Source organism: Paenibacillus sp. MMS20-IR301 (assembly GCF_032302195.1).
Classification (GTDB): domain Bacteria; phylum Bacillota; class Bacilli; order Paenibacillales; family Paenibacillaceae; genus Paenibacillus_AQ.
In genome coordinates, this window is the sequence record NZ_CP135275.1 from 4,958,798 (window position 1) to 5,016,468 (window position 57,671).

A 57,671-nucleotide genomic window follows, 5' to 3' on the forward strand; every position below is an offset into this window, starting at 1 on the left:
AGAGTATTTGCCTTACTTCCCGCATTTGGGCTATGAGAGCATCTTTATCCTCAATAATTTGACAAAAAGTATCAGTTTCATTACCTTGTCCAGTTTCGGTCGGATCATTAAAACGATTGAGTTCCTTCAAATAAGCTTCATTAGTCTGCTCAAAATTCCTCTTAATATTTGCATAATCTATTATATAGCCGTAGCGGTTCTTTTTGTAAGGACGATTCACACGGGTAAGTGCCTGTAGTAAATTGTGGTCCTTAAGTTTACGTCCGAAATACAACCGTTTGAGCCTTGGGGCATCAAATCCAGTAAGAAGCATATTGAACACAATCAATATATCAATACTCATATTCTTCTTGAAGTCTTTTACAGTCTGTTTACGAGTTTCTTTATCATCGGCATCATGTAAAATTAAACCGACCTTAAAATTACTTTTTACTGACGCTTCAACATTAAGCTCACCTTGTATTTCATCAAAGTAAGCAAAAAGTTTTCGTGCCTGCTCACTTGTTTCACATATTACCATACCGCCTAAAGTGCGGTCTCCTTGAACTTGTTGGAACCTCTTAAAGTCATTGATAATATAACGAAGAAGTTCTTTTACATATTTGTCATGCTCAATAATCTGGCTCTTATTAATATCTTTTTTCTCAACCAAAAATTCAAGTTTCTCATAGATTTCCGACAATTTTTCTCGGTAAGACGTTTCAATATCTTCACGAATAATTTTTACAGTGTATCCATCTTGTATGGATTTGTCATAATAGTAAGTGTGAAGATACTCTCCAAACACTTTCCACGAAGCACGCTCTTCTTTTAGCAACGGTGTACCGGTTAGTGCAATTTTTATAGAGTTTTTGTCGGCATCAAATAGGTTGGCAAGGAAACAACCTTCTGGTTTGTATCCCCGGTGTGCCTCATCAATGATGAATATGCGTTGTAAATTTGTTGCATAAGCAGGCAAATTAACCTTTTCTTTATCTTCTGCAAAGCGTTGGATGTTTACAACAGTGATTTCTTGTTGTCCACTATTCCCTTCTTGTGCTTGATTGGTACGGAATTGCGTCATTAGCTCAAGGCGAGAGTTAGCGGTTTTAACCTCCAATCCACGAGCCTCAAATTCCTGTGTAACCTGTTCAAGCAAGTCAAGTCGATCTACAATAAAGTAGAATTTGGCCACTTTGTTTTGTTTTGCAAAGTAATCCGACAACGCATAAGTAAGATGATAGGAAAGTGCTGTTTTACCACTGCCTTGTGTATGCCATATAACACCCGAGGTAATGCCCTGGCTTATTTTTTCACGAACAGTTAGAGCAGCAAATAACTGCTGGTATCTCATAACATGCTTTTGATCGGTTGATTCAATCTTACCATCAACCTCACGTTCCATTTTTGCATACGCCATTCCGTATTTAAGAATAAAAAGTAAGCGTTCTGGAGAACACATTGAAGTTATAATACGGTTAGTAGGAGTGTTTATACTTAAATTGGTTTGATATTCAGGTGCGTGATGAATCACTTGACAGTTAAAATCGCATAGAATTCGCTTCTCAACATCATTATCAATTTCTATGTATGGATAGCTTTTAATAAAAGGGGCAACTTCCTGATTTCCAATATTCTCTTCACGGAAACAATTAAATGGCGAAGCCTCTCTTGCTGCCGTACAATAAAACGCACCTTGTATAGGCACAATACCACCTTGTGTATCATACTCCATATTATTTGAAAATATCATCAGCTGAGTAATATTTATAAAACGACGAAACTTTTTATTAGGAAAACGTTGACGATTCATGCGGTCGCTTTCTGCTACCATGCCACCATGATTATTAGGCTTTTTCACTTCAATAAATACAAGAGGAAGGCCGTTTATAAATAATGTAATATCAGGACGGAACTCATCTTGATCACGTTTGCAAGTAAATTCTGCCGTAAAATGAAACGTATTATTTTCTGGGTGCTCAAAATCTATAAGACGGACAGGAGAAATAGTTGTTAATCTCTTATAAAAACTACGTCCAAGGTCATCATTATCCAATTCTTGACGAATTGTACGTAATGTTTGTTCTACCTCTCCTTCACGACCTGGATTAAGAGTGCAAAACTGTTGTTTGAAAATGCCCTTCAAAATGTTTGTGTCGGGGTCATAAAACGCACCTGCCATTTCCTCGGATATTTTCCCAAAGTATTCATAACCAACTCTAGTTAAATGAACAAGTGCAGGCATTTGAACACGAGTTGCCTCATTAAATTTATCAGGAATATTGATAAACACCATAGGTTATAACCTCCCTCTTAGAGTCTCTTATATGCTAATCTAGCTTCCCTAATCCTCGCTAAAATTTATCAGAATCTAATTTCTTTATTTCGTTTGTGGCAAATTTCGACACAAGATCATAATTAGTCATTAAGTTTGCATAGGTTACACATAAATAAGTATATGCTCGTAAGCTTCCCTTAAGAAAGATAAATTTGTAAGAAATATGCTCTTTCTAACCCTGTAACCTTGTAAAGCTCCTAGAAACTTCTAACTTCCTATTCGAGCCATAGTACTTTTACAATGATTAAATTTTATGTAGATATTATCAATACCCAATCTGCCTTACTTAATAATTCCGTTATACCACCGTCGCCGTTTCCCAACGGATTTACCAGTGTCATTAGAGAACCAACCTACCCCCATCTTCACTAGAATCCCAACCATTAGTTTTCAAGGAGACCGGGGTGGATCCTTTTATTGAACCTAATATGTTTTTGGCTAATTCATGCCCCTGACTCTCTGGTAACTGCACTCTAGCAATTCCTCAGGCGCCTTTTCATCGAACCTAATACTGGTATCCTGAATTTCCGGATCGGCTCTACCTTCATTTTCATTCCACTTCTGGGAATAGAATTGCTTAAACTTCAGGAACTGTCTAAGATACTATACATTTATTGGGTTGGGATTTTGAATAAGCCCCCCCTTGCCCCTATCTGTAATTCGGAAAACGCCCGTCTTATGTTTTCCAGAAAAGATTGCTTTTGGCTATACTATTTGTCTCCTTCAAGTTTTTAGCAAAGGCGGCATGAGTAATTGATAATCAGATATAGATATCCCCTTGCCCCCTAAAAACCGGCCACTTACTTAAAATATTTATATTCTAATCGTAGAATCTTTGCTCTATTCTACCATAAAATATCATTCCAAATATATTTAGTATTCTCATACTTAATTCTACAGACCATCATAAGAGGTTTGGGCAGATGCTCGCCATTAATGTATAGTAGCTCAATAGAGCTCGCCCATGAGACGATCCGCGGGCATTATATTGTATTGTCACTTTTGAAATTAATTCCATAATCAATTAACTTTAACGGGTTGCCTTCATAGCAAATAGCTCCACTGACATCCAAGCTGAATATTAAGCACTTTCTTTTCATCTACCCAAATATGACAAACTGGCAGCCCTATCCCCACGTTCCTATGTCTCAATCCTTATACGGATCAAACTCATCCGCTCCCGCCATACACACACCAATTGGCTTCAGCACATGCATAACCTCAATCGTCTCCGCATGCGCATCCAGCACCTCTTGAAGCTTCCGGTACACAAAAGGACTCTCGTCCGTGCCTGCACCGCGGAGCTCCACACCGAAATCACGAACCGCCTCCATCATTCGTGCCGTCGTGATTTGACCGCCGCTGCGGGTACGGGTTTTCCAGTTCATTTTGCCGGCTGCTTGGGTGCGGCTCATGATTCGTCCTGCTCCATGAACGGTGCTGTAGTAGGAGTCTTTGTTCTCGATGCTATCTTTTCCCTTAACGATTACGGAGATGTCGCCCATACTGCCGCCGATGAAACCAACCTGACCCGGTGCCGACGGGGTTGCCCCTTTGCGGACGACAACAACTTCTTTGCCGTTATGGGTTTCTTTCCAGGCATAGTTATGATGGTTATGCACTTCGAGGTCCGCTTCCGTTCCCAGGATGACTAGTACTTGCCGGATCACATAATCCCTGCCCGCATAGGCGTAGCGTCCGGCCAGCTTCATGGCCCGGTAATACATATCGCCAAGCTCGCTGCTCAGACCCAGCAGTACGGGCGGTTGGTCCATCTTTTCACCGGGGGCGTTAGCCAGAAAGTCTCTGCCCGCTGCCAGGTTAAGGAAACCGCTCGCCGTCTTATGGCCGAACCCTCTGCTCCCGAAATGATTGGCGATCCACACCCGGCCTGTTCCGGCTTCTTCAAACAAATCCACGAAGTGGTTGCCGCTGCCGACCGTGCCTAACTGACTCTGGGCCAGCGCTTTCAGCTTGTCGTGCTCCTGCTTACCTACTGCCTTGAAAACGTCCCAGTCCGAATCGTCAAACAGCTCATGATCGACCCGCTCATTATTGACACGGCCTACTCCGAAGGAAATTCTGCGGGCGATTTCGTCCATGATTTTTGCCAGCTTGGGCCGGATATCCTCAACAGTCAGACTGGTTCGCACCGCTTTATTCCCGCAGCCAATATCATAACCAACACCGGACGGGGAGATCTGCCCATCGTATACGACCACCCCGCCGATCGGCTGACTGTAGCCTTTATGATGATCTGCCATGAGCAGGGTTTGCACAACATTGCCTGTTTCCGCACACGTTATTGCTTGCGCCAGCGCTCCGCTGTCGGGATTCCCCCAGACCCGCACGCCGTCTATATTTTGATAAGCCATATTGTGATTCAACTCCTTCATTATAAATATTGCTCAAGCTTAGAGCCCCTTTGCTTCACGGAGCCCGGCTAGCCGTTCTTGTACCGGTTCTTCAGGCTCAATCGCCGATAACTGAGTGACTGCATGAACCAGTTGCTCTCCCCAGGAGGAAACGTCCCAGCTCTCTAGCGCCATGATCGCCATATTGCGGTTGGAGGTCACTGTACTGTTAAGGCCAGTCAAGATCAGCTCTGCACCTATCCCCTCGAACCGATCCAAGCTCTGCAAGATTGCCCCCAGCCTCCTGTGTGCTGCATATTCCCCGCCGAATCCCATTTCAGTTCCGGGACCCGTGGCGATCTGCTGTAAGGGAAGGTGTTCGCTGGCGAATTGAACGAACCTGTGAATCCGCTCACGGTCATCCGATTTCATCAGCTGATAGTAATAGAAATCCTGTTGCGGGTCAGCCGCAAGCTGATGGTAGAGCGTATCCCAAATATCCATGCCAAGCTTCTCCGCACATGCCACGCCGTAGTAAGCATCCGTTAGATCGCTGCTGCGAGCCGCATCCATAACAATGCTAATCCACTTCGCGTCGGCCATAATTGACCCGCAAGCCTCACGGATTTCGCTTCTTAACGGTTCACTCCAGCCTGCCGATTTCCGCGCAGTCCACTTCTCCTCCTCCTCAGCCAGGAAGTAGTGAATGCTAAATATGACGGACAGATGTTTGGCCGTTGACCCTGCCTCCCGGATGAGCCTCACGTAATCCAATATTACCTGCGGGGCATGCTCATAATCGTCAATATCCTCAGCTGGCCCGCCATTCAATAACGCTTCGATGATATCGGTTGCCCCATGAAGTAAAGCGCTATCCACCCGTTCAGCCGAAAGTGCCTCATGCAAACCGCCATTTCTGGCACAAGTACAGGCTAAATATTCGTTCATAATGTTATTGTGGCAGCCTTGCCGGAGCATCCAATCCTTGATCTTCTGATTTGCAGGCTCAAGTCTCTCGACGATATGTATTTTGCCCCAGCCGTGGACCTGATGAGCGAGTTCAAATAGCACCTGATTGCTGTCTTCCATTCCATTATGAATCGCTACCATCGCATACAGCGTAAATTCCTCATGTCTCCCCAGCGTTAGGAGCAATTCCTTGACCTGCCCATTCTGAAAAAGCCCTAGCATTGCAATACCGAATTTGACGGCATTCCGGTGCGCCGCATGCTCCGCCAGCCATTTTCCCTCAAGGAATACGGAATCCGGCTGAATTCCCGGCTGCTTGCGCACCTCATCTATAATGGCATCGATCTTCCCGCTTACATCCGTCTTTACAAGCTTGGCATACAAAGCCTTTCTTGTTGCATTCTTAGGCTTCCTGGATTGCTTCGCCAGCAGCTGAACCAGCTCCCGTGCCTCATCCGTCATTTTATCAGGCGCGGCATGATGCCCAAAGGCTCCGTCTAAACCGCCCGCTACCCATCTGATTGTATCACCGGACCAGAATTCCTCGTCATCCGGCAGCGATCCGTCCACGGACTCTCCTTGCTCCTTAATATGAGTGTAAATGGAGGTTCTGCCCTCCCATAGCGGCCGCTTCGCTCTATCGAAGAATATAACCATTGTTCCTAGCACCTCTTCCTGTATTTCCTTGGATACGCTTCTGTATTTATATTGGCTTATCTTGGGAGCAAAGAACATGGCGTAAGTATTACAACTGGAATACAATTTTCACATTGTATCCAGCACTCTCTAAATCCAGGACTGAGAAGGCTCTTCTTAACAGAAAAAAGGATCGGCTTATTGGCTCCGGGCTCTCCCTTCACCATTCATCCGATCCTCTTCACTTCGTCACCTCATCACGTAGATGAATGGACGGATTTATAGATACTCATCCTGCGTTATAATTTCTACTGTGGGTTGAAGACAAACAGCAATACCGCCATCTTCATCTTCTCTGTCATCAAGCAGCAAGGCATAGCTGCCATTGCGCTGGAACAATAAGGTGCGCGGAACGAACCGCTTAGACGCGTCACTTTCCGAATAATCGGCCAGCAGTTGTTCGGCCGTTGTTAAACGTTCCTGTTGGTGGTCACCAAAATCAGCAATCGCCGCTTCCTGCTCAGCAGTAATACCATCTTGCTCAAAATATGCTGCCGCTTTGATGATTACTTTATAGTTATTGTCAAACAGTACAATTTCCGTTTCAGTTTTCCACCCTACATTAAAAATAAGCTCACCAAACACCGGACTGTTCATTATAACTCACCTATTCCTTTCTTAGCTTCAGAGATTCCCCCGCTATGCGTGAAATTCGCATGAATTTCGTTAGGGACCTTCTGCATCGTTTTCATATCCTTGCATTCATGCCATGTATAGTTATTGTCTTTACGCCATTGTGCCACTTCTTTGGGATCACAGTCCTTTTGATTGGCCAGGGCCATATCAGCCTTATCGAAATTATCAGTACGCTCGGTAGAGAACGGCTCAATTTCAACTGTGCCTTTGCTAACCTCGTTAAAATCCGGCTCTCCATCCTTATAGACAATCCCATCATCTATACCATATTTGTCGAGCAGTTGCCCCATGGTTAAGCCTTCTGGATTGGAACGCGTTCTCCCTTTCACTTCAGGCGGGGTATAATCCTGGTCGGGTATCCATTTAGAGTTGCCACGTTCACCGTCCCAATGTCCATTATTACCTTCAATCGGACAATTCTTCAAATTCTCAATCACTGGGCCTAACGGTGCATCATATTCGCTCTCCGGTTTTTCGAAGGTCTTATGCTCCGCCATTTTGCCAAGCGGACAGTCGGCAAACCTTTTTATTGAAATCTCTGTGACCTCTTTAAACGATGCAACACTCATATATTCACCCCGCCGCTTCTCGCAAAGCTATCCTTTACAGCATCAATCCATTGCTTATAGATCCGTTCACGCACCTCTGATTCTTCTTGCTGTACGCTGATGTCTTTCATCAAGCATTGGCTTATAGCAAGGGTTACCTCTTCGGAGGCATCGGATACGAACTGATTCACAAGTCTGGCAAGTTTCCCGGTTAGCCCGGTATTATTAACGGAAGTGGACACCAGGCTTTCGACTTGCGCACGCACACCAAGCAAGCCAGTGATGCGGCGGGAAAGCTTAATGAATTCAGCGGGATCCCATAAAGATAATTGACCCTCCGATTGATATTCAGAGATTTGCTCCTCCAAAAATTCTGTGTTGCCCGAGGATAACTGAAGTATAGGCAAACTGCGTTCAATTTCGGTTACATCGAATTCAAGCCGTTCACGCACCCTTCCCTGAATAAGAAGCGACAGAATCTGCGTCCACACCTTCCGGACATCCACTGCCGTGTAATGTGCTGTGCTGTTGTACTGCTTTTCGTCTACATTGCATTTATTCACCTTAACCAGCACAGGCTCTACCCAATCATTCTGGTAAATAGCCGCTACACCACGCTCCAGCTTGGACAGTTCACCAATCTGCTCCTCGTTCAGATTTGCGGCATACCCTACCAGCTCCCGGTCGCTTCGTTCCGGCAATCTCAGAATAATTTTGGTGTTAGTGTTGCGAATAACTGACATATCCAACAATCCCGGCGATTGATCAGCGATAATAAATCCTTCCCCATACGTTCTCATCTCGGCAATTGAATTGGCCAGCATCTCTACCGATTTGCCAAGCAAATTGGAGCTTTCAGCGGATTGCTCGGTTGATGTACGTTTTAATAGAACATGCGCTTCCTCAAGCACAGTTATATGTTCAAGAGGACTATTCGTTCTGCCGGAGGTCATCCGGTATTCATTAAGCTTCATAACGAGCAGTCCCATAATGAGCGACTTGGTTTCCGTTGATCCGATCCGGCTCAAATCTACTATGACGTTATTGTCGAACAACTCGGCATCCGTCAAATCATCGCTTGTAAAAATAAGTCCATTCAATCCATTCGTCAGTGACCGCACACGGGTACACAAGGCACCGGAGTAATCCCCCTTGCTGTCAGACGAGTACTTGGATTCATCTATTACATTCTCAATTTGCTCCAGCACATCTGCGAAATTTGGATATTTATCGCCTTTCGGATTGTCAGAAGCACTTAAATTCCAGCCAGCCTCAGTATACGAGCGTTCCATCGCTTCCTTTAAGATGGCCGGCATTGCCGCATACATTGGCCAACATACATTAAACAATTCAACAAGCCTGTCCAAATGCTCCAGAACATGAATGTCAGCCGGGAAACGGAACGGATTAATCCGCAGCAAAGCATTTTTTTGGGGATTAGTACCGTAAACAGATACGTCAGCAAACTGCCCAAACACGTTTTTGTACTCGCCTTTTACTGGCTCGATAACCAGGAACGGAATGTCGTACACATTTCGCAATTGCTGGAGCATTTCGTATACCGTATTGCTTTTGCCTGAGCCGGTAGAGCCTGTCACAAACGTATGCATTGTCATCGAATCACGGTCAAGACGCACCTCTGTGTTCGTCTCACTGCCCATTGTGAACACGTTGCCGAGAATAAAGCTGCTCTCGCGGTTGCGGCGCTGATTATACCTGACAACCTCCCGTCCGAAATCCGCATGTTCGATGACCGGGAAACCGCACACCGATTTGCGTGGAAGCCCCATCTGAATCGCTAGCTCGTTCCCGCTTACAAGCGACGAAGCTGTCACAGGCAAGTTGACCGAGTGTGAACGATACTCAAACAGAGGATGAACAAAATTCGTAATGTACTCCCGAAGCCTAGGAAGCTGCTTGGTATGCTGACGCCCCCAGAAGTTAATTGCGGAGGTCTCTACACCGGATTTCTCGCCCTTCATCAATGCCCGGTAAGTTCCCGCTGCCATCTCTGCAGTTTCTTGACTGTCTGACAAGAAATACGCTGCGCATTCCCACATGCCGAGGCTTTCGCAATCATCAATCCGCTTCAGCTGCAAATCAATCCGCTCCAGCGTGTTCATAAGCGTTTTATTTTGCATCGTAAGCTGCAGATTGTCTGAAGTAGCAGCGGTTAAGCCCGTCGTCTTAGTATTATTTTCACTTGAGCCTTCACTCTCAGTATCTGATTCTCCGGACGACTCCGATGAACTTTCGGAATAGCTTTCGTTCGTAGAGGTTCCTTTTGTTGTTGACTTAGGATTAATTGCGCTAAGACCAACCTGACCTGCAATAATCACTCCTGCTGCGGCTAGACTGGCTCCTCCTGTTAGCGGAGCGGCAACAATGCTGGCTGTGCCAAGCAATGCCGCGCCAACTCCTTTCGCAATCATGGCAGCGGTATCGGTCTTGGTTACAGATTCATTTACCGTCGAGCTCATTGAACGGCTGGTGCCCGTCTGGGTCGAGCGGTTGGTCGAATGCGATGTTCCCGTTGTTGTCCCTTGTGAAAAGGCACTTGAAACATTTAACGCAGTATTCGTGCCATAACTCAGCTGCATATTGGCAAACGGCGACAGCTGGGTATATATATTCTCATAGGCGCGCCGTGATTCTGCTAACTGGGCGGCTGACGTGCTTTTGGCCAAAATGACGGAGGTATAGCGCTGACCCTGCATAGCGAGAACAAGCTTGTCGAGCCCCTGTATAAACCGCTCGTTATCCGTGAATTCCGCATCCTTATTGTTGGCGACACACGAGACCGATGCGATATTCCCGGATGGAATACTTTCAAGGAAACCTTCTGCTGCGGAATCGAGAAGGTCTTCGGTTTTTACACCGGGGAACTGGCCTCGCAGCGCATTTCTTAAAGTATCTTTGAGTGATTTCGTTGTCCGTTTATCGTCAAGCGTACGAATGCCCATATACAAATCAGTTTTCTGTCCGTTGCTATCGGCAATAATAAACACACCGCAATTCAAATTTTGTACCGCATTGAACACAGAAGCAAATTTATAAGTGGAATATTCATTATTCTGGTACACCATTTCAGTTATTTTGAACAGCCGAATATCACTAATCTGCTTCAGACTATCGGGAAGCGGAATAATATCAAACTCCGTAAGCTTGGTTAAATAATTCTTGAGCACAATATCATCGACGAGTAAGCTTGCTTCTGCAAGCTGCCGTTCCATAGTGTTATAACTGGGTACGTTGCTTACAGGCATAGATAGGGAGGGGGGCTCTATCTTGTCACTTACCGATACAGTCCCCTTCCCGCCGGTCAAATCTACAAAGTCACTCATTCCCCTACCTCCCGCTTGTTACAACGTATACCGCTGCTCCAACAACAACCGCCCCGACAGCAGCACCTGCAATAAACGACCCGCCAGCGACCGCAACGACAGTGCCGCCAACGATGCCGCCTGCGACAGCGCCTGTTACAACACTGGTTGTGCGAATCCGATTGTTGCTCATATCCAGAGACTTCTGTCGCTGGTAACTCAGAGTCGAGGTTTGCGGATACCTGCTATACGTTTTGCGCTGTGTGGAATTGTTGCTGCCACTACGGTTATTACTAACAACAGCACTACCGCCTCCGCCTGATACTCTTGCTTGTGGGAGGGAAGTGACGGGATGGAGATGTCTGACTATCTTTTGGAGATGTTCCAGTCGTTCATGAGAAAAGTTCCCGACAATCTGAACCATCATCTTACTCATATAGTCGTCGTTCCAGGCAGACGGATCTTCCTCAAGCACTCGGCCATCATGTTCATCATATAGTCCATTCACAGCTTGAGTATGCCTTTCCATTTCTTTAAATTCTGAAAATGTCGGATCAACAAGTAAGCTATCCTTCATTATAATACGAATGCGTCTAACATTGCCCGATGTTACTGCGTTTGTGAAAACGTCTGTTATCGCCATAATACTATCCCCTTATATCTCCATAATAGATTCTACTCTAACTTTAATTTGCTCCAACCAGTTCAACTTGCGCTCCGACTCTAGAACCCGTTCATCGGCTTTTTTCTTATCGGTGGCGTAGTTCTCCAGCTCAGCGAGCTTTACCTTAAGCACATCATCAAGCCTTTCAAATTCTTTGTTGAAGCGGTCTGCAATTCGTTTCGACTGTTGAAGCGCATATTTACGGGCGTTATCACCGTTGTTATAAAGACTATCCTCTACTGGAGCAAAAAACTTCTGTGCTAACTCAGCACCAAGAACATACTGAACCGTTTTGTAAGTTGTTCGGTAATAGCCACTCTCTTGGCCCCACGTCCATGGCTTAAACCATCTTTTATCTGTATTCTTCACCCATTCTTCCCCATCCTCAACGTCCTTCTTCTTTATTAAGCTCTGGGCAGAAAATTCTCCAACGCTGCCGCCCATTAGTTTTAATGGATCAATTGTCACTTCAGCAATATCTAATTCTTCCGTTAACGAAGCAAGCTTTTTCTTGTATGCCTCAAGCAAGGCAACACCTGTACCCACAATGTTATTTCGGACAAGTTCATCCAGCTCTACTTCAAAGTCAGGCTCCAGCTTTTGTGCAAACTTATGCAAACGCTCTGCTTCTTCTTCAGCATCATGAATAGAAAGTTCCTGATTGCGCAGATCATCGATACGTTTTGTAATGCGGGCCTGGAACTTCTCAAGTATTCCTTCTACCACCTCTCTTGATGAGTCGTTAACTGCCACAACCGCATCATCAACCGAGTCTTTGAACTTCTTCGCATCGCGTGCATCATCCATCTTCTCACGGATCGATTCAATCAACCGCACAATACGCTTGCTTTCTTCCTGGTTTCGGGCAAGCTCACGTTTCGTTTCCTCGAAGGCGCCTACTTCGTCTAATTTGTGCAGGAACGTATCTACAATATTTTTGATTTTTGCCGTTTTGGCGTATTTCTGTACGTATTGACGGATAGCTGCTTCAATAGAAACTACGCCCGTATGAATCAATGCTTCTTCCGGATTTTCATTGTCTCTGCCGCTCCATGCTTCTCTCGTAGCCGCAAGCTGCTCGTTAATCTCACCGCGAATGCTTGGAGGGAGCGCCGCATACGTCTCGAAATGCAAGGGTTCATTGCGGTTCAATTTCTTAATCTTCATTTCCGTTTCATCAATTGTGTCTACGTCCACATCCGCTTCGCTTGCCATGAGTCTGATGTTAAGCGCAGGCAAGGCGGATGCAGGGAACAAGTTCGGACTCACTATGCCATGGTTTTTCAGATAAGAACGGACACGCTCTAAGGTTTGGCTCGTATCGCCATCCTCTTTCTTGCGGTCATCCAGTTTGTTGACAACAAAGATGAATCTATCCTTCGACTGTTTGCCGCCCACACTCATACTCTCAGCGACACGATTCAACAAGGCGTTATCATCGTCAGTACCGAATTCACCTGTCATAATATAGAGTACAAGCGCCTTTGATGATTTGCCAAGAAGCTCGCTCTGTACCTTTCTATGTCTAGGATCGCGGGAGTTGTTCGGCCCCGGGGTATCAATGAGTACCAGCGAAACATCTTCTGACGAAACAAACGGAATATTTCCTGAAACATGGATAGCGGATATGTTCTCACTGGAATTCAACCGCTCCATGATTGGATAGGTTAATTTGGCATGCGTTTCGGTCAGTTCGTCCTCTTGATTGTAAACTTCCGCAATGAACGGCACCTCATCCCGGGTAGTATCCTTGATTCGCGTAACAATAGCTGTGCAGGCCTCTTGTTTGGAGGGCATTAATTTTGAGCCAAGCATTGAATTGATCAGCGTAGATTTACCGGCACTCATCGTCGCAACGACACATACTTCGAAATCACTGCTCTTGGCGTGTTCAAATGCACTCACGATCTCTGCATCTTTCAACTCATTGAACGGACCTTGCTGAATTTGGTTGAAGACGTCGTTGATTAGAGCTTCCTTATCCGCTGTTTCTTTGGCCGGGTTACGTTTTATCGTCGCTTTGAGTTTATTATTCTTATGCGCTTCGGTGAATACATCAACCAAGTCCTCGTAGTCAAGCAATGTGCCGTGAAACGTAATTTCAAAATTGGTGTCATTGTACTCTTCGACAAGAATGCGCGGGAGCTCTTCAACCCATTCCTGCAACCGGGAGCCGTCGGCAGCCTTCTCTCCAAGCTTGCTGTTTTGCGCCAACCCTTTCCCATCAACCGTAATCTCTGTTTCAAGCTTGTAAGGATTGTACTTCACAAACACCTTTTTCATTGGTCGCTTCCTCCGTATAATATGTTTTCAAGACTATAAAGCCCGCAGCTTGCTGCAAGCGCTAATTGCTTATCTTCAGCTGTCTGTAAGGGCGCCGTAGATGTATTCAAGTGGACAGAGAGATCAAATTCTGGCCTGCTGAATTTTTTCACATAGTAGTCATACTCGTCTTGCTCATCCTCAGTCAAAAGCTCACCGTTCTGCTTGCGCTTCAACAATAATGCGAAGTATGCAGACAATGGATATACCGTAGGATTCTTATATCCAAGTTGCAGCAGATCCGTTTTCACACCCTCTATGCTTGCAGCAATGGAATCATCTGCGCTTTTGAAATGATCAAGTTTGTTTAAGACAAAAACTACCTTATCACTTGGCACATTTCCGGAAATATACTTTAAATAACGAATTTCCTCATCTGTCCCAAGTTGATTAGCATTTAACACATAGATTAGTTTATCGTACTGTTCTTCCATCAACGCTTTACGGGTCCGGCTGCCGTGCTCCCGGTTAATCGCAGAATTTACACCTGGAGTATCAATTAGGCAAATTCGGCGTTGCGGATCAGATTGTACGAAAGAACGGAAATAGGAAGCTACACTACCACTACCTACTTGTTCAGCATCCATCAGATCTTCATAAGCAGCATTCAGATTAAGCTGTCCTGCCCGCAAGTGAATTGATCCATCCTCAACAGGCTTATTTAAGTAGTAATGCAAGTCCGCTGTGCATGCTTCTTGCGAGGTCCGGGCGACTTGTTTGCCGATAAGAGCATTGATCAGCGTCGATTTACCAGCGCTCATATTGGCCGTAATCAAGACCCGCTGTTCCTGTTGCGCTGTGAAGCTTCGGTTTAACCGGAATTGATAAATCAATCCTTCAGCAAAAAGCATTTTTGGCGGAATCATCTTATCGTTAAAAAGATAAGATACCAGCACACTTAGTGCAGCGCGCTGTCGTTTGTTCAGGTATCGCTGCATATCTTCTTGTACCTTCTCAATTGCGTTCTTATCCGCTAAGATAAGCGCAATGTCACATGTCAACCAAAAACGGTATTTCCACATCCACGGTCTAAGCGAATCGTTTACAACAGAACGAATGATGCTATTACGGTTCCTGTCAGTTACAGTAAATGTAGTATTACTTTCAATAAGCATCTCTTGGTATTGTAGTAACCGGGCATTTGCGTATTCGGCAATACCTGCGTACTCTCTCACAAAATGATCAAGCGCAACATAATAGCGCATCCTGGTTTTTTTCTTTGCTTTTCTCAGCGGATGCTTTATAAAGCTATGCGAGGTTACAAAGTTACTTTGACGATTACTTTCCATTCGCAGCTATAACACCTCAACCTTCTCTCCCTGACCTCGTATCCACATATCAACACCATTTCCGTATGTTTCCACCGAAATTACATAAACCCCTTCATTCTCAGACAATATCTGTGCCGTCGGCAGTTTGTCCAACACAGCTTCAATGGACGTGCCGCTAAACTTAAACTTCACCCTCTGCAGTTCACCCGAATACATAAACTGCACTCTCTTACGAAACTCCCCGTCGTTGAATTTGTCCTTATAAGGCACCTTGAACTTAATTCCTGTACCTTGAAGACTTTCAATTCTGTCAATACGAAATACAGTAGGGAAGCCGTGTCGATCATCCGCCATGAATGCAATCAGATAGAAATAGTATTCTGAGAACATTATGGCGACCGGCTTCACTTCATGCGCCCGCTCAACACCGTCTTGGCGGACATAGGAAATTCGAATTACTTCGTGGTGCGTTATGTACTGCGACAGCTCCCATATTGCTGCGAGAAGCTTCTTTCCATGCCTTAACGGGACGTAATAAAACTGCTCGTTGCGGATCATGTTCTCGACCTGCTTGCGGTCATTTGATGTTACCTGTGCTAATAATTTCACAACAAGCGTATCTAACTCTTCCTTACAAAACGCCCGGCTCTCCAGCAGGATTTTGCATATTGCTAAAACCTCTTCGTTAGTAATCCATTCACGCTCCATACGAACTAGGTAGTATCCGGAACGAATCCTGTCGTATTTAATCGACACTTCTCCTTCTGCAAACCGGGTATCTGCCAAATACACTCTTAACTCGTCAATGTCACGCTGAATGGTTTTTTCTGTTACACCATACCGCTCAGCTAGCTCTGCCTTCTTGATAAGTTCACCCCTGTTAAGCAGTTCGTGCATGTTCAACAAGCGGAACCCTTTATTCCCGTTAAAATCAAGGTTCAAGCATGATTCCCTTCTTTCAATGATTTCCCCCACTATATCACGACAGGATGGACATATATTGGGGTTGGAAAAACTCCATTAAACTAATTTCCCGGTTCACTATAGTTACATAAGCCCAGGACATACGTCATAATAGTACACTTTTCAACATGTCGAATGTTGTATAATTTTGTAATATGACTGTTTGCGATTTTATTTCAGCGTGCATAACTGAAAAACCCTTCCAATAATAGAAGGGTTTGAATAATGGAAGACAGGTCAACTGGCAATGTCCCACTGTAGCTCATAGAAATACAGCACAACCGTATGTTTCAACTACGTCTTCACGAACATACACTTCTTTTCCGATCTTTTCACCCAAATAAATAGTTTATCCACTATTAATTTCCACGTCAATCTTCTAGCTCATAGGTTATTTGTCATTTTTTAGCATATAATCTCTTTAATACCTAAAGGAGGTGAATTTGTTATGAAACAGGAGGAACAAGAACTGCTGGCAGCAATCCTGGAGGTCACCGAAGAATTTGATAATGTCCTTACCCGCGAGAACAATGTCAATAACATTCACTAACAGGTCACCGCAGCCCAGCCTCCTCATTGTATCGCCAAGTGGGGAGGTATTCTTGTCATTATGGAGGTATTGGAATGGTCAAAACTGCGCTTATCTACCCTCCGGTCAGCGATCCTACCTCAGGATATCACAGCCTGTGTTGCTTGGCGGGTTATGCGCGGCAATTCGGCTTCGACGATATTGATATTATTGATAGTAACATAGACTCCTGGCTGTATACTGCAGCGCCCGAGCAAATCGGAAGCACCCTGCAATATATCCATGAACGGACCGCGTTGCTTGCAGCACTGGAGCAGCCCACGCCCATGGAACAGATGGAGCTGTATTACGCGCTCAAAGTACAAGGGATGAATTTCGCTGAGGCGCTGCCCGCCGCAATACATACGTTCCGGAATGAAGCCGAATTCCATGACTACAGGCTGTACACCAGCGCCGTTGAGACGGTGATGCTCTGGATGGATGCCTTGTCGCTTAAGGGCTTCCCGGGGCAATTCAAGGGGTTCAGCTTAGCGACCAGCGGATTCTTCAATATCTTCAGCTCTATGGATATGCGCGATGCCCGGATTACCGGAAGAATCTCTGAGCCTTTTGCCGGCTATTTCAGGAACGAATTAATTCCTCACCTCATCCTGGGTGACTACTCCCTTGTGGGGATCAGTATCACCTATGTCGCCCAGCTTCCGTTCGCGCTCAGCATGGCACATCATATCCGGAGCAGCTGCCCGGACATCCGGATAATATTCGGCGGTACCGCCGTGTCTGATTACTGGAAATACATCACGGACCCAAGTGATTTCTATGCGGTCTTTGGCGCCGCAGACGCGTGTATCATCGGTGAAGGGGAAAGTGCCTTCGTCTCCATTCTTCAGGCCATGAAGCATAAGCATCCGCTGACCGCGTCAGCGAATATTGCCCTGCATCCACGGCTTCAGGCCGTGCCGGGCGCTTCCGTGACGGAGATCAAATACGAGGATATCTGCTCTTTTCCGGTGCCGGAATACAGCAAGCTGCCCTGGGAGAAATACCTGTCCCCGTATCCGTTCATCTACTATTCTCCTTCGCGGGGATGTTATTGGAACCGGTGCACCTTTTGTGATTACGGCTTGAATACCGATTCCCCTACCAGTCCCTGGCGGCAATACCCGCTGGATAAAATTATGAAAGATTTGCGGACGCTCGCCGTCACTTATAAATATATTTATTTCTCCGTGGATGTGCTCTCTCCGGCCTTACTGCTCAAGCTGGCGGCGGCAATCCTGGAAGAAGGCCTCGACATCCGCTGGGGCGCGGAGATCCGGCTCGAGGAATACTGGACCCCTGAACGCTGTGAGCTGCTGCACCGCAGCGGTTGTACTGCTATCTCAGTCGGATTCGAATCCGGCAACCAGCGGATCTTGAATCTGATCAACAAAGGAACCAAGGTCGACCGGCTGCAGGAGACCATTCAAAGGTTCAGTGAAGCAGGCATCGGCGTACAGATTATGGGCTTTACCGGATTCCCTACAGAGACGGTTGAAGATGCTTTGAGCTCTGTTCATTTTCTACAGCAGAATAGCAAGTATTGGACTCTGGGCGGGCTTGGCCAGTTCGTCTTAACCTCAGGCGCGATTATCGCCAAAGAACCGGAACGCTTCGGTATTCAGCATATCCGGCCTTTCGAGGGTGAAGATGTTGCCTGGAGGCTGCATTACAGTGAGCAGGAGCACTTGCTGGCAGACTCATCCCGCCATGGCTCGCAGGAGCTGACTGAGGCCAAAACCTCCTTGCGGACCCATCTGCTTGACCGTCCTTGGGTGGGGGGAGTGGATACGGCGCATTCGATGTTCTACCATGACCGGTTCGGTAACAGCATTCTCGAAGTTATCAGCGGGACAGACCATACCGCAGTTGAAGCGGGCACCGTCTTAGAATTAAACGGGCATATTTCCAAAGGGTACTATTACCTGCCTGTCCACAAGCTGTTTAACAGAAAGAACCTGGATCAGCTTCTTGATACAGCCGAACAGGCAGGCATGGCTGTCACCGCGCAGAATATCACTGCGCTTCTTGAGGAGTGGCAACCGGAGGATTCCAGTTACCCGCAGCCCAAAGAACAGCAGCTGTTCATCCGGCGGGACGGCACTTTGTTTCCTTTTCCTCCACCTATGCTTGAGTTCTTGCGGAACTTCGAACATGGCTTATGCTTAACGGAACTATTGCAGCAATCTGCCCAGCATGAGTTCCATACTCAGCTATGGCGTCACTCTATCAAGAGCCGGTTGCTGCGGCTGAAGTATGCACCGGCAGAAGAGGCTTGAAGACTGCTTCAACAAGGAGGGTGTCCAGCGTTGAATTCCGTAATCAGCAAACCTAATTACAGACTCCTGCTGAAGCATAATGCCGACTTCCGCTATTTATGGCTGGCCCGGGCATGCTCCTTCTTCGGGAGTTCCTTGTACAATCTGGCGATCAGCTGGCTTGTGTACTCCATGACTGGTTCCTCGCTCCAGGTAGGGCTGGTGATTGTCGCCAAGTTCCTGCCGGAGATGGTCCTCGGCCTGTTCATCGGCGCCTGGGTAGACCGCTTGAACCCTAAGCTTCTGATGCAGATCTCCGATGCGGCTCAGGCCCTGCTCACCGGAACCCTTGCCGTGCTCATGATCACCGGGCAGCTTCAGCTGCTGCATATCTATCTGATTACAGCCCTGTTATCGGTTATGGGCAATCTGTTTGCGACCTCGCAGAGCTCGTTACTGCCGGAGCTCATCGCGGATAAAGCCTATCTCATCTCAGCCAATTCACTGCTGTCCATCTCTTTGCAGATCACCCGTATTCTCGGTACGGTTGCCGGTGGAATACTGATAGCCTCCATCGGAAATTCAGGGGCTGTCATTGGGGATGCGGTATCCTTCATCGTCTCGCTTGCCCTGATTCAGCGGATTAAGCACCGCAGCAGGGCCGGGAACCATTCCCGCGCTGGGAGCGGCTTATCCATCTTAGCGGAAATCCGTGAAGGCTGGGAGTGGCTGCGCGGACAAACTGCCATGCTCCTGCTCATTCTTCTTGGTACACTCAGCAATATTGCCTTAGGGCCAAGCAATGTGCTCCCTCCCATGCTGATTGGTGAGCTGCTGCAGGGCGGCTCCAGCGGGCTCGGGATTTTCAATGCGGCTATAGGCGTCGGGTTACTCCTGGGCGGACTGTTCGTAGGCAGCAGATCTCCCCGGAGAGTCGGTCTCTGGTTCTCCTGTGGACTGGGTATCCAAGGCCTTGGCATGTGTGTGATTGCCTTATCACCTGTGCTCTGGCTAGCTTGCTCCGGCAACCTGATCCTGGGCTTTGGTGTGACCGTTACGGTCATTCCGATGAGCACTTTATTCCAGCTGCTGGTTCCTTCTGCGCTGCGGGGACGGGTCAACAGCCTCAGTTCCATGGCTTTTAACCTTTCGATCCCGTTAACCTATGGCGGAGTAGGTATTCTGGCGGACAGAATCGGCGTAGAGATATGCTTCGGTCTTGCCGCCGGCTTGTTCGCCTTATGTCTGATCACCGGGCTGAGTAGTCCTCATATGCGCAGCCTCGACATCGGGACTACGCCGTCCTCCCGATCCTCTCAATCCGGTCAATCTGCATAAGTCAGATGAAGGGTCACTTTACAACGCCGCACATATAACCCGCTACATAACGAAATAGAGGATCGGCTTATTGGCTCCGGGCTCTCCCTTCACCATCATCCGATCCTCACTCTTACAGCTTCTATTAGTATGCTTTTAATGGTCTGAATAACGCGCCTGAAGCTTGTCTTTATGCGCTATGAGGATATCTTGCTCTCTCTCAAAATTCCGAAAATAATAATACCATACTGGATCAGGGAGCAAAAACCTCCGGATTATCGTTCCGCCAAGCGCCGATACAGCCGATCAGGCAAGCCTGGTAGCTTCTCATTCTGCGCTCGGTTCCGGTATCCTCAAATTCAATAGCGATATTCTGGCCCGGCTTACGCCAGGCCAGAATCCGGCCGGAGAATCCGGGCCACTCACATTCTTCATCTAGTTCAGGCTGGCCATAAGCCTCTATCGCCTCTTCTGGTGTTGCACTCATTGTGATTCCCTGTGGCAGGTAACCGGGAAACGGGGCTTTAATTCTGTCATCAGACCCTGGCGCAAGAAAATGTATGGCTCCAATGATCCATTCTTCTTGATTCGTATAATGAAGCCCCGTCAGCGCGTTTAGTTTGGGTGCGCGGTAAATATCGATACGTACCGATGATTTCACAGACCAGATGATATCGTCGTTAAAATAGCTGTTAGGACCGGGTATCCGTCTGATGCCGAATGGCTGCAGCAAAGCTTGCACACTCTTGGGATTATACGGCTGTCCCAGCATTTCAATGAGCTGATCGGATGGTTCGTTCATGTCTGGATTCCTTCCTTTCGCCTAAGTGATTCTATTCATGTGTCTTTCTCATCGCCAGCATTCTTCAGGTGAAACCTCACACCATCGTACCATATCCTGGAACCCTATTGCACTCCGCGCCCGGCCCGGACACACAGAAGAACCCTCTTCGTGAAGAGAGGGCCATCCCCGTTAACTTCTCTGTCGTTTACTCCTTCTCCCACGCAAGCGCACTCTCTGCCCACTCCGCAACCCTGCGACTGCTCTCTTCATCGGACAGATCCTCGATCCGGGTCATCACTGACCATCTTACGCCGAAGGGGTCCAGGATGCTGCCGAACCGGTCGCCTGAGACGAAGCTGGCCACTGGTTCCCTGACCGTCGCTCCTCTTGCTGCCGCGTCATCTATGACCTGATCCACATTCATTACGTAGATTGCCAGAGAATAACAGGCATTGCCGTCAGCTGGCGGCAGGACCAAATGATAGGCCGGATTCGCGGCTCCCAGCTGCAGGCGGCCATTGCCGAAGTCTAATTCTGCGTGAGCAATAATGGCTTCCCCGCCAGCACCCGGGTATTCCGTAATATAGATGACCTTTGCCCCGAACACCGCTGTATAGAACTCTATCGCCTCAGAAGGACGGTTTACCGTTATGAATGGGGTAATGGCAGTGAATCCATTTGGTGTCCCCTTGTTCGTATATTGACCCGATACTCCTGTAATTTCTCCGCTTGTAGTCATGTTAATCCTCCTTTAATTGATCAGTACATATCAGTTTTGGCTCCTCTTCATTGAACAGGACTCATCAGTTCATAGAAATACTTGGCGTCCTGGGTCTTGTAGAGACTATACCAGGCCTTCAATCTGTCTGGATCGAGTACGTCCAGGGCCTTCAGGACATGTACAGTGAATTCCAGCGGCGCGATGCCGGAGGCCGTGATCAGCTTGCCGTCGGTTACAGCAGACTGATTGCTGTAGTACGCTTCACCTGTGTACTTGTGGCAGGTCATTTTCAGGTATCCCAAATCATTGCTGGTATGCGGGCGTGAATTCAGCAGCCCTGCCTGGGCAAGCGCTATGGTAGCCCCGCAAATAGCGGCTACTAAGATATTCTCCTGCATACATCTCCGGGCGAGCTCAAGGATGGGCTCGTGGATGGCCTCTGTCCATGTATTCCCGCCGGGCAGAATCAATGCATCTGTACTCGTAATGCTGCACTCGCTGAGCTGGATATCCGGCAGAATTGTCAGCCCGCCCATGGTAGTGACAGGAGTCGTAACCAAGCTTACGGTAACTATCTTGCTGGAGGGTTGCCCCTGCTTGTAATATCTTCCCGAGTTCAGTTCAGCCGTTAAGTAGCCTATCTCCCAGTCGGCCATCGTGTCGAACACATATAGATATACTGTATTGTTCATTAGTAATTCCTCTCTCTCTGTGATTAATTAACTCTATCTCCATAATAAAATAGCTCCACTGACATCCGCTGTCAGTGAAGCTGTTCATTTCGATAATATTCCGTTAAATCCGCCGCAACCGCAGCCAGCTTATCCTTCAAGCTCTGCGGTTCAAGGACTTGAAGCGATTTCCCGTAAGCCAGGAGCGAATGCGGGACATATCTCAGCATATCTTGCTCTTCAAGGACGAAGACGGCCTGGCCGGATGTCCGCTCCTGCAGATAATGCCCCAGATACCAGTTCAGACAGAGGTCATCCAGCGCCTCGGCCCGGCCTGCGATAATGAGCGAGACTAACGCTTCTTGGCCTCCCGCCTCAGGCAGCAGATTCTGCATGAAGAATTCACGGGCCGAGAAGGCTGCGTCACGCTTGAACAGCATCTGCGTCCGCCTGATCGCCAGAATCCGGTCTGCCCGGAAGCTGCGGATCTCCTGCTTCAGATGGCAGTAGCCGACCGTATACCATTTGTTGTTCCAATACAGCACACCATACGGGTCGATCACCCTGGTCTTAGGATGCTCATCACGGCCAGTGCGGTAATCTATTTCTACAGCGAATTCTCCCGCTACTGCCTGCTCCAATTCCGCGAGCACCGGCTGAACCGCTGGAGAGCCCGCACGGTTAATCACCTCAAACCCGGCTAAATGGCGGCTAAGTGTATTTTCCTGCTCCTGATTGGAATACATCTTGAGCTTGGCCGCCGCATGGTCCAGTGCCTTATTCATCGGGTATCCGGCTTCTTTGGCGAAGATAGCTGCGTGCAGAAGTGCCTTCTTCTCGTCAAGCTCAAACAGCAGAGGCGCCCTGATGAACTGATTCAGCAGGCTATAGCCGCCGTTATGGCCGGAATCGGAGATGATCGGGACCCCGCTGGCGCATAGCGCATCCATATAGCGGTATACTGTGCGGATATTGATTTCCAGCTTCTCGGATATTTGCTTGGCCGTTATTTTCCCGCCGGAGTTCAGCATCCACAGGATGGCCAGCATATTATCGTTTTTGGGCATAACCGTTACAGCGCCCCCCGCCGCAGCTCATAGAAATACTGCACCACCGGATGCTTCAGCTCCATCTTCCCCGCCATACCCAGGATCCGCTTCTTCCCGATCCGCTTGTCCAGCAAGGCCAGAATATTCAGCACGATATCACTGCTCTCCAGGCTCTCCTCTATAGGCGTAGTTAAGAACTGATTCGCTATCACGATAAAATTCGATTTCACCAGCGCCGCCTGGGCAGACATTAACTCCTTGGCATGCTCAGTGCTTTTTCTGCTGCTGGCCATAATGATTAGACGGTCCTCCGGCACGGGTCCCTTGGCTGCTGCTCTGACCGCTTCAATGTCGTCAATAGTGACAGGAATCCGGATGTCTGGATCATTCTTAATGTCCAGCTCGGATGGATACCAGCGGATGGGGTTCGTTTTGTCGTTCATGTTGAGCACGTTCTTCTTATCCACCGAGATATAACAGGTCCCTGATTTATCGGGAAAATAGCGGTAAGCAGGTGCGCGGTATTCTACTCTTCCATATAACGCAGGGCTAAGAAAGCCCTCCAGCTGCTGCTTCAATTTGCTCCAGGACATGTAATCCCCTCCTAAATAAACAACCCCACAAGGTGGGGGTTAAGCTTCATAGATGACTTGCCCGCCCTGCTGAAGACATGACGAAACACAGCATCCGGCAATTCCTCCGTCAGCGGATCAGCAAATTGAGCTTAGCAACGAAGTGTTGCCGGCTTCGGCTTAATGACACGAATATATACACTTTATCTCCGCAAGTCAATTTCCCACCCCGGTAATTGACCAGTTATTATCGGCTTCCGGCGATAACGTTCCCTGCCCGCGGATGTAGCTGACCAGCATATCCCGGACACTGCACGGGGACTCCCAGTGTCTGGCTGCACTGACCAGTCTGGACGCCTTCAATAAGCTGCTGTAGCGGTAATTGTTGACGGCAAGCTGCAGCTGCTGCGTGTCGGCAAGCGCTTGGCCCTGGTACAGCACATTGATGATCCGCTGACCGGCAGGCTGCGACAGATCGATCTGATAATCGATGCCGGCGAACATATCATAGAGGTAACTAGGCACCTCAGGGTTGGCAGTCACCTCAAGGTCGCCCGGCTGCCACTGATTGAAATGCGTTGCCGAAGCTTCCATGTAGGCCTTAAGCTCTTTGCCTGTTACAGTAACCACATACAGCACATTATCGAACGGATAGATGCGGTATACATCGGCGTACGTTAACGGGCCCTGCTTCAAGTCCGCAGTATCTGAGAACAAGCTGGTCGCGGCAACATCCGCCCCGCTGGCCTGCAGCATCACCTTCTGAATCAGCGTAATGACCGGCGTATCCTGCAGCCTTCCCGCCGGGATCCCGCCCGTCTCCGCCTGCGGCTGGAAGTCAGCGGTGGCATAGCCCAAGATACTGCCGTCTGCTTCAGCAGCCAAGGCTCCGCCGCCTTGGCCGCTGAAGCGGATGGTCTCTTCATGCGCTTCAGCGGCCAGCTTGCGGAATTCCGGATCCGGCTCCCAGCCGGCCATATCCGCAATCGAGACTTCCCTGTTCACCACCCGGGGCCCCGCACCCTCCAGCTGAACGGTCAGGTCGAAGCGGACCACCTCCCGCCCCCGGTCGCGCGGCCCGCCGATTACGATATCCCCGATCCGCTGCTTAACGGTAATGTGCATATGCCCGACCAGCAGTACATCAGCCTCAGGAACAAGCCTCGCAATCTGTTCAGCAGAATCCGAGCCGCCTTCTTCATCAAATTCAGCCACCATTCCCGCATGCGCGCTGATGACAATGATATCGGCCTTGTCTTCAGCCCTCAGGGAAGCAGCAAGCTGCTGCGCCGTTTCAGCCATGTGGCCGAACCGCAGTTCCTCCACCTTCCCGGCATCCCAGCGCGGAATATTAGGATTCGTCAGTCCGATTACGGCAACCCTGACGCCCTGTACCTCAATCAGCGTGTAGGGCTCTGCGAACAGCTCACCGCCGGGGTACGCAGCATTCGCAGCGAGTACGGGAAAGTCCAGCTCCTGCCGGAATTTCGCAATCAGGTCCAGCCCGAAGTTAAATTCATGGTTGCCGAGGGTCATGGCCGCATAGCCCATGGCATTCAGTACCGCCGAGACCGGATGCACGGTATCTGTCCGTTTGTTGTAGATATCGTCCGTCAGCATATTTCCCTGGAACACATCCCCATTGTCAATAAGGATGACCGCAGCTCCGCTGTCTCTGACTTCCTTCACATAGGAGGCCACCCGGGCCATCCCGTCATTCTCCGTCTCGCGGCTGTCCTCATAACGGTAGCCCCACAGATTCCCGTGAAGATCCGAGGTGGCGAGGATTACGATATTCAATAATTTGCCGGTATCAGCCTGTTCCATTATCATTTCATCCTTTCTCACGCCCGCTTACTTCAGAATTGCCCCTGCGGTGAAGCTCTTCTCCATCTGGTCACTGAACAGCACATAAGCCAGCAGAATAGGCAGAGTGGATATGACCATTGCTGCTGCCAGCGGCCCCCAGCTAATACTGTATTGGCCGCTGAAATTCATCAGGCCCAGCGGCAGTGTTCTCAGCTCCTGCTTTTGAATAAAGGTTGCCGCCATAAGAAGCTCATTCCACACCGCCAGGAATACGAAGATCGCCACTGAGGCAAGCGGCGGCTTAAGCAGCGGCAGCACTACCTTGAAGAAGGACTTCACCACCCCGCAGCCGTCCATAAACGCTGCTTCCTCCAGTTCCTTGGGCATCGTCCGCAGAAAAGCCGACAGCATATATACGCCAATAGGCAAATTCACCGCAATGTACGGTAAAATAATCGACAATCTTGAACTGAGAATCCCCAGATTCTTAAGAATCATGAAGAGCGGTATTAATGTAGCATGAATCGGCACCATAACGCCCATCAGAAGAATGAACAAGATGAGACTGTTATACTTGAATTTCATCCGTGTCAGCGCATAGGCCATCATTGCAGCAAACAGCAGCACAAACAAGAGTGTAACCAGCGTGACAATCACACTGTTGAAGAAATATTGATTTACTTTGGCACTGACCCAAGCTTCTGTGAAATTGCTTAAACGCCATTCTGCAGGCAGCGCCCAGACGGTTCCGCCTATAATCTCCGAATTATCCTTAAACGCACTGATCACAAGCCAGTAGAGCGGAAACAGCTGGAGGACGGCGATAACGATCATCAGGATGTAGATGCTTGAATTCTTTGTTTTTCTGAGCATGACCGGTCCTCCTTAATATTCAATTTTCTCTTGGGTTAACACTTTATTAAGCACCCAGGAGATCACAAGGCATTCCAGCACCATGAATACCGCAAGCGCACTGCCGTAGCCGAAATTCTGCTTCAGGAAGGCTTCCTGGAACATTTTCAGCGCAATCACGGTTGTTGAATTCAGGGGTCCCCCGTTAGTCATTACGTATACACTTTCGAACGTCTTCAAGGCATAGATCACATTCAGGACGATACAGATCCGCAGCACATCAGACAATAACGGAAAAGTAATATGCCGCACAGCCTTCCAGCCTGTCGCTCCGTCCAGCTTCGCTGCTTCATAATACTGCTCCGGTATCCCTTGCATTCCGGCGAACAGAATCAGCATATTGTAACCGACATAATGCCAGGTCGTCACGATCAGGACGGACAGCAGGGCCGTCTTCGTATCTCCAAGCCAGGCCCCAGTCCAGGCTCCCAGTCCAAGCGTCTCCATTAATGTGTTCAGCATGCCGATGTTCGGATCATAGATCTTAACCCACAGCAGGCTGACCATGGTCGTTGACATCACTACGGGGAAAAAATAAATATTGCGGAACCACTTACGCCCCTTCATTCTCCGGGAGACCAGCAGCGCCAAGCCAAATGAGACCGGCAGCTGGATTAACACGCCTACCAGCAGAAAGGCCAGGCTGTTCCATACCGCCTGCCAGAAGCTTTTATCCGCCGTGAACATCTTCGTGTAATTGTCCAGTCCAATGAAGGCCATCGGGTTAATGCCATCCCAATCCTGGAGACTGTAGTAGGCGGTCATTACAATAGGCACAAAATAAAAGACCAGAAAAACAATCAATCCGGGCAACAAAAACAAAGCTATAATCTTTTTATTAGAGAGCGCTTTTTCCATCACTGACCCACCTGTCCAATTACAGAAAGTCGATGCGGTCCTTAGTGACTGCATCGACTTTCCTGGAATAATTTTTGGTAACACTGGCGCCTGAGGGGACTGGCGTACTGTCTCCGCCTTACTCTGCTGTACGCAGCAGCGTCTCCAGCTGGGCGGTAAATTCCTCTGCGGTGAGCTGCCCGCCGTATAATGCTTGTGTCAGGTCACGGTATTCCTGGCCTACATCTGCTGACAGCAGACCGAACCACATCGCCTGCGTTTTGACCGTCTGACTGATATCCGCAGCATACGCTGAGAGCTCCGCATTCTGTGATTCAGACTTCACCTCGCTCTTGGCGTAGCCGGGCAGGCCTTTTCTGACAAATTCATCATTAAGCTTCAAGGATAGACGGATGGCAAACTCCTTGGCTTCAGCCACATTGGCGGAGCTGTTGTTCACGAACAATGAGTATGGCGCTTCAGCATTCTGGAAGCCGATGGTTGCGCTGAGAGCATCCTCTGCCCCCGTCTTAGGGAAAGCAATATAGCCCAGATTGTCACCCATTGCCGCCGACAGGGAGGAGAAGTTGAAGCTTCCGTCGACCCACATCACAGCTTTATCATTCTTGAACAGCTCTTGGGCATCCAGATAGGCGGAACCGAGGAAGCCTTTTTGGAAGGCATTCGACTCTACCAGGGTGGTCACCTTATTGGCGGCTTCAACGAATGGTGCATCCGTGAACTTCGCCTCTCCCTTAATCGCCTTATCGAAGGCGGTAACATCCTCACGGGCTACGAGCATATCGTAGAGCAAATCCGCCTGCCATCTTTCTTTTCCGCCCAGTGCAATAGGAATTACACCTTTATCGTTAGCAGCCTTGACCAGCGACTGAAGATCCTCCCATGTTGCCGGGGCGGCAGCGCCAAGCTCGCTGATCAGCTTTTTATTATAGTAAAGAACCAGTGTTGTGCTGATGTTAGAAGGAACGGAATAGATGTTGCCGTCTTCTTCGGTTACCAGCTGATTGTCCAGAAATTGCGCACCGAGGCCTGTGGAATCCAGGGTATCGTTAAGCGGGGCTACGGTCTTCGACTGCAGAACAGGGGTACGGAATGACTTTCCGGCATGCTGCTGGAACACATCGGGAAGCTCATTCGCGGCAAGTGCAACACTCAATTTGGTTTTGTAGGTCTCATCTTGAATGTACTCATACTTCAGTTCAACACCGGTTTCCGCCGCGGCAGCTTCAGCTGCTGACTGGTACATCGGATCTGCATCGAAAATCCACAGCGTAACAGATTTCTTGCTATCCGCTGCCGCCGCTTCCTGACCCTGGGTTCCCCCATTGTTTGCTTCCGCACCTCCACAAGAAGTAAGCATTACACTGACCAGCGCGGCGGATGCTGCAACAACCCCAAACTTTTTACCGAACATCTGATTTGGACCACCTTTCACAATTTACGGATACGAACCACAGGTACAATCTTAACAAGTACGCAGCGAGGTTCGAATGGAGATATATTGGCTCTGACAGTAAAAATTTTAGGTATGTCACGTTACTTTACATCCACTTTACACTTCTTCTTAGGGTTAACATAAAGTTTACCTAATAACAGCTTTATCCAAACAAAAGAAGCCCGGCTGAATCACCGGACTCCTGCTGACAATGGCCCAATCTTACTCTGAATAGGACCCGCCGTATACTTTATTCGGGGTAATTCCGTACTTCTTCTTAAAGCATTTGCTGAAATAGAACGGATCTTTGTAGCCGACCTGATGGGCGATTGTCGCTATCTTGGGAACCGGAGAATCTCCCGCAGCCGCCCCCTGTCGCAGCAGCTCCATGGCTTTGCCCAGGCGGACATTCGTTACGTACTCCACAAAGGATTCGCTTGTCTCCTTCTTGAATACATGGCTTAAGTAGCTCGGGTTCACGAAGAGCGCAGCGGCTGTACTCTGAAGCGATAAGGTATCGTCGGTATAATGCGCAGTCACATGCGCAGCTGCTTTGCGGATCAGCCGGTTCCCGCTCCCCTGGCGCCCTTCCTCCTCAGAGGGCTGTTCCGCAGCGGGCTGCCCCAAGTACCCTGCCTCTATCCGCAACCGGTTAATGTAGCGTTCCTCCTCCCACTTCTCCTTCAACTGTGCACGGATGGTGGTCAGTGCCTGTTCAACCGCCGCCTCATCAACAGGCTTCAGCAAATAATGATCCGCTCCAAGCGAGATGGCCTGCTGGGCATACGTGAAGTTATCATAGCTGGTGATGAATATCAGCTTGGCAGCGGAGTCTAAGGCTCGGACGGCCTTGACGAAATCGAGCCCGTTCATGTTGGGCATTTCTATATCCGTAATAATGAGATCTATCGGCTGTTCCTCCATGATCCGCAGGGCTTCCGCTCCGTCTTCCGCCTCGGCAACCACTTCGAAGCCTGCAGAAGTCCAGTCTATTAAATGGATCAGCAGCTGTCTGAAATAATATTCGTCATCTACGATCAGGACGCGTGCCGCCGGCGCTGCAGTTATCATTCCGCTGTCTCCTCCTCCTGCTCGTCCGCCTTGACAATCAGCGGTAATCGTACCTTCACTTCCACTCCATGACCCGGCTCAGACGACAGGACGATCCCATAGGCTTCGCCGAATCTCAGCTGAATCCGGTCCTGGATATTCTTCAGTCCGAAGCTGTAATCCTCTTCTTTCTTGCTGCTTGACCAGATCTGCTGCTGCTCCTCTGCACTCATGCCTTTGCCGTTGTCACGGACTATGAAGCACAGTATGCGCTCTTCTCCCGACCTTTCCGTATAGCCGGTAATTTCACATAGCCCGCCGTCCGGCATCCCTCTGATGCCATGGTGGATTGCATTCTCAACCAGCGGCTGGAGCAGCATTGTAGGCACTTGGCAGGACTCGATCCCCGGTTCAAAGGTAATCCGGTAATTCAGTTTCTTGAAGCGGATCTGCTGAATGTAAAGGTAACTCTCCAGATGCTTCTTCTCCTGTGCAGCCGCAATCAATTCCTGTCCGTTGCTTAGTGATATCCGGTAGAACTCCCCGAGCGCCTTCAGGATACTGCTAATCTCCCTGGCATTCGTCATCACAGCCATCGCACGGATGGTGTCCAGCGTATTATATAGAAAATGCGGTTTGATCTGCGAATACAGCAGCCTCAGCTCCAGCAGCCGCTTGGTCTTCTCTTCCGTTTCAATTCTCAGCATCAAACCTTGTATATGCTCAACCATTTCATTAAATTTCGCCCCCAGCCTGCCTACTTCATCCTGACTGCCGGCAGAGGCGCGGCTCCCGAAGTTCCCTGCCCCTACCTCAACCATGACTTCACTGAGCCGGCTAAGCGGCCGGGTCAGCCGGCGGGCGAATACCACCGACAGGACCATTGCCGAGAGCATGCTGATCAGTCCGAAAACGGCTATGGATAAAGCAATTTTCCAATACCCGTCGGTCAATTCCGAAGTGGGGACCAGGTGGATTACCTTCCAGCCGTAGGGATCGAGCCTCTGTAAAGATACCAGATAACGCTTGTCTCCCACCTGCTCGGTCCGGCTTCCTCCGGATGCGGAATTCACCCACCCGGCAAGCGAGCCGTCTTCAAGGGTGCGGCTGACGAGTGCTGGATCATACGCGGAGATTACCACTCCCTCCTGGTTGATGACCAGGGTAGGATTCTGATTGTCCTGTTCATTAAGGTACAGCCGCGCCAGTGTCCGTTCGTCAATATTGACATAAATATAACCGATCGGCGTCCCCTTCTCCATGCTCATAATGACTCTGCAGACACTAATCATATTCTTCGCGGCCATCCCCGACAGAAAGGAAGGCTTCAGCGTGTCTACCCAGACGGCGCCGCCTTTGGCCGCATCAATCTTATCCTTCGGATAGACGGCAAGGCTCTGCGGAGTCACACCCGTCAGGTTGGAGGTATAATAGAGTTCTCCCCTGGTCGATTCGATAATGACGGAGTCGATATTAGGCTCTGTCTCCAGCATGGCGGCCAGCGTATTATGTATGGACTTCAGCGCGGAGACATCCTCATTCACCCCGGTATCCCGGCTGAGCACATTCTGTGTATCCTGATTAATCAAAGCGAATTTCGAGAAGTTCTGAACCGACTGGAAGACCGTCTCCATCGACTGGCTTACCAGCTTCACTTCCTGCTGCGAGCTGGCTGAAGTCCTGTCCAGCGTCTGATTGAAGACAATCCGGTGAATACTTATTACGAAAATCACCAGAGCCAGTAATACAATCAGGATGTTGCTGATAAGAATCTTCCTCCGAAGCGACATATTCCTCCTGAACACCCTAGAAGTGACCGCCCGGAATTTCTTCTTCATATTCCCCTCCGCTGTATGCTTAATCGTATAGTTGAAATATGCGAGATAATCATTCAGTATAATTATTCAATATAATTTAATTATTCAATATAAGCTGCGCTTGTTATCCCTCACTATTATACACAACCCTATCACCTTACCGATACACCAACGATTGGGGCTCCTGTAATCAGCTGCTATCGTGTGAAACAGATAAATTCTTATTTGCACCAATTGGCCCTCCGGGCGAGCGCACTTATTCAAGTTCACCGCTTGGCGTTACGGACATGAGAGACCTTAAGCGGTGAAAAGCAGTGCAGTGCCGGTCCTTGCGGACATCAGCGCCGTTATTTCACCAGAAAAGTGGCGATATCACGTGAAAAGTGGCGGATAAGGGCTGTGGTGTCCGTAAACCTGCCAAAAAGGCAGATAATGAGCGAATAAGGGCCGTGGTGTCCGTAAAGGAGCTGATGGGGCTCATGTTGGACCCGCAGAGATGGCGTTTTTGCATTCTGGAGTCTGCTCCAGCGCCACATTCGGCTTGCATAGCGTGAGTTCTACACTCAGCACCACACCACGCTTACATAGCGTGAGTTCTCCCTCTATTTTGCGGCTGCCGGGGCCTCCCGGCTCTTCCAGTATCGTTCCTCTCCGCTTTTGCCGCCTCTACTCCATTAATCACAGTGTATACTTCCTGCACACAAATAAAGACGCCGCGGGGTCGCTGCCCGGGCGTCTTGCTGCCTTCTTCTAATTCTTACCGCCATACCCCTTATATGTAGCGTAAACGGCATTGGCATATTGATCCGCCAGAATAGGACGGCCATAGGAATCTGTAGCGCCCGGATACCAGTTGTCGCCTCCATTATAATGTAACAGCCCGTTATAGATGTTGCCGAATCTGGAAATCTTCTCATCCAGAATCAGACCGCCTAAGGCCACCTGGTCCTGTTCGCTGCTGTGATTATATGCGCGGCCGAATTTGGCACTGAATTGTGATAAATAGGCGTTGCGTGTGTTCGGTTCTACCTGCATCAACCCGTCACCGGCGGATGGGCTGCCCGGCAGTCCTGCTCCAAAGCTGCTCTCCTTCTTAATCACCGCACTCAGGAGTAGAGCGAAATCCCCGCCTTTGCCAAATTTATCATCCACATTCATGACATAGGTCCAGATTTGGCTAGGAACCTCGGATGGTTTGGTTACATTAGCCGGCGGTGAGCCCGTGTAAATCTTAACCGAACTCATCTTGTCATTGACACTGTCGCCAACCCAGGATGAACTTGCCGTATAGTTCCACTTGTTTCCGCCAAAGTTATCATTCTCGTAGACTTCAACCGTCCAGCCGCCAGGAACCTTTAGCGAGGACATCCAGTCATTGGGAATTCCTGCCGCATTCAGCTGGGACAGTACATAATTGCCTACTCCGAGCGTTACTGCCTTTCCGCCATAGTTGATATCTGCATAGAAGGTGGCTCCGCTCGTTGCCGGGGGTGTTGTTGGTGTTGGCGTCGGTGTTGTTCCTCCTCCGCTCTTCCATAAGGCGGGAACATTAGGCGGCTCCCAGCCTGCGAGGGATGTATGTGCCTGAAGACAGGTATACGTACTTCCGCTATAGGTTACGGTATCATTCACTGCATAGGCAGTATTTGCCGCCCATGCTCCTCTGGCAGCCGCGTCTGCGCGCGGCAAAGCTGTGAAGAATAGCGATAGAAATACTGCTAGAACCATTAAAAGGGATAAAGCTCTGGTGTGAACATTTTTCAAAATATGAAGCCTCCTTTATTAAGTTTACCGGTTTCGACTATAAGGCGATCCACAGGTATATTGTATTGCCGTTTGTGATAATAATTCCATAATCCATAAACTTTAGCCTCTGTCTCCAGCATAAATAGCTCCACTGACGTCCGCCGTCAGTGGAGCTATTCCAGCCTGATAAGTATCTATGGAGCACCGAATCTATCGCCTCGCCAAATATTCTCTTATTGTTCCGCCATACCTAAACTCGGCTTTTTCCCGACCCGCCTGTCCCCAGAGCAAGTATATTCAATACAATATCGTTACTCTCCATACTTTCTTCGCTGCTTCAATTTGCTCCAGGACATGTACGCCAGCCAATCCTCCATTCTTGCATCATACGGTAAACGGACTCTGAGGCAAACCCAGCGCTGTACGCAAGCGGTTAAAACCCTCGATGTCCGGATTGACCCGGTACTGCTCAAATTCTCTTCTCCTAACGAACATTTCGGCACTTTCTGCGGAATTCTTCTCTTGTGCATCACGATACCACTTAATCATATCCTCCAGGGGACCAACCGGCTGCTTGGTTTTATTACTAGTTCTCTCGCAAAGCTCAAGTATCTCCGGATAATTGCCGGCCAGTATATCCTCAGGAGGCATCTCCTGTCCTGAAGGCTCGGCAGTCTCTTCCTGCAGGCTCTTGACCCGGGTCATAACCTCGTATGCCACATCTGGGTGACTCCACATATGCACCCCATGGATAAACCAATCCCCCATATACGGCTCAATCATTCCAACCGATACGGTCCAGGAAGGAAGCTTCATCATCGTTTCACAGTAGGGCATACGGTATCTTTCTTTGGACCAGAGATCCTCAATAATCATGCCATGCTCATATTGGTCTACCACCTGATAACAGGAAACCTTCATTGCTGCCCATCTTTCAAGCATCTCCCGTGCTTCCCCGGAATACCTCTGGCCTCTCTCTGCCAGGAACCACTCTATTCCGCGCAGGCCGTTATCATATACTTGAAAGAAATACGACCACATGTCTCCGGCTCCCGCTCTAAACCTGTTTACTATAGAATTGAAGGGTTTGACTTTGTTCTGATCGAACGCCCATTCTCCACCTTGCTTTTGAGCTAAGAAGGAGTACAGCTCAATTGTTAATTTATATTTCCGGTCGAAAAAATGCTTCAACTTCGCCTGCAGTACCTGCTCCTCCTCATGCTTACGCATACAGCATTGTTTGTACTTTTTACCGCTTCCGCAAGGACATGGGTCATTTCTTCCTATCATGTTACACACTCCTCTGAATATAAATCTAAGATTAGTTAAAATCGCTTAGCGGTCCCCTCCGGGTGACAATAGCTCTCTCAATTCGCAAATTCCGTGAAAAACACATCCGGTCTGCCCGCTCTGCTTACGACATGGCGAAATACCACATCCGTTACATCCTCCATGGGTGCCGGTATCATATTAAAAACCTCTCTATACATAACAAAATAATAAAGCAAATTATATCATAATTCCGGGACAAACAACCTTACCTTATAAATTGATCTAAGACGGAACAGCCCGCATATGGTAAAATAAAGCAGAAATCATTTTCTGGAAGAATGTAACTCCAAGCGGTCAAAAAGGAGAATGAATATGAGAATATGCAGCGGCAACGCTCTGTGCAAAGTCTGAACCGGACGAAACTGCATGGAGCGGAAGAAGTTCGTCCGGTCGGCTTTGCACTTTCACTGAATCGTTAAGAATTCATTGAAAGAGGAGCAGAGTCATGCTAACTAAATATAAAATGAACCTCAGGGAGCTTCGTACGTTCCTGATTTTATGGATTACACAGTCCTTCTCGGCACTGGGCAGTGCAATGACTGCCTTCGCCCTGGTGATCTGGTCTTATCAGCAGCAGGGATCGGCTCTGACCAGCTCGCTTCTGGTCATCTGTTCCTACGCACCATATGTGCTGCTCAGTATCTTCGCAGGTGCACTTAGCGACCGGTGGAACAAGAAGGCTACGATGCTGATTAGTGACAGCTTCGCGGCACTTTGTACTGTTACGGTTCTTATTCTGATGACAACGGGTAAGCTCCAGATCTGGCATCTGTATGTGATCAATACCTTGACTGGTGTAATGAATACTGTACAGCAGCCGGCGTCGGATGTAGCCATAAGCCTGCTGGCTCCACAGCAGCATTATCAGAGGGTTAGCGGAATGCGTTCCTTCTCTAATTCGCTGGTTACCATCTTGACGCCTATACTCGCCACTTCAATCCTTTCCTTTACCAGTATCCGGGTTGTGATCCTGTTTGATTTGATTACCTTCGCCACAGCGTTCATGGCCTTGCTATGCTTGGTCCGTATCCCGCAGGTTCCGAAGCAGAGCGGCGCCTGGAGTGAGAGCCTATGGCAATCTGCTAAAAGCGGCCTGCGGTATCTCAGGGATAACCGCGGTATTCTGGATTTGATCCTTTTTTTGTCCGTGATCAATTTCACCGCCTCCATCTTCAATGCGGCCCTGCCCGCCATGGTGCTCGCACGGGCAGGCGGCGGAGAGCTGGCACTGGGTATGGTCAACACCGTTACAGGGATAGCCATGATGGCCGGAAGTATCTCGGTTGCTGTATTGCCGCCGCCCAAAAGCCGGGTCCGGGTCATTTGCAATTGCCTGCTTTTCTCCATGAGCTCCGAGAATTTCTTCCTTGCTTTCGGCAGAAGCACGCCTATATGGTGTTTGGGCGCAATCCTCGGATGGATATTCATTCCTGTCATGAACGCTAATATGGATGTGCTGTTCCGCTCAACCATCCCTATCGGTATGCAAGGCAGGGTCTATTCGGCAAGGAACACCTTGCAGTTTTTCACCATTCCTCTGGGATATCTGTGCGGAGGGCTTCTGGTAGACCGGGTGTTTGAACCCTTTATGGCCGTGCAGCCGCAAGGCAGCCTGTGGGTCGCACTGGTCGGAACAGGCAAGGGCTCCGGAGCAGCTTTGCTGTTCCTGGCTATCGGAATTACCGGTGCCTTATCTTGCCTGCCGTTCCGGGCGGACAAACATATTTGGAGGCTGGAAGAATAGCTTCTTCTCCCCAACTGCAATTAGCACAGGGCAGCTCTACGGCTGCCCTGTGCTTTTCTTTTTTTCGGATATATCCCAAACACGGAAACATTAACACAAATGATCCCAATTATTCATAATTAATACCAATTCCGATGAATACGTTAACATCCTGATCGTATGCTATAAAGTCTGACCTCACTGAAATCAATTAGAGGAGGAAAATGGATGTCGTTCGGGCACAGGAAATTGGGTATATGGTTTGCGGCTTTGATATTGCTGGCAGGTGCTTATGCGTATCCGGGTTCTGAAGCGAAGGCTGAAGGTACAGCAGGCTACTATCACACTTCAGGCAGCACCATTGTGGATTCTGCCGGGAATCCGGCCGTATTCAACGGGCTGAACTGGTTTGGCTTCGAAACGGCGAATTACTCCCCGCATGGGCTGTGGTCCCGTTCCATGGATGATATGCTCGATCAGATCAAGGCGAAAGGCTATAACCTGATCCGGCTGCCGTACTGCAACCAGATGTTTGATTCAGGCTCTGCGGCCAACAGTATCGATTATGCCAAAAACCCCGATCTGACCGGCCTTACGCCAGTGCAGATTATGGATAAACTGATTGAGAAAGCCGGAAACCGCGGCATCCGGATTATCCTTGACCGGCACCGGCCGGATTCCGGCGGGCAATCCGCGCTATGGTATACCGCGGCCTATCCCGAATCCCGCTGGATCAGCGACTGGGTGATGCTGGCTCAGCGCTATGCGGATAACCCTGCCGTCATTGGAGCCGATCTGCATAATGAACCGCATGGCACAGCAAGCTGGGGGACAGGTAATCCTGCCACAGACTGGCGGCTGGCCAGTCAACGGGCTGGCAATGCAATTCTCGCCGTCAATCCGAACTGGCTGATTCTTGTCGAAGGCATTGAAACTAATGTCCAGGGCAACTCCAGCAGCTACTGGTGGGGCGGCAATCTGACAGGTGTGCGTAATTATCCGGTTACACTTACTGTGCCGGACCGGGTGGTCTATTCCCCGCATGATTATGGGCCCGGCGTTGCTGCACAGCCTTGGTTCAGTGCTGCTGACTTCCCCAATAATCTGCCGAAGCTATGGGATGATACCTGGGGATATATCAGCAAGGAGCAGATTGCCCCGATTCTTGCCGGAGAATTCGGCGGGCGCAGCGTAGATACCCTATCGGCGGAAGGGAAATGGCAGCATGCGCTCGTAAGCTACATCGGCCAGAATAATCTCTACTGGACGTACTGGAGTCTCAATCCGAATAGCGGAGATACCGGCGGACTGCTGCTGGATGACTGGACATCCTGGAATGAGCCGAAGCAGGTTATGCTCGACCTTATCATGAAACCGGTAACCTTTACCCCGATCGGTGATCCTGAAGGTCCCGGGGAAGAACCGGGAGCCGGCGATCCTCATGCAACACTGCTGTACCGTGCCGGTGAGACGGGAGCTGCCGTGAACTCGATCCGGGCCAGCCTGCAGCTGAAGAACGAGTCCGCTGTTTCGATCCCGCTGAATGACCTAACGATACGTTATTGGTACACCAGAGACGGAGGTGCTGCACAGACACTGGAATTTGATTATGCGGTCATCGGCAAAGAAAAGCTGCTGACGCAAATCGTTCCTCTGGCTGCGCCGCGTTCAGGGGCCGACACCTATGCGGAGATCGGATTCACGGCGGGTGCAGGCTCCCTCGCGGCTTCAGGCACAACCGGGGACATCCAGTTCCGCATTCACAACAATAACTGGTCCAATTACAATCAGGATGATGACTACTCATTCCGTCCGGCCCTCACCAGCTATGCCGCGAATGACCGTATCACCGTCTATTATCAAGGCAAGCTGATATACGGAAGTGAACCGTAAACCGAAGGACTTCCGTAAGCTAAAAAAAGAAGACGTACAGAAGCTTGGGAGCTTCCTGCGTCTTCTTTTCATTTGCTGATAGGCTATTACAGATCCTTAAATCAAATCTGACTTTTGCAGCAGTCTCTGCATGATGGCTGCAGCCTCGGCACGCGTAATCTGGCCTCCCGGCACCAGCAAAGACTGGCTGCGGCCCTGCACCAGACCAGACCACACGCTGTCCGTTACGCCGCTGCGCGCCCAGGAGGATACAAGCGTCCCGTCGTCAAATTTTTGCAGCGCTGCCTCAGACAGTTCAGCCTCCAGGCTTCCCTTCAGTCCGGTAATTGTCATGGCTCTCGCCACAATGACCATCGCCTGTTCTCTGGTAATCCTGTCATCCGGACGGAACGTGCCATCCTTGAAGCCATCGATCAGCCCGTAGGCATGCGCTGTATGGACAGCACCGCTGAACCAGTTCTCCGCCTGGACATCAGAGAAGACGGTATCTCTGTTCTCGACACGAAGTCCTAATCCGCGGACTACAATTGCCGCGAACTCGGCGCGGGTAACAGCCTGGTTCGGGTTGAAGTTGCCGCCCCCAATTCCTTCAACCACCATCCGGGAGCCCATATCATTAACGGCATCCTTGCCCCAATGATCCGCAACATCTGCGAATTGCAGCGGATGCCATACCACAGCATATGTGCTATTGGTCAAGCTGTTGATTTGTGCCTCGTATCTGCCATTATTCTGCCGGACCTTGGTCGGCACGTGGCGGACTGATCCGTCCGGCTCAACGACAACGCCGGTTGTGATTTTATTCGGATCTACGCCGTCCGGAATGGCTATTGTCCGTTCGACATAGGCATCGAAGTTTCTGATCTCTGATATCTTGTCTCCATAGACGGCATTAACGGTAAAATTCAGCGGCTGGGCAACCAGGGTTAGCCCGTCCCCTGCTGCTGCACGCTCCACGATATCCAGTTCAGCAGATACCGGGGCTGCAATTTCAATCTGCACCTTAATATCCTGCAGCGCGGCGGTTGCTCCAACTTGGGCTGCAATCTCCCCGATATGGATCAGTCCCGCAGGAACGGTGTATGAAGCCTGCCCGGTTCTGAATTCCAGAACAGCCTGATAATCCTCCATCAGCCGGATCATTGCGCCGGTAAGCTCGCCAACGAAGACATCGTACGTCTGATTAATGGGAATCGTGACAACAGCATGCTGCCCTTCCGCCTTCAATCTGTCATTCAGCTTCTGCTGATCAATCACAATCGTCAACGCGGTTTGCCCGTCACGCCGGGATACCGCCGCTTGCCCGGCATTCTCTGCCTTCCCGTTCACCAGGACATCTACACCGGATGGATCTGGTGTGGCAGGCGGGCCTGATGCCACTGGCGCACTCGTCGGAGCCGGCGTGGGCAGTGCCATCGTTGGCGCCGGTGTCGCTGGTCCCGTCGTTGGAGACGGCGTTGCTGGTGTGTCTGATGGAACTGGCGTCGCTGGCGTGGTTGGCGGTGTTGAGGCTGCAGGTACAACTGCACCCGACTCAGCCGATTCGGCACTTGGGCCCGTTCCATTGATTGCTTTCACCGTGAACGTATAGCTTGTTCCATTACTTAATCCCGTAATCGTGACCGGGCTGGCGCTTCCGGTGACTTTCTTACCGCCCGGCAATACGGTCACCTCATAGCCGGTAACCGGACTTCCCCCGTTATCGGCGGGCGCCGTGAAGCTCACAACGGCTTGTCCGTCACCCGGAGCAGCTGTCACATCCGCTGGCGCTCCCGGTACTGTAGAAGGGGTAGCACTAACCAGATTAGACGCTCCGCTTAGGCCCCCTGGATTCTCAGCTTTTACAACAAAGTAATAGGTTGTGCCATTAACCAGACCGGGAAGCGTAAAGGGTGAAGAGGCATCTGCTGCCACTTCCACTCTATGGTCCGGATCAGCATCTGTTGCCATATAAATCCGGTACTGCTTAACCTCCGGTTCCGTCTCCCAGTTCAAGGTGACCTCGCGGTCTCCGCCTTCAGCCGTAAGATTGCGGGGATTGGCCGGCGCATCCGGCAGGTTCACCGCTTGTGTCACCTTGAAAGTGACAGGCAGCATATGCTCTGCCGTTATAGTAACCTCAGCTGTATAGGTTCCTGCCGGCAACCCGTCCTTGGCACGCAAGGTGAAGCTTGTTTCATCTCCGGCACCCAGTCCGGAAGCCGGCTGCGTGAGAATAACAAAGGCATCCGCGTCGTTCCCGCCGAGGGCTGCCGACAGATCAGCCAGATCCCCGGTGCCTGTATGCTGAACAGGAATGGTGATCGTTTCTTGTGTACCGGAGCCGTACCCCAGCTGCAATGACCATAATGTCCGATCCTTGATGGGAGCAATCGTATACGTTGGCGCGGCCGTAACCGTGATTGTGGCGTTACCCTTTTTACTGCTATCCGCTGTGGATATAGCTGTAATGGTGTAATCCCCCGGCACGGCATCCGCAGCCACCGTAACATAACCCGTAGCGCTAACCGTTACCTTATTCGTTGCATCACTGCTGCTCCATGTCACCGTTTCTGCCGCCCCGCCTACCGTAACCACCGTTGCAGCAAGCTGTCTGCTCTCTCCCTGCATCACACTTGCACTGACCGGGCTTACAGTAATGCTGAGCACGGCAGGTGCATAAGTCACCTTAATCGCAGCCGTAGCGGTCCGGCTGGGATCGGCTGTCGAAGCAACCGTAATGGTGTAGTCCCCCGGCACTGCGTCAGAAGCCACGCTAACCTTGCCAGTAACATCTACCGACACCTTGTTGCTGGTATCACTGCTGCTCCAGAGCACCGTTGTCAGAGCTCCGCCCACCGCATCTACTGTTGCTGTGAGCTGCCTGCTCTCTCCCTGCTTGACACTGGCGCTCTCAGGATTCACGCTGATGCCGTGAATCGCCGGTGCATACGTAACCGTAACCGTAGCCGTCCCCGCCTTGCCGCTATCCGCTGACGAGGTCGCCGTAATCGTGTAATCCCCCGGCACCGCATCCGGGGCAACAGTTACGTCCCCCGTACTGCTTACGGTTACTTTACCGCTGGTGTCGCTGCTGCTCCAGATCACGTCCGTCGGGGCTCCTCCTACGACATCCACACTGGCCTGGAGCTGCCGGCCCGCTCCCTGCATAATGCCGGCGCTGACCGGGCTGACCGTAACGCCGTAAACGGCTGGCGCATACGTCACTGTGATAACTGACGTTCCCGTCTTCGTAGTGTCTGCCGCCGAGGCTGCCGTGATCGTGTAGTCCCCCGGAACGGCATCAGGCGCTACAGTCACGTTCCCCGTACTGCTTACTGCGACCTTATTGCCGGTATCACTGCTGGCCCAAGTCAACGTTGTCGCTGCTCCGCCTACTGCTTCTACCGTTCCCGTAAGCTGCCTGCTTTCTCCTTGCATAAGGCTTGCAGCAGCCGGGCTTACGCTAACACTGTTAATGGCTGGCGCATAGCTCACCGTGATGACTGCTGCCGCGCTCTTGCTGTTATCATAAGCCGAAGCTGCTGTGATTGTGTAAACGCCTGGCGCAGCATCCGCTGCCACCGTAACTTTTCCCGCCGCGCTTACTGCCACCTTACCGGCATTGCTGCTGCTCCAGGTTACCGCAGTTGATGCTCCGCCTACTGCTGCCACGGTTGCCGTCAGCTGAGTGCTCTCTCCCTGCTTCAGGCTGGCGGTGACCGGGTTCACACTGACACTGGTGACAGCCGGCTTATATGTTACCGTAATCTTGGCTGTACCTGTCTTGCTGTTATCATGCGTGGAGGCTGCCGTAATCGTATATTCGCCCGGCGTGGCATCCGCAGCGGCAGTGACTTGTCCCGCAGCACTCACGGCTACCTTGCCGCTGGTATCGCTGCTGCTCCAGGTTACGGTAGACGGTGCTTCCCCAACGGCATCAACCACAGCTGTCAGCTGTCTGCTCCCGCCTTGCTGGATACTCGCTGTAACCGGACTTACAGTAACACTATTAACGCTTGGTGCAGGTGGAAGGGTGAACCGGGCGGCCCGTATTTTCACCGTCGTTCGGTCACTCTCATCCCACACCGCATACAGTGCTCCGTTCATTGCCGTAACTGAAGGGCTTGTAGCGGTTTGCGTATTGTACACATTGAGGCCAATTCTTCCGCTTTCGGCAGATACCCATGCTGTACCGTCGTATTTTTTCACGCGGATTTTGAAAACAGGAACACCGCTTGCCCACTCTCCGGAATTCTCAGACCAGACGGCATACAATTCGTCATTCAATGCTGCGAGCTTTACTGTAAAGGTGCGGGCGCCCCCGTTCACGTTTATACCGTATTGACCGCCGCCATCCATACTGGACCAGACGCCGCCTTCGAATTTTTTGACCCGGACCTGATCATCCGTACTGTAACGGCCGCCTGTAGGCTCCGCCCATGCTACGTATAATACATCGTTGATGACGGTTGCGGACGGGTTGTTCGCGTGATTCGAATTCGATTGATTTAAACCAGCTTCGCCGTCAGCCACGGTCCAGGTCGCTCCGTCGTACTTTTTGACCCGTAATTGATAGGTGGAACCGGATATAGCTTCGGACCACATTACAAATAACTCATCACCCGATACGGCCATTACAGGAGACGCCGCGCCACTGGCGGGACTTATGTTCAGTCCGGCTGCACCCCCGCCGTCCGCGCTTGTCCATGTGGTACCGTTATACTTTTTGACGCGGATTTGCGCCGCTTCTGACCAGGCCACATACAGTTCACCTTTGTATACCATCATGGTATTTCCATACGCATTTTTGGATGCATCCACATTAAGCCCGGTCAAGCTGCCGCCTTCAGCACTTGTCCAGCTTGTACCGTCATACTTCTTAACCCGGATCTGCCCGATGGAAGAAGTCTTCTTCTCCGTCCAGCTCAAATACAATGCATTGTTGTATACGGCTAGAGCCGGAGATTCGGTATCTTTGGTCGTGTCGGCATTTAAGCCGGTTACGGGATGGTTCCCGTCAACACTAACCCAGCCCGAGCCGTTAAATTTCTTGACTCTGATCTGGTAAATTGCAGGGGTTGTCTGAATTCTTTCCCGCCAGGCCGCATAGATTTCACCATTCCATTCCGCAACGGCAGGCTTCTCGGCAGACATTGCGGAATTCACATTAATCCCGCCGGGTCCGCTCCCGTCAATAATCGACCAGCCGGACGCAGCCGAAACGGTGCCGCCGATCATCAAAGAGGGTATAAAGAGAATAATGGCTAACCATACATTGGCCATTCTTCGCAGATAATTGTATTTCTTGCTTGTTGTTGTCATTGAAGCCATCACGCATCTGTCCCTTCGTCGTATCGTTCTGTTGCCGCATTCAAGCATTGTGCCCAGCATAACTGACAGCACCTTAAAAAAACCTTAAACACTGATACCCTTCGACATATTTCAACCGCCAAATCTGGCTCAATCTAACCCAAAAAGCCCCATCGCAAAAAAACGATGAGGCCCATTGTTCATTCCATACTTTCCTTCACGGCTGTACGTCAGGAATCCGGAAGGCAACGCTCGTTCCCCGCCCTAGCTCGCTCGTAAGCTCCAGTAAGGTTCCATATTCGAACCTCAGCCGCTTATCGATATTCCGCAGGCCTACGCCTTGCCGGCCGCCAGGCTCGTCTTGCCCGAGCAGCCCCTTCATCCGCTCTGGGGGAATTCCGACGCCGTCATCGGTTACAACGAATAACCAATATCCGTCCGACCGCTCTGCTGTCAATTTCACGGTGCCGCCTTCAATCCGGTCTCCGATGCCGTGGCGGATCGCGTTCTCGATGAGCGGCTGCAGCAAGAGCGGCGGCATCTGCAGATGATAAGCCGCATCGGGGATCTCATGTTCAAAGCCGATGCGATCCCTGAACCTCGCTTGCTCAATCTCCACATACGTCCGGATCAGCTTGAATTCCTCAGCGAATTCGATACGTTCATCCGTATTGCTGAACCGGAAGCTCCCCCGCAAATAATCAGCCAATCCGGCAATCAGGCTCCGGGCACGCTCTATATCTGTATAACTGGAAGCAACGATACTATTGAGGACATTATATAGAAAATGCGGCTTGATCTGTGATTGCAGAAACGCCACCTCCATATGTACTGCGCGTCCGAGCGATTCCTTCATGGCGAGCAGGCTTCCAATCCGGGCCTTCAGTTCTTCAAGATCGAACGGCTTGGGCAAATAATCGTTGGCCCCCGCCTGGAATGCCGCCACCTTATCCTGCGGCTGAAGGGCAGCCGTCACCATCAGCACAGGCAGCTCCAGCAGCGAATAGCGCTTGCGGAGTTCCTGGCATACCTCGTATCCGGACATCCCCGGCATCATCAGATCCAGGATGACCAGATCAATTCTCCCCGGCTGATCAATCTGGCGGAGCGCCTCATATCCGTCGTTAACCGCGATGACGCGGTAATCAAGAGACTCCAGTGCATCCAGCAGGACCTTCAGATTCACATATTGATCATCGACGATCAGGACCGTGCGGTTACCGCCCGGATTCATAACATAAGGCGTCGGGAAGGAATATTCCTTCTCCGGGGGCAGAGTATAGGCTATAGACGGATAGACCGTATTGTCTAGGTCTTCTCGATTATGTTCAGCTACCGGCAGTGTAAAAGTGAAGGCTGTGCCTTCCCCGGGCACTGAATTTACGGTGAGCCCGCCTCCCTGCAGCTCAATCAGCTGCTTCGCAATGGGCAGCCCCAGTCCAAAACCGCGCTTCCGCGCGGCCTCCATGGATTTGAACGGCTCGAAGATATACGGTATATCCTCCGGATGGATACCTGTCCCCGTATCCCGGACTTCGAACTGCAGCGAGCCTTCGTGCTCCTTCCCGGTGACAATAACCGTTCCGTGCTCCGTGTGCTTGACCGCATTGTCCAGCAAATTGCTGATGACCTGGCTCAGCCGGTTCTCATCGGCGTACGCGGGAGGCAAGCCTTCCGGTACCTGATTGATGAGTTGAATCTCCTTCTCTATACCAAGATACGCGTAGAAACGGACCTGCATCTCCACGACTGAACGGACATCGACCGGCGCGGGCATGATTCTGAACTCGCCCTGTTTCAGCTTGGATAAGTCCAGAATGTCATAGACAAGCTGGGATAGCTTCCTCGTAATATCAATCACCAGTTGAAGCTTCTCCCGCTGCCCGGCCCCGGGCGGATTCGCCGTATCGTCAAGCATCGACCGGGATATGTTCATCACGCCGTGCAGCGGCGTCTTGAACTCATGCGAGGTACGCGCCAGGAAATCGTCCTTGTGCTTATCAGCCTCCATCAGCTGCCCCGAAAGCTCCTCTATTCTCTGGAATGCCTTCGAGAAGCGGAGCGACATCAGCAGAGCAAGCATGAGCAGTACGAGAAACGGCTCGACAGGCGGCAGTGAATAGATAGGGACGCCGAAGTAGACGTTAAGGTTCTGGTTCAGCACCAGCGCGTTCAAGGCCATAGCGGCCACAGCCAGATACCAGCTGCCGGCTACCTTATGCAGAACCGCGTAGACAAATACATAGGTGGCGTACAACAAAGCTAACGTGACGTATAGCGATGTCACCAGGCGAAACAGTCCCGTCGTAATCTGCGTAGCGAAGCCCATTTGCAGCAGGAGCAATGAAGCCCCGGCAATCAGGCCTCCGTGCATGATCCCTCTGTGGCTATAGGGACGGAACGCGGTAAACACATACAGTAAGAATCCCATGCCCACCCCGACCGTCAGCACCATCTGAATACGGAAATACAGCCAGAACGGAAACGGACCGATGACATCGAAGAGCACCCGTTCACCGCTGACACTTGTAAATGCCGCAATAAATACGCAGACGAGTCCGAATACAACAAGGGAACGGTCATTTCTGCGCTGGGAGAATAAGCCGATAAAGTACAGTCCCATAATCAGAAAGGCAGTTAACGCAACCCAGTCATGCGCCGTCGCGAGGTCGCGGATTCTTGAGATCTGCTCAGCCTTACCGAATTGGAGCGATTCGCCGATCCCGCTTGTCACCCGGAATTCATGGTTCGCGACTTCGACGAGAATTTCATTCCAGCCCGGCTTTAAGGTAAAGTAGCTGACATACGGCTTGTTAAGGGCCCGGTAATTCTCCTTCAGGTCAGGGTAGCCGCTGGAACCTACGGCCACACCGTTGACGATAAGCCGGTTGGAGACGAGAATGGCCGCCGTCTTGAGCCCGTATACGGCGCTATCATCATCAATCAGGAGCCTAAGCCTGTAGGTTGCCACTCCCAGCGTATCCATCTGCCCGGACCATGATCCGGGCACCTGAATGAACGAAGGAGCCTCCACTCCGGATTTCACCGGTGCAGGGGGACGGCTGAAGAGCAGGCGATGGGGATAGAACTCCCATTGCCCGTCCAGCCGGACGACACCGTCCTCCCGGAATGCCCACTTGCTGAGGTCCATGACTCCATTTACCGCGACCGGCATCGGTTTCTTATGGACTGTGAAGTAGGTTAACAGCAGCCCGTAGGTCGCTAGCAACATAGTTATCGTGATAAGGACCGCAATGATTTGGCGTTTCATCGGGCTGTGCGCTCCGCTCCTTCCATCGTTTTCCGGACCAGCACCAGCGTCTCCTCCTCCAGCTCTGTCCCAAGCTGAATGCGCACGGCGTGCTCCAGCTGTGCACTTACACGGTAGGCCTCACTGCGGTTGCCGAGCTCGAGGTGGAGTCCGATCAGCGCACGGCCGTCGATCTCGGAGTCGGGAGCAAGTAAGAGCAGCCGCTGTAGACTATCCACCGCAAGCGCATGCTTCCCTTGGCTCCTGTAATACCTGTTCCATTTGCGGAGTGCACGTACATATAGCGATTTGATCTCCAGCTGTCTGGCGACCGCCCAGCCGAAATCGCAACCTTCCATATAATCCCCCGTGTACATCGCGTTCATCTGATCGTAGCTCAGCTCATTCATGTGCTCTTCTGTTACTATTTTGTTCAACAAGCTCTCGAATGGGGTAACATCCGGCGTGATTTCATCCAGTTCGGCAGCAAACCCCATGTTTCCTTTACTGATCCGGATGGGGATGCCATGCTCCGCCAGGCTTCTCCGGAGATAGGATAGACAGGTGTACAGGTACGCCTTGGCTTTATCGAGATCGTACCCGGGCCACAAAGCCTCAATAATCACAGCAGCATTTACGCGCTTTCCTTCATAATGAATCAGAAATGCGCACAGCTCCCGCTCTTTTTTCGTTCTCCACACCACTTCCTTGCCCGTTTCGAGCAGGGAGAGGATGTGGAATCCTCCGAGAGCATGAACTGACGGAGCAGGAGACGTGTCTGGCTCTGGCAGCCTGGCCTCTATATATACTCTCTTGGCTATCCGTTCCACCGCTCTTTGTAACCGGCCCGCCGTAAACGGCTTCAGCAGGTAATCCGTTGAATCAATATCGAATGCTTCCAGTGCATATTCCGCATAGGCAGTCGTGAAGACGATTGGCAGATCAGGGGACAGGCTCCGGATTCGGCGGGCAGCTTCTGTACCCTTGATTCCCGGCATTTGGATATCCAGAAATACCGCGTCCACTGTTATCCGGCCTAAGTCTTCAAGTGCCTGAAGGGGATTCCTGTATCTCCCGGCAACCTCCACATTTCCGGTCTGTACAAGCAATATTTCAAGCAGATCCAGCGCATCTTCTTCATCGTCAATCAACATGACACGTATCATCGGTTTTTGAGCTCCTTTGCGGTTCATGCTTTATATAGCTTTAGATTAGCCTGTCTCATTTCATTATAGCGCAAGAATTACTTGCCCTGGACACTATCATAGGAATTTAGCACGTTAACGAAACTTAAAGAAATCTTTAAATTCGACCCTTAACACAGCTTCCTGTAATGATGCTATCATTAAGATAATCAGACTATTTATAGCGCATCTTGTAGAATGGGGTCGACTTCATGAGGGGCATTCAAAGGTTCGGTTCTCGTAAAATATTGCTTCATATAGCTATTGCCGTAGTTATCGGTTTGGCCGTAAGCTATATGCTCATGTCTGCACCGCCAGGCGCCCCCAAGCTTCAAAGCGAAGAAGGCTTTCTGGATTTAACGCAGGCCTCGCTCAGTAAGAGACCGCAAAAATTACAGGGCGAATGGGAGTTCTACTGGCACAAGCTGCTGTCACCAGAGGATATCCGGAGCCGGATGGCCGGAGGTGAAATGGCAGAGCGGTATATTTACATTCCCGGATCCTGGCTGGACTACCCGCTGGATGGTCAAGAGCTGAGCGGACAAGGCTTTGCAACCTTCCGTCTGGTCATAGAGCTTAGCGGGCAGGACAGGAACGGGCGGCTTGCTTTGCGGCTGCCTACCATTTTTCATGCGTATAAATTATGGGTGAATGGAGAGCTGCTGGCAGAGACCGGTGTGGTCGGTGAAGACAAGCATGGTACGACACCGCATCTGGCAACGAAGCTGGTGTTCTTTCAGCCTAAGAGTGATACGGTAGAGCTGGTTATGCAGGTTGCGAATTTCCATCATAAGCGGGGCGGCATCACCACAGATATAGAGCTGGGTGACAGTAGCGTATTAGCAGCCAAGACCAATCTGAAGGTTGCCGGAGAGATGTTCATCACCGCAAGTCTGCTGGTCATCGGCATGTATCATCTGCTGCTCTATGTACTCCGGCGTAAGGACAGAGCTCCGCTTTACTTTGGCCTGTTCACCTTGATGTTCGGTATCCGGTCCCTGCTGGTCGGCGAGCTTATGTTTACTCAGCTGCTGCCTCATTTTCCTTGGGGCCTGCAGTTCAAGATCGAGTATCTGATTCTTTGTCTCAGCGGTTATATTATCAGCATGTACTTTGACTGCATTTTCCCGGATGTTCTATCGCGGTGGTTCCGCCTCGGCACCCGGATCGTAACTAGCGGCCTCTGCCTTATTGTTGTGGTGACCCCTGCACTCATCTATTCACAATTGCTGCTGCCCATCGGTATGATCGTTGTTCTGCACATGGTGTATCTGATGCTTGGACTGGCCAAGGCGGCGGTGCGGCGTATGGAGGGAGCGCTGATCTTCCTGCTCGTGTCAGTGGTTGCTTTGGTTACGGTAATTAACGATTTCCTGTACTTCAACGAATGGTCCCGAATCGGGAACACCTCTCCGCTCGGGCTGCTGATCTTTACGATTGCTCAGCTGATTCTGCTGTCTTCCAGATATACGCGGACGGCAACGAACGAAGAGCGGATTGCACGTGAGCTGCAGGAGGCCAATCACAAGCTGCTTGAAATCAATTCCAATCTGGAGCAGATCGTAATGGTGCGTACACATGCCTTATCCGCAGCTCACGAGGATCTCCGTACATCGTATGAGCGGTTACTTCACTCTGAGCAAGGGAGAAAGAAGCTGCTTGCCTACATTACACATGATCTGCGCATGCCGCTGTCCAGCATGCTTGGTTATGTCGAGGCTGTGATGGACATGGTTAAGCCGGAACGCAATGAACAGTACCTGAAGTATATCCGGGATAACACGGTAAGGATTAACCGGATGATCGGGGAGCTGAGCTTCTTGTCGCATCTAGAAACAGGGCAGGTAGCTTACCGGATGGAACCGGTCTCTGTGATTCACTTCCTGCGCGGTTTCTATGAACAATATGAGCTGGTGGTGCGTGACGCGAGGCTGTACTTCTTACTGGATACCGGATATATGGAGGATCAGGGACCGGGCCTGCTCGTTGCCGAGATGGATAAGCAAAGATTCGAGCAGGCGCTGTTTAATCTGGTATCAAATGCGATGAAATTCACCGCTAGCGGCGGAGTGGTGCGTCTTGCCTTAACCACTGACGAGGTGAATAATACCCGCTGTGCGGTAATTAGCGTGCAAGACTCCGGCATGGGCATTCCCCCGGAGCAGCTCGAGCAGATCTTTGACCGTAACTACAGATATGACCGTTCGGGGCTGGACAAGGTAGTAGAGGGCAGCGGGCTTGGGCTGGCGATTTGCCGGGAAATTGTACAGGCGCACGGCGGGAGCGTCCGGGCGGAGAGTGACGGTAAGACAGGGTCGATATTCTACGTATCGCTGCCTTTGTATTCGGGAAGCAGGGAGGTAACAACGTAATGGATACGTACAAAATTATGATCGTCGATGACGATCCCCATATCTGTGAGATTGTTCAGGCGTATTGCGAACGTGAGGGCTTTGTAGCCGCGTATAGCCACAACGGGACAGAAGCCATGAAGCTGCTGGCATCGTTTAATCCGGATTTGATTGTGCTGGACGTACTGCTGGCTAACGAGAACGGCATTGACTGGTGCAGGACCGCACGCAGCTACACGGATGCGCCGATCGTGTTCCTTAGCAGTCATGAAGAAGACGAGGTGAAGATCAGCGCATTAACTTACGGCGGCGACGATTATGTGACCAAGCCGTTCAGTCCGGGAGTGCTCATGGCCAAGATCAAAGCTCACCTCCGCAGAGTGTCGACGGGCAGAAGGGAACAACTGCTGGAGTTGCCGGGGTTGACGCTGGATTTCTACGCACAGTCCGTCAACATGGGCAGTAAAACCATTTTTTTATCGAAAAAAGAGTTCAGCCTGCTGTCTTATATGGCCCAAAACGTGAATCGTGTCGTCACTGTCGATACCCTGTTTCATCTCGTCTGGGGAATGGACAGCCTGGAGGATACAAGAACAGTCGCTGTACACATCAGTAATCTGCGCAAAAAAATCGAGGCTGATCCCGTCAATCCCGAGCGGATCATTACGATCCGGGGGGCCGGATATATGCTGGCTGCCGGCAAGCGGACATAGGGATGAGGGCTGACCGCTCACATTATACAGGTTCAAGCGAACTCACGCTTGAGCCTGTTGTTGTTTGGTATAACCGCTACAACGTCCCCCGCCGCAGCCCGTAGAAATACCGCACATTAAACCATCATAGTACGTGTTATGATTTAGACACCTGCACAAGTATATCTTAATCCCGGGAGAAGCATACCTCCCCATATGGTTCGCCTCTGGGCGGCGGAATGGAGATGAATATGAAACTATTTGCAAAGTTAAGCGCATTCATTATTCTGATTGTACATTTAGCTGGTTGTACTGCTGGCAAGGAAGCTGATTTATCCAAAGAACCTGTTTCTATAGTCCATAAGGGCAGCCACTTTGAGGTGGTCCTTGATTTTACTGCGGGTACATCCCATTTTGATATGGGCAAGGCTTATGGTGCGGCGATTCTGCAGGCTATGCCTGATTATGAAGCCCTTTTCGATTCCTATATAGCTGATACGGCCAAGAGCAGCCAAGAACTTGACTACCTGATAGCAAGAGTAAATGATATCAAGCCTCAGCTGAATCAGGATTATGTCGATGAAATTGAAGGCATTGCCGCAAGTTTATCAGGATTGACCCAGACTAGCAGAGGAGACGGGAAGCTTTCTGCCGATGAGCTTTTTCTAATCAACCTGTTCCCGGATGTGGCAAGAAGCACTCAATGCTCAGCACTAAGCGTATATGGTCAAAGATCGGAGACACAAGAAACCATGACCGCGAGAATTCTGGAATGGTATAGCGGAACACAGAACCAGCTGGCCCGTCTGCATGCTGTAGTTACGTACAAGAATTCTGCACAATCCATGGTGACTATTGGTTATTTGGGATATATGGGGACGATTTCAGGATTTAATGATGACGGGGTATTCGGATCGATTCTGGATGCAGGAACGGGGCTTACCTATTCTTCCTCATCGAAATATTCTTACCCTATGGATTTGCGGTATGCGCTTGAACATTATCAGACGATCGATGAGGTTGCTGATTTTCTGAAGTCGCCTGATCGGGCGTACACTTTTAGCCATTTAATTTTTCTGAGTGATCCCTCTGTCAGCAAAGTCCTGGAAAATAATGTAGCAGGAAAAGCAAATAGCCTTCGTGACCTCCGGACAGAGCAATCCAAATTAAACGGGAAAATCACCTGGGATATCCCTGACTCCATAGGATCTGTAAACTCATTTATGTTAAAAGGTAATCTCAACAATCACTCCTATTACTTAAATAACATCGCAAGATATGAGAGTATGAAACATGAGCTTAAGTCCAAAGGAGATCAGGTTTCGCTGGATGAGCTGAAATCGATTGCTGCCTACTACACCGGGGAAGGACCGCGGGAGCAGACGGATGGTGATCTGTACACCGTCGGGACCCAGCAAATCATTATTTTTGAGCCAGGCAAGCTGAATCTGGAGGTATTCTTCAGACCCGTATCTAATGAGCTGCCGGCTGTTCCTCAATTTGAACAAATACCTGTGGATTTTTAATTTGTAATATCATCACTTGTGACACACAAACATATACATCCTTATACCAAAACAGAGGACAGGCTTATTGGCTCCGGGGCTCTCCCCTCTCCATTCGGCCGATCCTCTATTTTATCGCTTCTGATCTATGTTTAACTCGTCAGCTTACTCCCCGCGTTCATCCGTTCCGTCCTGCTCCTTGTCTCTGAAATCATCGAGCAGCGCACGCACTTCGCTTGTGGATCTGGTGTTCATTAAGCTGTTTCTTAATTCACTGGCCCCGCGGAAGCCGCGGACATAGATTTTGAAGAAGCGCTGCAGCGGGCTGAAGGAACGTGGCTTCTGACTTGAGTATTCATCATAGAGATCCAGGTGCAGCCGCAGCAGATCCAGCAGCTCCGCACTGCTGTGCTCCTTCGGCTCCTGCTCAAACGCAAACGGATTCTGAAAAATCCCCCGCCCGATCATGATCCCGTCCACACCATATTCTTCAGCGAGCTTCAGGCCGCTCTCGCGGTCCGGGATATCCCCGTTAATGGTCAACAGGGTATGCGGAGCGATCTCATCGCGCAGCTGCTTAATCTCGGGAATCAGCTCCCAGTGGGCATCTACCTTGCTCATTTCCTCCCGGGTACGCAGATGGATGGACAGGTTCACAATATCCTGCTGCAGGATATGGGTTAACCAGCCGCGCCATTCGTCCAGGTCCGTGAATCCGAGTCTTGTCTTGACACTGACCGGCAGTCCCCCGGCCTTGGCCGCCTGAATGATCTCCGCTGCAAGCTCCGGGCGGCAGATCAGGCCGCTGCCCTTCCCGTTCTCCGCTACATTCGCTACAGGACAGCCCATATTAATATCAATGCCCCGGAAGCCTTCCTCGGCCATCCCGATGCTCATCTGCCGGAAGTATTCCGGCTTGTCTCCCCAGATATGGGCGACCATCGGCTGTTCATCCTCGGTGAATGTCAGACGGCCGCGCACCGCATGATGCCCCTCCGGGTGGCAATAGCTCTCTGAATTTGCAAACTCCGTAAAGAACACATCCGGTCGGCCTGCTCTGCTCACAACATGACGAAACACCACATCCGTCACGTCTTCCATCGGTGCCAGTATGAAAAAGGGGCGCGGTAATTCACGCCAGAAATTATTAGTCATGTTAAATACCTCTCTATGCCTATCAGGACAATTGATTATCCTGGAAATGTCCTGCTGCCTGGAATATTTAAAAAGAAATAGACCGCCCTGTCCAAAGGAAACGGTCTATCGCATGTTTTATTATAACATGGCAAGAGTGAATTTCAATCTATGCACCTGCCGGTAGGAGCAGTTAAAAACAAATAAAATCAACTACTACGTATGATCAATAAAACGGATATGCTAATGTGAATTTATACAATCGCAGCGGGGAGAGATTGATAATTGAATGACTATTATTTAAGGATTGCAAAGGAAGCATTAAGCAACTACTCCATCACCTGCAAATCCATAGATTTCATAGCCCAGAGCGGAAATACGATCTATAAAGTCACTGACCACGATAACAACAGTTATAGTCTCCGGTTGCATATCTCCAAGGGCGGCGCGCTTGAAAGCTATTGGAGCAAGCCGGAGGTAATCCGTTCTGAAATGGTCTGGCTGCACGCCTTAGCCTTGGATACGGACTTAACCCTTCCTTCACCTTACAAGAATACCTGCGGAGAATTCGTTACAGTCGTGGACAGCACAAGCTGCACTTTGCTGCAATGGGTGGAAGGGGAGCAGAAGCCTTTTATTCCTACGGCAGAGGAAGCCGGGTTACTGGGTGAATTAATCGGCAAATTACACAGACAAGCCTCGAAGTGGCAAGCTCCTGATTCATTTGAGCGCCCTGCCTTTGATGGCTCCCGTATCTTAGAGTCCCTTGAGAAGCTTAAAGCGCGGACTACTGCCGGGCTGCTCGATGCAGCAGATACGGAGCTGCTTCAGACTGCAGGCAGGCGGATCATTGCTATGATGAATTCCATTGAACGGACACCGGGCAATTGGGGTATGATTCATGCCGATCTGATTCCGAATAACTTAGTGTTTCATGGAGCAGAAGTGCGGCCGATTGATTTCGGAGCTTGCGGGTTCGGCTATTATCTGTTTGATCTGGGCTCCGCATTTTCCTTCATCCACCCTGCATTCAGAGAACAGCTGCTTAAGTCTTATTCCATGGTTCATCCGTTGCCGGATAACTATGTTGAGCTGTTGGAGGGCTTCTTCATTGCCGCACAGCTGGATACTATGAATTTCTGGATGGGTCTGCCTGACTCGCAGGAATGGCTGCCGGGCCATATCCGCAAATTAGCCGGCAGGGAAGTTGCTGCCTATGTGAACAATGAGCCCTACCTCTACAGCGGCGTGCCGCATTGGGAGTAAGGATTTCAGCGGATCAAAGTTTAATTAATTCATTCCCGTGAACCTCTAACAGTTCGTAAGCTTGGCCTAACATTTGTTTATCCGTATCGTACAAGGGAGTTGTTTTATCCCGTACCCCGCTTATGGATGTCATATAGTTCAGCTGATGTACCATGAATTCTGAATTGCATAATACAATAGCCTTTTTGCTGCCTGCGATCACATTCTGCTGTAGCACAACTGCTTTCTCAATGACTTCAGGGAAAAACACAACAGGCACCCCGTCCCCTGCTTTCATATCTCTATGATCAACGAACACACTTAGCTCACCCTCTGCGAAATTAGAGACAATGCCTCTCCATATTTTCGATATGTAATCTACGTTTGCCCCGGTTACTAATCCTTGAATTTGAATAGTAAGCAGCTTGTGGTCCCAGTCCAAATGATACTTAAATCTTTCGGATATCGGGACTTCGGCTTCTTTCTTCAGAAATACAGGATTGCTTGTAAACCGCTCATTGGAGAACAAGTAATTCATCGGGACACTCAGCGCGCCCGCAATCTTCTCAATATTAACCAAGCTAATATTACGCATACCGCGCTCCACTCCGCTTATATATGTACGATCCAGTTCGGAGCGATGTGCCAGCAGCTCTTGCGAAATTCCGCTGCGGGCACGCAGTTCCTTAACCCTACTTCCGAACTCGGCGAGTATATCCATAATTTATCCCCCATACCTTACCATATCTTCTATGCTAAATATCGGATAATTAGTGCGAAAGTTGTAGGTTTTTGTCGATGTGACTTATAGTCCGTGGCACTAAAAGATGTTGAATTCCTATAATTGAGCATGCAGGTTTGGTACGAAAGTCATCAGCAGCAATGGGGGGATTCGTATTTTATTTAAATTCAAAAAAACATGCCCGGCCTGTTCCGGAGAGAGACGTGTGGAGTGTAACTGTGAAGCCGAAACGAGAAAAGTGCTCTCATGTGAGCAATGTAACGGAACTGGATCAGTGGGTACCCAAGAAGTAATGCATACTGTTGAACATGTTAAACCTGAGGAACGTTTTGTTGAAAGGAAATGCAGTAATTGTGGCGGGAATGGAAGTGTTTACTGTAGGGATTGTAAAGGATACCGAAATCAGGCTTTCATCTGCCTGTCTTGTAACGATACAGGAAGGCAGACTTGCCCGTATTGTAACAATGGAATTATAAGTGTAGAAGAGACAGTAAATGTGAAACAGTATGAATTGTGCGATAAATGTAATGGCCAGAAAGAATTCAGGTGTGGACAGTGTCACAATAAGGGGTATCTTGACATAGATGGAAAACGTTCTCCTTGCACAGCCTGTCAAGCTAGAGGCGCAATCAAATGTGTGTCTTGCAATGGTCATGGGAAGAAGCCAATTATCCTTGAACAAAGTGTTAAGGAGAATATTAAATGTAGTAAGTGTAATGGACACGGCCGCTATGACTGCAAGAGCTGCGACGCCAATCACACCAAGCTATGCCCCCGCTGCAAAGGTTCCGGTGAGACTTTTACAAATATCGCAATGATTATTATTGTAGTGGCGGCTATTATTGCGCTGAATATCCTTAGTAAGATTATCATACCTTTAACACGATGAACCAAATACAAAACCGCCAGGAGTTATCCGGCGGTTTTATTATATGTATATAGGCTGATTTCCGGCAGATAAACTGTCAGTTACTCAGATACTCGTCAGCCTCAGCGTAAGATTCAAAGTAGGCAACAAAGTCACCAAACATTCGTCTCATCTGCATTTTGAAGACCGGAGAGTCGGTAACATAAGCCCATTTCTTCGTGGTCGAGAATCCGGCTTCAATCGCAAGCTCGTTAGTCGGACTCAATTCCTGAACCACCTCTTGGGTCAGCAGGCGGCAGCCCGTAAGATCCGTTAGTCCCGTGAAACCCGGCCGTACTTGTTTGAGCACTTCCTTAAGCTCGCTGATATAGACGGGCACATCCTCCATAGCCATTCTATCCCCTACAAAGTGAACCCGGTTCTTCTCCGCATCATATCCAAGCGTAAACATCATTAACTCCTCCTCATATTTCATGTCATGGTGGGTTGATTACACAGCAAATTGAAGCAACTGATTGATGAATATAAGTATACTTATACTTCGCTAAGGATCTCCACGGACTATGAGTAACAATTGGAAAAATGTTTTAGCTCTACTCATGAACTTGATGTTTAATTATAAGAGTTATATTAGACATTTAAGCTTAGTCTATCCAGTAGATCATGCTTTTTGTTTCATCCAGTTAAACAAATTTAAATCACTAAAAAATTTTTTTGCATTTTACTTAATATCTAAATCCACATTACTATTCTGCAAATAATTCACAACCCATTCTAAAGCCTTTTTATCTTGGAAATCTAAATGAATTATATCTGGGTACCTATCCTTT

General features: G+C 49.8%; 38 protein-coding genes (1 of these 38 cut by a window edge). 9 read left to right on the plus strand and 29 right to left on the minus strand.

What is annotated here, in order from left to right:
* The 7 genes from LOS79_RS21210 to LOS79_RS21240 all read right to left on the minus strand — a co-directional run.
* Positions 1-2,275, minus strand: partial view of a type I restriction endonuclease subunit R gene (locus tag LOS79_RS21210; protein WP_315412118.1) — the 5' portion only. 911 nt of this gene lie to the left of the window's left edge; the window shows 2,275 of its 3,186 coding nt (coding positions 1-2,275); it begins with the start codon at positions 2,273-2,275; its stop codon lies off the left edge, out of view.
* A 1,190-nt stretch (positions 2,276-3,465) separates the two neighbouring features.
* A complete protein-coding gene (locus tag LOS79_RS21215; protein WP_315412120.1) occupies positions 3,466-4,692 on the minus strand; it encodes an RtcB family protein in 1,227 nt (408 codons plus the stop codon).
* A 39-nt stretch (positions 4,693-4,731) separates the two neighbouring features.
* The gene (locus tag LOS79_RS21220; RefSeq protein WP_315412122.1) at positions 4,732-6,297 is read right to left on the minus strand and encodes a limonene hydroxylase; all 1,566 of its coding nucleotides are present in this window, start codon (positions 6,295-6,297) and stop codon (positions 4,732-4,734) included.
* A 258-nt stretch (positions 6,298-6,555) separates the two neighbouring features.
* Entirely contained in the window at positions 6,556-6,933 is a 378-nt protein-coding gene (locus LOS79_RS21225; protein ID WP_315412124.1) for a hypothetical protein, read from the minus strand.
* Positions 6,933-7,541, minus strand: a complete 609-nt coding sequence (locus LOS79_RS21230) for an HNH endonuclease (RefSeq protein WP_315412125.1) — start codon at positions 7,539-7,541, stop codon at positions 6,933-6,935. Before LOS79_RS21230 ends, LOS79_RS21225 begins: the two co-directional genes overlap by 1 nt.
* A complete protein-coding gene (locus LOS79_RS21235) occupies positions 7,538-10,864 on the minus strand; it encodes an ATP-binding protein (protein WP_315412126.1) in 3,327 nt (1,108 codons plus the stop codon). Before LOS79_RS21235 ends, LOS79_RS21230 begins: the two co-directional genes overlap by 4 nt.
* A 4-nt stretch (positions 10,865-10,868) precedes the next feature.
* Positions 10,869-11,036 (minus strand): hypothetical protein, encoded by a 168-nt coding sequence (locus LOS79_RS21240; RefSeq protein WP_315412128.1) that lies wholly within the window; start codon positions 11,034-11,036, stop codon positions 10,869-10,871.
* A 159-nt stretch (positions 11,037-11,195) separates the two neighbouring features.
* Here LOS79_RS21240 and LOS79_RS21245 point away from each other — a divergent pair, with 159 nt between their 5' ends.
* Positions 11,196-11,342 carry a hypothetical protein gene (locus LOS79_RS21245; protein ID WP_315412129.1) on the plus strand — a complete coding sequence of 49 codons (147 nt, stop codon included), beginning with the start codon at positions 11,196-11,198 and terminating at the stop codon, positions 11,340-11,342.
* Positions 11,343-11,498: 156 nt separating this feature from the next.
* Here the strand turns inward: LOS79_RS21245 and LOS79_RS21250 are convergent, their stop codons facing one another.
* The 3 genes from LOS79_RS21250 to LOS79_RS21260 are packed head-to-tail and all read right to left on the minus strand — an operon-like array spanning position 11,499 to position 16,042.
* On the minus strand, positions 11,499-13,790 hold the full coding sequence (locus LOS79_RS21250) for a dynamin family protein (RefSeq protein WP_315412130.1): 2,292 nt from the start codon (positions 13,788-13,790) through the stop codon (positions 11,499-11,501).
* On the minus strand, positions 13,787-15,118 hold the full coding sequence (locus LOS79_RS21255) for a dynamin family protein (RefSeq protein WP_315412131.1): 1,332 nt from the start codon (positions 15,116-15,118) through the stop codon (positions 13,787-13,789). Before LOS79_RS21255 ends, LOS79_RS21250 begins: the two co-directional genes overlap by 4 nt.
* A 6-nt stretch (positions 15,119-15,124) precedes the next feature.
* Positions 15,125-16,042 (minus strand): helix-turn-helix transcriptional regulator, encoded by a 918-nt coding sequence (locus LOS79_RS21260; RefSeq protein WP_315412132.1) that lies wholly within the window; start codon positions 16,040-16,042, stop codon positions 15,125-15,127.
* 645 nt (positions 16,043-16,687) lie between these two features.
* Here LOS79_RS21260 and LOS79_RS21265 point away from each other — a divergent pair.
* Together LOS79_RS21265 and LOS79_RS21270 are read left to right on the plus strand one after the other, a co-directional pair.
* Entirely contained in the window at positions 16,688-18,910 is a 2,223-nt protein-coding gene (locus LOS79_RS21265) for a B12-binding domain-containing radical SAM protein (RefSeq protein ID WP_315412134.1), read from the plus strand.
* A 30-nt stretch (positions 18,911-18,940) separates the two neighbouring features.
* On the plus strand, positions 18,941-20,227 hold the full coding sequence (locus tag LOS79_RS21270; protein ID WP_315412135.1) for an MFS transporter: 1,287 nt from the start codon (positions 18,941-18,943) through the stop codon (positions 20,225-20,227).
* Between the two features lie 232 nt (positions 20,228-20,459).
* Here the strand turns inward: LOS79_RS21270 and LOS79_RS21275 are convergent, their stop codons facing one another.
* The 13 genes from LOS79_RS21275 to LOS79_RS21335 form a co-directional block, all read right to left on the minus strand.
* Positions 20,460-21,008 carry a hypothetical protein gene (locus LOS79_RS21275; protein WP_315412137.1) on the minus strand — a complete coding sequence of 183 codons (549 nt, stop codon included), beginning with the start codon at positions 21,006-21,008 and terminating at the stop codon, positions 20,460-20,462.
* A 187-nt stretch (positions 21,009-21,195) separates the two neighbouring features.
* Positions 21,196-21,729 (minus strand): VOC family protein, encoded by a 534-nt coding sequence (locus LOS79_RS21280; RefSeq protein ID WP_315412139.1) that lies wholly within the window; start codon positions 21,727-21,729, stop codon positions 21,196-21,198.
* Positions 21,730-21,776: 47 nt separating this feature from the next.
* A complete protein-coding gene (locus LOS79_RS21285) occupies positions 21,777-22,403 on the minus strand; it encodes a type 1 glutamine amidotransferase family protein (protein ID WP_315412141.1) in 627 nt (208 codons plus the stop codon).
* Between the two features lie 71 nt (positions 22,404-22,474).
* Complete coding sequence (locus LOS79_RS21290; protein WP_315412142.1) at positions 22,475-23,449, minus strand: helix-turn-helix transcriptional regulator; 975 nt, start codon at positions 23,447-23,449, stop codon at positions 22,475-22,477.
* Between the two features lie 5 nt (positions 23,450-23,454).
* Positions 23,455-24,024 carry an SF0329 family protein gene (locus LOS79_RS21295; RefSeq protein ID WP_315412144.1) on the minus strand — a complete coding sequence of 190 codons (570 nt, stop codon included), beginning with the start codon at positions 24,022-24,024 and terminating at the stop codon, positions 23,455-23,457.
* A 195-nt stretch (positions 24,025-24,219) separates the two neighbouring features.
* On the minus strand, positions 24,220-25,830 hold the full coding sequence (locus LOS79_RS21300) for a bifunctional metallophosphatase/5'-nucleotidase (protein ID WP_315412145.1): 1,611 nt from the start codon (positions 25,828-25,830) through the stop codon (positions 24,220-24,222).
* Between the two features lie 27 nt (positions 25,831-25,857).
* A complete protein-coding gene (locus LOS79_RS21305) occupies positions 25,858-26,685 on the minus strand; it encodes a carbohydrate ABC transporter permease (RefSeq protein WP_315412147.1) in 828 nt (275 codons plus the stop codon).
* A gap of 12 nt (positions 26,686-26,697) precedes the next feature.
* Positions 26,698-27,582, minus strand: a complete 885-nt coding sequence (locus LOS79_RS21310) for a carbohydrate ABC transporter permease (protein WP_315412148.1) — start codon at positions 27,580-27,582, stop codon at positions 26,698-26,700.
* A gap of 118 nt (positions 27,583-27,700) precedes the next feature.
* The gene (locus LOS79_RS21315) at positions 27,701-28,996 is read right to left on the minus strand and encodes an ABC transporter substrate-binding protein (RefSeq protein ID WP_315412150.1); all 1,296 of its coding nucleotides are present in this window, start codon (positions 28,994-28,996) and stop codon (positions 27,701-27,703) included.
* A gap of 243 nt (positions 28,997-29,239) precedes the next feature.
* Entirely contained in the window at positions 29,240-30,088 is an 849-nt protein-coding gene (locus tag LOS79_RS21320; protein WP_315412151.1) for a response regulator transcription factor, read from the minus strand.
* On the minus strand, positions 30,085-31,905 hold the full coding sequence (locus LOS79_RS21325) for a cache domain-containing sensor histidine kinase (protein ID WP_315412152.1): 1,821 nt from the start codon (positions 31,903-31,905) through the stop codon (positions 30,085-30,087). The genes LOS79_RS21320 and LOS79_RS21325 overlap by 4 nt, the downstream gene beginning before the upstream one ends.
* 729 nt (positions 31,906-32,634) lie before the next feature.
* Positions 32,635-33,648, minus strand: coding sequence for a carbohydrate-binding protein (locus LOS79_RS21330; RefSeq protein WP_315412153.1), 1,014 nt, complete (start codon positions 33,646-33,648; stop codon positions 32,635-32,637).
* A gap of 366 nt (positions 33,649-34,014) precedes the next feature.
* Positions 34,015-34,920: a YecA family protein gene (locus tag LOS79_RS21335; RefSeq protein ID WP_397386676.1), complete on the minus strand. Its 906-nt coding sequence runs from the start codon at positions 34,918-34,920 to the stop codon at positions 34,015-34,017.
* 487 nt (positions 34,921-35,407) lie between these two features.
* On the opposite strand from LOS79_RS21335, the gene LOS79_RS21340 reads away from it, so the two are divergent.
* The gene (locus LOS79_RS21340; protein WP_315412155.1) at positions 35,408-36,706 is read left to right on the plus strand and encodes an MFS transporter; all 1,299 of its coding nucleotides are present in this window, start codon (positions 35,408-35,410) and stop codon (positions 36,704-36,706) included.
* Positions 36,707-36,913: 207 nt separating this feature from the next.
* Positions 36,914-38,578: a cellulase family glycosylhydrolase gene (locus tag LOS79_RS21345; RefSeq protein WP_315412157.1), complete on the plus strand. Its 1,665-nt coding sequence runs from the start codon at positions 36,914-36,916 to the stop codon at positions 38,576-38,578.
* Positions 38,579-38,674: 96 nt separating this feature from the next.
* Here the strand turns inward: LOS79_RS21345 and LOS79_RS21350 are convergent, their stop codons facing one another.
* The 3 genes from LOS79_RS21350 to LOS79_RS21360 form a co-directional block, all read right to left on the minus strand.
* Positions 38,675-43,882, minus strand: coding sequence for an Ig-like domain-containing protein (locus tag LOS79_RS21350; RefSeq protein ID WP_315412159.1), 5,208 nt, complete (start codon positions 43,880-43,882; stop codon positions 38,675-38,677).
* A gap of 205 nt (positions 43,883-44,087) precedes the next feature.
* Positions 44,088-47,102 carry an ATP-binding protein gene (locus LOS79_RS21355; RefSeq protein WP_315412160.1) on the minus strand — a complete coding sequence of 1,005 codons (3,015 nt, stop codon included), beginning with the start codon at positions 47,100-47,102 and terminating at the stop codon, positions 44,088-44,090.
* Positions 47,103-47,137: 35 nt separating this feature from the next.
* Positions 47,138-48,286, minus strand: a complete 1,149-nt coding sequence (locus tag LOS79_RS21360) for a response regulator (RefSeq protein ID WP_315412161.1) — start codon at positions 48,284-48,286, stop codon at positions 47,138-47,140.
* A gap of 266 nt (positions 48,287-48,552) precedes the next feature.
* Here LOS79_RS21360 and LOS79_RS21365 point away from each other — a divergent pair, with 266 nt between their 5' ends.
* The 3 genes from LOS79_RS21365 (at position 48,553) to LOS79_RS21375 (ending at position 52,873) form a co-directional block, all read left to right on the plus strand.
* Entirely contained in the window at positions 48,553-50,676 is a 2,124-nt protein-coding gene (locus LOS79_RS21365) for an ATP-binding protein (RefSeq protein ID WP_315412162.1), read from the plus strand.
* Complete coding sequence (locus LOS79_RS21370; RefSeq protein ID WP_315412163.1) at positions 50,676-51,368, plus strand: response regulator transcription factor; 693 nt, start codon at positions 50,676-50,678, stop codon at positions 51,366-51,368. The genes LOS79_RS21365 and LOS79_RS21370 overlap by 1 nt, the downstream gene beginning before the upstream one ends.
* Before the next feature lie 218 nt (positions 51,369-51,586).
* A complete protein-coding gene (locus tag LOS79_RS21375) occupies positions 51,587-52,873 on the plus strand; it encodes a C45 family autoproteolytic acyltransferase/hydrolase (protein ID WP_315412165.1) in 1,287 nt (428 codons plus the stop codon).
* Between the two features lie 144 nt (positions 52,874-53,017).
* Here LOS79_RS21375 and LOS79_RS21380 read toward each other — a convergent pair whose 3' ends face one another.
* Positions 53,018-54,007, minus strand: coding sequence for a tRNA dihydrouridine synthase (locus tag LOS79_RS21380; protein WP_315412167.1), 990 nt, complete (start codon positions 54,005-54,007; stop codon positions 53,018-53,020).
* A gap of 264 nt (positions 54,008-54,271) precedes the next feature.
* Between LOS79_RS21380 and LOS79_RS21385 the strand changes: the two genes are divergently transcribed.
* Positions 54,272-55,252, plus strand: a complete 981-nt coding sequence (locus tag LOS79_RS21385; protein ID WP_315412169.1) for a phosphotransferase enzyme family protein — start codon at positions 54,272-54,274, stop codon at positions 55,250-55,252.
* A 13-nt stretch (positions 55,253-55,265) separates the two neighbouring features.
* Here LOS79_RS21385 and LOS79_RS21390 read toward each other — a convergent pair whose 3' ends face one another.
* Both LOS79_RS21390 and LOS79_RS21395 read right to left on the minus strand, forming a co-directional pair.
* Positions 55,266-55,952 carry a helix-turn-helix domain-containing protein gene (locus LOS79_RS21390; protein ID WP_315412171.1) on the minus strand — a complete coding sequence of 229 codons (687 nt, stop codon included), beginning with the start codon at positions 55,950-55,952 and terminating at the stop codon, positions 55,266-55,268.
* A 986-nt stretch (positions 55,953-56,938) separates the two neighbouring features.
* Positions 56,939-57,295 (minus strand): hypothetical protein, encoded by a 357-nt coding sequence (locus LOS79_RS21395; RefSeq protein WP_315412172.1) that lies wholly within the window; start codon positions 57,293-57,295, stop codon positions 56,939-56,941.
* Positions 57,296-57,671: the final 376 nt, after the last annotated feature.

Coding starts and splice junctions, on each gene's coding strand:
- LOS79_RS21340 (WP_315412155.1), top strand. CDS start 35,408: ATGCTAACTAAATATAAAATGAACCTCAGGGAGCTTCGTACGTTCCTG.
- LOS79_RS21215 (WP_315412120.1), bottom strand. CDS start 4,692: ATGGCTTATCAAAATATAGACGGCGTGCGGGTCTGGGGGAATCCCGAC.
- LOS79_RS21225 (WP_315412124.1), bottom strand. CDS start 6,933: ATGAACAGTCCGGTGTTTGGTGAGCTTATTTTTAATGTAGGGTGGAAA.
- LOS79_RS21235 (WP_315412126.1), bottom strand. CDS start 10,864: ATGAGTGACTTTGTAGATTTGACCGGCGGGAAGGGGACTGTATCGGTA.
- LOS79_RS21395 (WP_315412172.1), bottom strand. CDS start 57,295: ATGATGTTTACGCTTGGATATGATGCGGAGAAGAACCGGGTTCACTTT.
- LOS79_RS21355 (WP_315412160.1), bottom strand. CDS start 47,102: ATGTTGCTAGCGACCTACGGGCTGCTGTTAACCTACTTCACAGTCCAT.
- LOS79_RS21310 (WP_315412148.1), bottom strand. CDS start 27,582: ATGGAAAAAGCGCTCTCTAATAAAAAGATTATAGCTTTGTTTTTGTTG.
- LOS79_RS21280 (WP_315412139.1), bottom strand. CDS start 21,729: ATGACTACAAGCGGAGAAATTACAGGAGTATCGGGTCAATATACGAAC.
- LOS79_RS21285 (WP_315412141.1), bottom strand. CDS start 22,403: ATGAACAATACAGTATATCTATATGTGTTCGACACGATGGCCGACTGG.
- LOS79_RS21240 (WP_315412128.1), bottom strand. CDS start 11,036: ATGAGCAACAATCGGATTCGCACAACCAGTGTTGTAACAGGCGCTGTC.
- LOS79_RS21325 (WP_315412152.1), bottom strand. CDS start 31,905: ATGAAGAAGAAATTCCGGGCGGTCACTTCTAGGGTGTTCAGGAGGAAT.
- LOS79_RS21390 (WP_315412171.1), bottom strand. CDS start 55,952: ATGGATATACTCGCCGAGTTCGGAAGTAGGGTTAAGGAACTGCGTGCC.
- LOS79_RS21320 (WP_315412151.1), bottom strand. CDS start 30,088: ATGATAACTGCAGCGCCGGCGGCACGCGTCCTGATCGTAGATGACGAA.
- LOS79_RS21350 (WP_315412159.1), bottom strand. CDS start 43,882: ATGACAACAACAAGCAAGAAATACAATTATCTGCGAAGAATGGCCAAT.
- LOS79_RS21375 (WP_315412165.1), top strand. CDS start 51,587: ATGGAGATGAATATGAAACTATTTGCAAAGTTAAGCGCATTCATTATT.
- LOS79_RS21370 (WP_315412163.1), top strand. CDS start 50,676: ATGGATACGTACAAAATTATGATCGTCGATGACGATCCCCATATCTGT.
- LOS79_RS21265 (WP_315412134.1), top strand. CDS start 16,688: ATGGTCAAAACTGCGCTTATCTACCCTCCGGTCAGCGATCCTACCTCA.
- LOS79_RS21245 (WP_315412129.1), top strand. CDS start 11,196: ATGGAGATGTCTGACTATCTTTTGGAGATGTTCCAGTCGTTCATGAGA.
- LOS79_RS21275 (WP_315412137.1), bottom strand. CDS start 21,008: ATGAACGAACCATCCGATCAGCTCATTGAAATGCTGGGACAGCCGTAT.
- LOS79_RS21250 (WP_315412130.1), bottom strand. CDS start 13,790: ATGAAAAAGGTGTTTGTGAAGTACAATCCTTACAAGCTTGAAACAGAG.
- LOS79_RS21300 (WP_315412145.1), bottom strand. CDS start 25,830: ATGGAACAGGCTGATACCGGCAAATTATTGAATATCGTAATCCTCGCC.
- LOS79_RS21290 (WP_315412142.1), bottom strand. CDS start 23,449: ATGCCCAAAAACGATAATATGCTGGCCATCCTGTGGATGCTGAACTCC.
- LOS79_RS21295 (WP_315412144.1), bottom strand. CDS start 24,024: ATGTCCTGGAGCAAATTGAAGCAGCAGCTGGAGGGCTTTCTTAGCCCT.
- LOS79_RS21220 (WP_315412122.1), bottom strand. CDS start 6,297: ATGGTTATATTCTTCGATAGAGCGAAGCGGCCGCTATGGGAGGGCAGA.
- LOS79_RS21305 (WP_315412147.1), bottom strand. CDS start 26,685: ATGCTCAGAAAAACAAAGAATTCAAGCATCTACATCCTGATGATCGTT.
- LOS79_RS21230 (WP_315412125.1), bottom strand. CDS start 7,541: ATGAGTGTTGCATCGTTTAAAGAGGTCACAGAGATTTCAATAAAAAGG.
- LOS79_RS21255 (WP_315412131.1), bottom strand. CDS start 15,118: ATGGAAAGTAATCGTCAAAGTAACTTTGTAACCTCGCATAGCTTTATA.
- LOS79_RS21360 (WP_315412161.1), bottom strand. CDS start 48,286: ATGATACGTGTCATGTTGATTGACGATGAAGAAGATGCGCTGGATCTG.
- LOS79_RS21315 (WP_315412150.1), bottom strand. CDS start 28,996: ATGTTCGGTAAAAAGTTTGGGGTTGTTGCAGCATCCGCCGCGCTGGTC.
- LOS79_RS21380 (WP_315412167.1), bottom strand. CDS start 54,007: ATGACTAATAATTTCTGGCGTGAATTACCGCGCCCCTTTTTCATACTG.
- LOS79_RS21345 (WP_315412157.1), top strand. CDS start 36,914: ATGTCGTTCGGGCACAGGAAATTGGGTATATGGTTTGCGGCTTTGATA.
- LOS79_RS21335 (WP_397386676.1), bottom strand. CDS start 34,920: ATGATAGGAAGAAATGACCCATGTCCTTGCGGAAGCGGTAAAAAGTAC.